The sequence below is a fragment of the Gordonia sputi NBRC 100414 genome, from assembly GCF_000248055.1.
Lineage (GTDB): Bacteria > Actinomycetota > Actinomycetes > Mycobacteriales > Mycobacteriaceae > Gordonia > Gordonia sputi.
On the sequence record NZ_BAFC01000123.1, the window covers coordinates 1 to 56872 of the forward strand.

General features: G+C 64.2%; 56 protein-coding genes (1 of these 56 cut by a window edge). 26 read left to right on the forward strand and 30 right to left on the reverse strand.

What is annotated here, in order from left to right; translation table 11 throughout:
- The 7 genes from GOSPT_RS20210 to ccsB all read left to right on the forward strand — a co-directional run.
- A partial coding sequence (locus GOSPT_RS20210; RefSeq protein ID WP_005208475.1) for an endonuclease domain-containing protein occupies window positions 1–769 on the forward strand: 769 nt, incomplete at its 5' end.
- A gap of 245 nt (window positions 770–1014) precedes the next feature.
- Window positions 1015–2349, forward strand: coding sequence for a glutamate-1-semialdehyde 2,1-aminomutase (hemL, locus tag GOSPT_RS20215; protein WP_005208478.1), 1335 nt, complete (start codon window positions 1015–1017; stop codon window positions 2347–2349).
- Window positions 2349–2975: a histidine phosphatase family protein gene (locus GOSPT_RS20220; protein ID WP_005208480.1), complete on the forward strand. Its 627-nt coding sequence runs from the start codon at window positions 2349–2351 to the stop codon at window positions 2973–2975. Before hemL ends, GOSPT_RS20220 begins: the two co-directional genes overlap by 1 nt.
- 14 nt (window positions 2976–2989) lie before the next feature.
- Window positions 2990–3595, forward strand: coding sequence for a TlpA disulfide reductase family protein (locus tag GOSPT_RS20225; protein ID WP_005208481.1), 606 nt, complete (start codon window positions 2990–2992; stop codon window positions 3593–3595).
- 5 nt (window positions 3596–3600) lie between these two features.
- Window positions 3601–4380: a cytochrome c biogenesis CcdA family protein gene (locus GOSPT_RS20230; RefSeq protein ID WP_039856840.1), complete on the forward strand. Its 780-nt coding sequence runs from the start codon at window positions 3601–3603 to the stop codon at window positions 4378–4380.
- 12 nt (window positions 4381–4392) lie between these two features.
- On the forward strand, window positions 4393–6054 hold the full coding sequence (resB, locus tag GOSPT_RS20235; protein ID WP_005208485.1) for a cytochrome c biogenesis protein ResB: 1662 nt from the start codon (window positions 4393–4395) through the stop codon (window positions 6052–6054).
- A gap of 87 nt (window positions 6055–6141) precedes the next feature.
- Window positions 6142–7149 carry a c-type cytochrome biogenesis protein CcsB gene (gene ccsB / locus GOSPT_RS20240; protein ID WP_005208486.1) on the forward strand — a complete coding sequence of 336 codons (1008 nt, stop codon included), beginning with the start codon at window positions 6142–6144 and terminating at the stop codon, window positions 7147–7149.
- 39 nt (window positions 7150–7188) lie between these two features.
- Here ccsB and GOSPT_RS20245 read toward each other — a convergent pair whose 3' ends face one another.
- The 3 genes from GOSPT_RS20245 to GOSPT_RS20255 all read right to left on the reverse strand — a co-directional run bounded on the left by GOSPT_RS20245 (window position 7189) and on the right by GOSPT_RS20255 (window position 8292).
- Window positions 7189–7656: a helix-turn-helix domain-containing protein gene (locus tag GOSPT_RS20245; RefSeq protein ID WP_005208493.1), complete on the reverse strand. Its 468-nt coding sequence runs from the start codon at window positions 7654–7656 to the stop codon at window positions 7189–7191.
- 140 nt (window positions 7657–7796) lie between these two features.
- Entirely contained in the window at window positions 7797–8000 is a 204-nt protein-coding gene (locus tag GOSPT_RS20250) for a hypothetical protein (protein ID WP_005208494.1), read from the reverse strand.
- A 70-nt stretch (window positions 8001–8070) separates the two neighbouring features.
- Window positions 8071–8292 carry a BldC family transcriptional regulator gene (locus tag GOSPT_RS20255; protein ID WP_005208496.1) on the reverse strand — a complete coding sequence of 74 codons (222 nt, stop codon included), beginning with the start codon at window positions 8290–8292 and terminating at the stop codon, window positions 8071–8073.
- 165 nt (window positions 8293–8457) lie between these two features.
- Here GOSPT_RS20255 and GOSPT_RS20260 point away from each other — a divergent pair, with 165 nt between their 5' ends.
- The gene (locus GOSPT_RS20260; protein WP_005208498.1) at window positions 8458–8850 is read left to right on the forward strand and encodes a DUF4229 domain-containing protein; all 393 of its coding nucleotides are present in this window, start codon (window positions 8458–8460) and stop codon (window positions 8848–8850) included.
- 13 nt (window positions 8851–8863) lie between these two features.
- On the forward strand, window positions 8864–10015 hold the full coding sequence (gene cds1, locus GOSPT_RS20265; protein ID WP_005208499.1) for an L-cysteine desulfhydrase Cds1: 1152 nt from the start codon (window positions 8864–8866) through the stop codon (window positions 10013–10015).
- Here cds1 and GOSPT_RS20270 read toward each other — a convergent pair.
- From GOSPT_RS20270 to GOSPT_RS20280, 3 genes are read right to left on the reverse strand one after another with little or no spacing between them, the layout of a single operon-like run.
- On the reverse strand, window positions 9988–11772 hold the full coding sequence (locus GOSPT_RS20270; RefSeq protein ID WP_005208501.1) for an alpha/beta hydrolase: 1785 nt from the start codon (window positions 11770–11772) through the stop codon (window positions 9988–9990). The two genes, cds1 and GOSPT_RS20270, sit on opposite strands and share 28 nt — an antisense overlap.
- A gap of 3 nt (window positions 11773–11775) precedes the next feature.
- Window positions 11776–12720 (reverse strand): amino acid--[acyl-carrier-protein] ligase, encoded by a 945-nt coding sequence (locus GOSPT_RS20275; RefSeq protein ID WP_005208503.1) that lies wholly within the window; start codon window positions 12718–12720, stop codon window positions 11776–11778.
- Between the two features lie 5 nt (window positions 12721–12725).
- The gene (locus GOSPT_RS20280; RefSeq protein WP_005208504.1) at window positions 12726–13877 is read right to left on the reverse strand and encodes an acyl-CoA dehydrogenase family protein; all 1152 of its coding nucleotides are present in this window, start codon (window positions 13875–13877) and stop codon (window positions 12726–12728) included.
- Window positions 13878–14070: 193 nt separating this feature from the next.
- Here GOSPT_RS20280 and GOSPT_RS20285 point away from each other — a divergent pair, with 193 nt between their 5' ends.
- The 7 genes from GOSPT_RS20285 to GOSPT_RS20315 all read left to right on the forward strand — a co-directional run bounded on the left by GOSPT_RS20285 (window position 14071) and on the right by GOSPT_RS20315 (window position 20305).
- Window positions 14071–14325 carry an acyl carrier protein gene (locus tag GOSPT_RS20285; RefSeq protein ID WP_005208507.1) on the forward strand — a complete coding sequence of 85 codons (255 nt, stop codon included), beginning with the start codon at window positions 14071–14073 and terminating at the stop codon, window positions 14323–14325.
- The gene (locus GOSPT_RS20290; RefSeq protein WP_005208510.1) at window positions 14322–14696 is read left to right on the forward strand and encodes a holo-ACP synthase; all 375 of its coding nucleotides are present in this window, start codon (window positions 14322–14324) and stop codon (window positions 14694–14696) included. Before GOSPT_RS20285 ends, GOSPT_RS20290 begins: the two co-directional genes overlap by 4 nt.
- A 34-nt stretch (window positions 14697–14730) precedes the next feature.
- A complete protein-coding gene (locus GOSPT_RS20295; RefSeq protein WP_245548753.1) occupies window positions 14731–15426 on the forward strand; it encodes an ABC transporter ATP-binding protein in 696 nt (231 codons plus the stop codon).
- Window positions 15427–15434: 8 nt separating this feature from the next.
- Window positions 15435–17948 carry an ABC transporter permease gene (locus tag GOSPT_RS20300; RefSeq protein ID WP_039856847.1) on the forward strand — a complete coding sequence of 838 codons (2514 nt, stop codon included), beginning with the start codon at window positions 15435–15437 and terminating at the stop codon, window positions 17946–17948.
- A 60-nt stretch (window positions 17949–18008) separates the two neighbouring features.
- Complete coding sequence (locus tag GOSPT_RS20305) at window positions 18009–18239, forward strand: hypothetical protein (protein ID WP_005208515.1); 231 nt, start codon at window positions 18009–18011, stop codon at window positions 18237–18239.
- A gap of 22 nt (window positions 18240–18261) precedes the next feature.
- On the forward strand, window positions 18262–19185 hold the full coding sequence (locus GOSPT_RS20310; RefSeq protein WP_005208516.1) for a Clp protease N-terminal domain-containing protein: 924 nt from the start codon (window positions 18262–18264) through the stop codon (window positions 19183–19185).
- Window positions 19186–19357: 172 nt separating this feature from the next.
- Complete coding sequence (locus GOSPT_RS20315; RefSeq protein ID WP_051994099.1) at window positions 19358–20305, forward strand: type IV toxin-antitoxin system AbiEi family antitoxin domain-containing protein; 948 nt, start codon at window positions 19358–19360, stop codon at window positions 20303–20305.
- A gap of 107 nt (window positions 20306–20412) precedes the next feature.
- On the opposite strand, the gene GOSPT_RS20320 is transcribed toward GOSPT_RS20315, so the two are convergent.
- The 3 genes from GOSPT_RS20320 to GOSPT_RS20330 form a co-directional block, all read right to left on the reverse strand.
- Window positions 20413–21282, reverse strand: a complete 870-nt coding sequence (locus tag GOSPT_RS20320) for a 1,4-dihydroxy-2-naphthoate polyprenyltransferase (protein ID WP_005208521.1) — start codon at window positions 21280–21282, stop codon at window positions 20413–20415.
- Window positions 21283–21295: 13 nt separating this feature from the next.
- On the reverse strand, window positions 21296–22075 hold the full coding sequence (locus GOSPT_RS20325) for a hypothetical protein (protein WP_039856849.1): 780 nt from the start codon (window positions 22073–22075) through the stop codon (window positions 21296–21298).
- A gap of 61 nt (window positions 22076–22136) precedes the next feature.
- On the reverse strand, window positions 22137–23342 hold the full coding sequence (locus GOSPT_RS20330) for a lipase family protein (RefSeq protein ID WP_005208525.1): 1206 nt from the start codon (window positions 23340–23342) through the stop codon (window positions 22137–22139).
- A 62-nt stretch (window positions 23343–23404) separates the two neighbouring features.
- Between GOSPT_RS20330 and GOSPT_RS20335 the strand changes: the two genes are divergently transcribed.
- From GOSPT_RS20335 to GOSPT_RS20345, 3 genes are read left to right on the forward strand one after another with little or no spacing between them, the layout of a single operon-like run.
- Window positions 23405–25108 (forward strand): glycosyltransferase family 2 protein, encoded by a 1704-nt coding sequence (locus tag GOSPT_RS20335; protein WP_005208526.1) that lies wholly within the window; start codon window positions 23405–23407, stop codon window positions 25106–25108.
- Complete coding sequence (locus tag GOSPT_RS23720) at window positions 25105–25302, forward strand: hypothetical protein (RefSeq protein ID WP_005208529.1); 198 nt, start codon at window positions 25105–25107, stop codon at window positions 25300–25302. The genes GOSPT_RS20335 and GOSPT_RS23720 overlap by 4 nt, the downstream gene beginning before the upstream one ends.
- Window positions 25290–27491, forward strand: a complete 2202-nt coding sequence (locus tag GOSPT_RS20345) for an acyltransferase family protein (RefSeq protein ID WP_005208531.1) — start codon at window positions 25290–25292, stop codon at window positions 27489–27491. Before GOSPT_RS23720 ends, GOSPT_RS20345 begins: the two co-directional genes overlap by 13 nt.
- On the opposite strand, the gene GOSPT_RS20350 is transcribed toward GOSPT_RS20345, so the two are convergent.
- Together GOSPT_RS20350 and GOSPT_RS20355 are read right to left on the reverse strand one after the other, a co-directional pair.
- Window positions 27488–28474: a glycoside hydrolase family 26 protein gene (locus tag GOSPT_RS20350; RefSeq protein WP_005208534.1), complete on the reverse strand. Its 987-nt coding sequence runs from the start codon at window positions 28472–28474 to the stop codon at window positions 27488–27490. The genes GOSPT_RS20345 and GOSPT_RS20350 overlap by 4 nt on opposite strands.
- Complete coding sequence (locus tag GOSPT_RS20355) at window positions 28471–30705, reverse strand: MFS transporter (RefSeq protein ID WP_005208536.1); 2235 nt, start codon at window positions 30703–30705, stop codon at window positions 28471–28473. Before GOSPT_RS20355 ends, GOSPT_RS20350 begins: the two co-directional genes overlap by 4 nt.
- Window positions 30706–30792: 87 nt before the next feature.
- On the opposite strand from GOSPT_RS20355, the gene GOSPT_RS20360 reads away from it, so the two are divergent.
- Together GOSPT_RS20360 and GOSPT_RS22915 are read left to right on the forward strand one after the other, a co-directional pair.
- Entirely contained in the window at window positions 30793–32175 is a 1383-nt protein-coding gene (locus GOSPT_RS20360) for a DUF1731 domain-containing protein (protein WP_005208537.1), read from the forward strand.
- A 215-nt stretch (window positions 32176–32390) separates the two neighbouring features.
- Window positions 32391–32894, forward strand: a complete 504-nt coding sequence (locus GOSPT_RS22915) for an excalibur calcium-binding domain-containing protein (protein ID WP_245548755.1) — start codon at window positions 32391–32393, stop codon at window positions 32892–32894.
- A 7-nt stretch (window positions 32895–32901) separates the two neighbouring features.
- Here the strand turns inward: GOSPT_RS22915 and GOSPT_RS20370 are convergent, their stop codons facing one another.
- The 8 genes from GOSPT_RS20370 to GOSPT_RS20405 form a co-directional block, all read right to left on the reverse strand.
- On the reverse strand, window positions 32902–33402 hold the full coding sequence (locus GOSPT_RS20370; protein WP_005208540.1) for a hypothetical protein: 501 nt from the start codon (window positions 33400–33402) through the stop codon (window positions 32902–32904).
- A 37-nt stretch (window positions 33403–33439) separates the two neighbouring features.
- On the reverse strand, window positions 33440–34732 hold the full coding sequence (locus GOSPT_RS22920) for a hypothetical protein (protein WP_005208541.1): 1293 nt from the start codon (window positions 34730–34732) through the stop codon (window positions 33440–33442).
- Between the two features lie 280 nt (window positions 34733–35012).
- Window positions 35013–35402, reverse strand: a complete 390-nt coding sequence (locus tag GOSPT_RS20380) for a DUF5313 domain-containing protein (RefSeq protein ID WP_005208542.1) — start codon at window positions 35400–35402, stop codon at window positions 35013–35015.
- A 110-nt stretch (window positions 35403–35512) separates the two neighbouring features.
- Window positions 35513–36544 (reverse strand): DUF8320 family protein, encoded by a 1032-nt coding sequence (locus GOSPT_RS20385; RefSeq protein WP_005208543.1) that lies wholly within the window; start codon window positions 36542–36544, stop codon window positions 35513–35515.
- A complete protein-coding gene (locus tag GOSPT_RS20390; protein ID WP_005208544.1) occupies window positions 36526–37731 on the reverse strand; it encodes an ATP-binding protein in 1206 nt (401 codons plus the stop codon). Before GOSPT_RS20390 ends, GOSPT_RS20385 begins: the two co-directional genes overlap by 19 nt.
- Window positions 37698–38354, reverse strand: coding sequence for a response regulator (locus tag GOSPT_RS20395; RefSeq protein WP_005208546.1), 657 nt, complete (start codon window positions 38352–38354; stop codon window positions 37698–37700). The genes GOSPT_RS20390 and GOSPT_RS20395 overlap by 34 nt, the downstream gene beginning before the upstream one ends.
- A gap of 122 nt (window positions 38355–38476) precedes the next feature.
- Complete coding sequence (locus GOSPT_RS20400) at window positions 38477–40195, reverse strand: DUF4012 domain-containing protein (RefSeq protein WP_231894904.1); 1719 nt, start codon at window positions 40193–40195, stop codon at window positions 38477–38479.
- 531 nt (window positions 40196–40726) lie between these two features.
- A complete protein-coding gene (locus tag GOSPT_RS20405) occupies window positions 40727–40972 on the reverse strand; it encodes a hypothetical protein (protein WP_005208552.1) in 246 nt (81 codons plus the stop codon).
- Window positions 40973–41103: 131 nt separating this feature from the next.
- Here GOSPT_RS20405 and GOSPT_RS24415 point away from each other — a divergent pair, with 131 nt between their 5' ends.
- A complete protein-coding gene (locus tag GOSPT_RS24415) occupies window positions 41104–41304 on the forward strand; it encodes a hypothetical protein (RefSeq protein ID WP_005208554.1) in 201 nt (66 codons plus the stop codon).
- 241 nt (window positions 41305–41545) lie between these two features.
- Here GOSPT_RS24415 and GOSPT_RS20410 read toward each other — a convergent pair whose 3' ends face one another.
- Window positions 41546–41914 (reverse strand): histone-like nucleoid-structuring protein Lsr2, encoded by a 369-nt coding sequence (locus tag GOSPT_RS20410; protein ID WP_005208556.1) that lies wholly within the window; start codon window positions 41912–41914, stop codon window positions 41546–41548.
- A gap of 164 nt (window positions 41915–42078) precedes the next feature.
- On the opposite strand from GOSPT_RS20410, the gene GOSPT_RS20415 reads away from it, so the two are divergent.
- Window positions 42079–42633, forward strand: coding sequence for an arsenate reductase/protein-tyrosine-phosphatase family protein (locus GOSPT_RS20415; protein WP_005208557.1), 555 nt, complete (start codon window positions 42079–42081; stop codon window positions 42631–42633).
- Here the strand turns inward: GOSPT_RS20415 and GOSPT_RS20420 are convergent.
- The 4 genes from GOSPT_RS20420 to wecB all read right to left on the reverse strand — a co-directional run bounded on the left by GOSPT_RS20420 (window position 42627) and on the right by wecB (window position 47497).
- A complete protein-coding gene (locus GOSPT_RS20420) occupies window positions 42627–43991 on the reverse strand; it encodes a sugar transferase (RefSeq protein WP_005208559.1) in 1365 nt (454 codons plus the stop codon). The genes GOSPT_RS20415 and GOSPT_RS20420 overlap by 7 nt on opposite strands.
- Before the next feature lie 25 nt (window positions 43992–44016).
- Complete coding sequence (locus tag GOSPT_RS20425) at window positions 44017–45330, reverse strand: FAD-dependent oxidoreductase (protein ID WP_005208561.1); 1314 nt, start codon at window positions 45328–45330, stop codon at window positions 44017–44019.
- A complete protein-coding gene (locus tag GOSPT_RS20430; RefSeq protein ID WP_005208563.1) occupies window positions 45327–46199 on the reverse strand; it encodes a glycosyltransferase in 873 nt (290 codons plus the stop codon). Before GOSPT_RS20430 ends, GOSPT_RS20425 begins: the two co-directional genes overlap by 4 nt.
- Window positions 46200–46342: 143 nt before the next feature.
- On the reverse strand, window positions 46343–47497 hold the full coding sequence (gene wecB, locus GOSPT_RS20435) for a non-hydrolyzing UDP-N-acetylglucosamine 2-epimerase (protein WP_231894905.1): 1155 nt from the start codon (window positions 47495–47497) through the stop codon (window positions 46343–46345).
- 43 nt (window positions 47498–47540) lie between these two features.
- Here wecB and GOSPT_RS20440 point away from each other — a divergent pair, with 43 nt between their 5' ends.
- Window positions 47541–48416: a hypothetical protein gene (locus tag GOSPT_RS20440; RefSeq protein WP_005208566.1), complete on the forward strand. Its 876-nt coding sequence runs from the start codon at window positions 47541–47543 to the stop codon at window positions 48414–48416.
- A gap of 25 nt (window positions 48417–48441) precedes the next feature.
- Window positions 48442–49383, forward strand: coding sequence for a polysaccharide deacetylase family protein (locus GOSPT_RS20445; protein ID WP_231894906.1), 942 nt, complete (start codon window positions 48442–48444; stop codon window positions 49381–49383).
- Here GOSPT_RS20445 and GOSPT_RS20450 read toward each other — a convergent pair.
- A complete protein-coding gene (locus GOSPT_RS20450) occupies window positions 49326–50726 on the reverse strand; it encodes a glycosyltransferase family 87 protein (protein ID WP_005208569.1) in 1401 nt (466 codons plus the stop codon). The two genes, GOSPT_RS20445 and GOSPT_RS20450, sit on opposite strands and share 58 nt — an antisense overlap.
- Window positions 50727–51148: 422 nt before the next feature.
- On the opposite strand from GOSPT_RS20450, the gene GOSPT_RS20455 reads away from it, so the two are divergent.
- The gene (locus GOSPT_RS20455; RefSeq protein ID WP_168431212.1) at window positions 51149–52123 is read left to right on the forward strand and encodes a lipopolysaccharide biosynthesis protein; all 975 of its coding nucleotides are present in this window, start codon (window positions 51149–51151) and stop codon (window positions 52121–52123) included.
- A gap of 17 nt (window positions 52124–52140) precedes the next feature.
- On the opposite strand, the gene GOSPT_RS20460 is transcribed toward GOSPT_RS20455, so the two are convergent.
- The 5 genes in view from GOSPT_RS20460 to GOSPT_RS20480 are tightly spaced (each overlapping or abutting the next) and all read right to left on the reverse strand, a layout consistent with a single transcriptional unit that may run on beyond the window.
- Window positions 52141–53199, reverse strand: coding sequence for a glycosyltransferase family 4 protein (locus GOSPT_RS20460; protein WP_005208572.1), 1059 nt, complete (start codon window positions 53197–53199; stop codon window positions 52141–52143).
- On the reverse strand, window positions 53196–54260 hold the full coding sequence (locus tag GOSPT_RS20465; RefSeq protein WP_005208575.1) for a glycosyltransferase: 1065 nt from the start codon (window positions 54258–54260) through the stop codon (window positions 53196–53198). Before GOSPT_RS20465 ends, GOSPT_RS20460 begins: the two co-directional genes overlap by 4 nt.
- Entirely contained in the window at window positions 54257–55354 is a 1098-nt protein-coding gene (locus GOSPT_RS20470; RefSeq protein ID WP_005208576.1) for a right-handed parallel beta-helix repeat-containing protein, read from the reverse strand. Before GOSPT_RS20470 ends, GOSPT_RS20465 begins: the two co-directional genes overlap by 4 nt.
- Window positions 55351–56703 carry an O-antigen polymerase gene (locus GOSPT_RS20475; protein ID WP_005208578.1) on the reverse strand — a complete coding sequence of 451 codons (1353 nt, stop codon included), beginning with the start codon at window positions 56701–56703 and terminating at the stop codon, window positions 55351–55353. Before GOSPT_RS20475 ends, GOSPT_RS20470 begins: the two co-directional genes overlap by 4 nt.
- Window positions 56700–56872: the 3' portion of a glycosyltransferase family 2 protein gene (locus GOSPT_RS20480; protein WP_064861447.1), read on the reverse strand. Its footprint extends 685 nt past the window's final position; only the last 173 of its 858 coding nucleotides appear in the window; its start codon lies beyond the right edge, outside the window; the stop codon is at window positions 56700–56702. Before GOSPT_RS20480 ends, GOSPT_RS20475 begins: the two co-directional genes overlap by 4 nt.

Here is a 56872-nt window from a genome sequence, read left to right on the forward strand (position 1 = left end):
CTCCGCGGTGAGCGCGGGCGGAGTCTGCACCTGTGTCAGCGCGCTCGACCTCCACGGCGTGTGGGTTGCCCCGTTCGGCGACCTGGTGCACGTCCGCGGTCGCAACGTCGCCGCGCGCGGATCTGCCAGCACACACCACGCGTGCACTCGCTACGGACGGGCGCCACGGGAGGTCTACCCGCTCGACGACGTGGCCACGGCTCTGCAGTACGCGGTCCGCTGCCTCAACGAAGAGGGAATTGTCGCCGCATGCGATTCCGTGCTGCACCAGGGGCTTCTCGAGTTCACCGACCTGCAGGCGTTGTTCTCGTCGATGCCCGTCCGGATCAGGCGACTCCTCGACAGGTGCGCTGACTGTCTCGACTCCGGGGCCGAGTCCATCTTCGGATTCCGCCTGACCACGCTGGGGATTGCGTTCGAGAGCCAGGTGGAGATCCCAGGGATCGGTCGGGTCGACTTCTTGATCGGTAAGCGGCTGATCGTGGAAGTCGACAGCGTCGCCTATCACGACAAATCGCCGGGGCAACGCGAGAAGGACCGGGTCAGAGACGAGACCGCTCACCGCCTGGGCTACATCCCGTGGCGGATCTCGTACAAGCGGCTCATGTTCACGTGGGACGAAGTGGTCGACACGCTTCTCGCGATGATCCGCAGGCGCGATCACCTCAAATCGCTGGCCGAGCCGCCCGAGCTGACGCGCCAGGCGGCCGATTCCGGCACCGACCACGCCCTCGGCTACTGGGACGACCCCGACTTCGCGGGATGCTGAACATGCGCGCAGTCCGCAGCGGAGGGGTACGTACACAACTGTGACGTCAGCGGGACGCCGCGACAATTATTGTCGTGGCCTCGCGCTGGCGACCGGATTGTGTACGCAGTACCCGCGCCGCGGCGCCCGCAGCCGCAGCGGATTCGGGCGCCGCGCGCGCCCGATCCGCGCCGCGATCCGAGTGCGTAAGCGGCCTGAGCAGGGCGAATTGTCGCCGATCGTTGCGGTTTGGAACACTGTAGGCCGTGAGGAGTTCCGCTGAGGTCGCAGCCCGTTCCGCTGAATTGTTCCGTCGGGCCCAGGATGCGACGCCCGGTGGGGTCAATTCGCCCGTGCGCGCGTTCTCGGCGGTCGGCGGCACTCCGCGTTTCATCGCCTCGGCGAAGGGCTGTCATCTGACGGACGTCGATGGCAACGACTACGTCGATCTCGTTTCGTCCTGGGGTCCGATGATCCTCGGGCACGCGCATCCCGCAGTTGTGGAGGCAGTGCAGAAGACGGCAGCGCATGGTCTTTCCTTCGGTGCGCCGACCGAGGGCGAAATCGAACTCGCCGAAGAGATCATCGACCGCGTCGACCCGGTCGAGCGTGTTCGCCTGGTCAATTCGGGTACCGAGGCGACGATGTCGGCGATCCGCCTCGCGCGCGGCGCCACCGGACGCTCGAAGATCATCAAGTTCTCCGGCTGCTACCACGGTCACGTCGACGCGCTGCTCGCCGACGCTGGCTCCGGAATCGCGACGCTCGGCCTCCCCACGACGCCCGGTGTCACCGGGGCGTCGGCACACGACACCATCGTCCTGCCCTACAACAATCTCGACGCCGTGGCCGAAGCGTTCGCCACCTACGGCGACGAGATCGCGGCCGTGATCACCGAAGCTGCGGCAGGCAACATGGGTGCTGTCGCCCCTGTCGACGGCTTCAACGCCGGCCTGCGCGATCTCACCCGACGCCACGGTGCGCTCTTCATCATCGACGAGGTCATGACGGGTTTCCGCGTCAGCCCCGCCGGGTGGTACGGCCTCGAGGGTGTTGCCGCCGACCTCTACACCTTCGGCAAGGTGATGAGCGGGGGACTGCCCGCCGCGGCGTTCGGCGGTCGCACCGACATCATGGAGAACCTCGCACCCACCGGGCCCGTCTACCAAGCGGGCACGCTCAGCGGTAACCCGGTCGCCGTCGCCGCCGGACTCGCGACTCTCCGCAACGCCGACGCCGACGTCTACACCGCGCTCGACGCCAACGCCAACCGCCTGGCCTCCCTGTTCGCCGAGGCGCTCACCGACGCGGGCGTCGGTCACCGGGTGCAGCTGGCGGGCAACCTGCTCAGTGTGTTCTTCACCTCCGACCCCGCGACGCCGATCACCGACTACGCCGCCGTCAAAAACACCGAGACCTGGCGTTTCGCACCCTTCTTCCACGCGCTGCTCGACGCGGGCGTGTACGCACCGCCGAGCGCATTCGAAGCCTGGTTTGTCTCTGCGGCGCTGGACGAGGATGCTTTTGGTCGAATCGCTGACGCGCTGCCGGCCGCAGCCCGCGCTGCAGCGCACGCCACGCAATCGGGGGAGTCCGACTGATGCACACGATCGTCCACATGATGCGCCACGGAGAGGTGCACAACCCGGACGGCATCCTCTACGGCCGCCTGCCCGGATTCCGCCTCTCGCCGACCGGCCGCGCTCAGGCGGAGAAGGTCGCGGGCACGCTCGCCGACCACGACATCACCGCGGTCTTCGCTTCCCCGCTGCAGCGGGCCCAGGAGACCGCCACCCCGATCGCCGCAGCGCACGGACTGCCGATCTTCACCAACGATCAACTCATCGAGGCCGACAACGTCTTCGAAGGCCTCAAGGTCTCCGTCGGCGACGGCGCGCTGAGCAAGCCCCGACACTGGGTCAAGCTGCGCGACCCATTCACCCCGTCGTGGGGAGAGCCCTACATCCAGCTCGCGCATCGCATGCTCGCCGCCGCCAACAAGGCGCGCGACGCCGCCCGCGGCCACGAGGCGGTCTGCGTCAGCCACCAACTTCCCGTCTATACCCTCCGACGCTTCCTCGAAGGTCAGCGTCTCTGGCACGACCCCCGTCGTCGGCAATGCTCACTGGCCTCGCTGACCAGCCTCATCTACGACGACGACGCCCTCGTCGACATCATCTACTCCGAACCCGCCGGGCACTCCGACCCGCTCGCGACCGGGGCATGAGCCGGATCTGACACATGCGCAGTAAGACCTTCACCGCAGTCCTGTTCGCCGTGCTGATGACGCTCGGCGTGCTGCTCAGCGGCTGCAGCGGAGGCAACGACGCCGTCGCACAGGGCGACACCTTCCAATTCGTGTCGCCGGGTGGAAAGACGTCGATCACCTACCCCGAGTCCGAGCGCAAGCCGATCGCAGACCTCATCGGCCCCGACCTCGTGACCGACAAGCAGATCGACGTCGACAAGGACTTCGCAGGCAAGGTCACGGTGATCAACGTGTGGGGTTCGTGGTGCGGACCGTGTCGCGCGGAGGCCGACGACCTCGAGACCGTGTATAAGCAGAACAAGGACAATGGCGTCGCCTTTGTCGGCATCAACCTGCGCGACGACCGACAGTCGGCCAAGGACTTCGTCGCCGACCGCAAGGTCGGGTACCCGTCGATCTACGACTTCGACGGCGCGACGCTCGCCTCGATGACAACCCCCACCTCGGTCGTCCCGACGACCGTCGTCCTCGACCGGCAGCACCGTCCGGCCGCGGTCTACCTGCGCACCGTCAGCGCGGAGGAACTCGGCGCGATGGTCAAGAAGGTCGCCGCCGAAGACTCCGGAAAGCAGCCGTGAGCGGTATGGGACAGACCTTCGCCGACACGGTCACCAGCGGTCCGCTGCTGCTCGCTCTGGCCGCGTGCGTGATCGCCGGACTCGTGTCGTTCGCATCCCCGTGCGTCGTGCCACTCGTCCCCGGCTACCTCTCGTACCTGGCAGGCCTCGTCGGGGCGGAGGCGCCCGCGGTGACGGTCGGCGAGTCCCCCAAACGCGGACGCTCACGGGTGGCGATCGCCGCAGCCCTCTTCGTCCTCGGCTTCACCGTCGTCTTTGTTGCCGCGACGGCAACGGTCCTCGGCATCACGAGCACCGTGATCGTCAATCACGATGTGTTGCAACGCATTGGCGGAGTGGTGACGATCGTGATGGGTCTCGTCTTCATCGGGCTCGTCCCGATGATGCAGCGCGAGTTCCGTTTTGCGCCGCGCAACGTCTCGAACATCGTCGGAGCGCCGCTGCTCGGCGCGGTCTTCGCGCTCGGCTGGACCCCGTGCCTCGGTCCGACGCTCGCCGCGGTCATCGCCACCGCGAGCGGGACGCAGGGCGCGACCGCGGTCAAGGGCGTCGCGCTGATCATCGCGTACTGCGCGGGCCTCGGCATTCCGTTCGTCATCCTCGCATTCTCGTCCGCGTGGGCGCTGCGCAGCCTCGGCTGGCTGCGCACGCACGCACGACTCATCCAGATCTTCGGCGGCATCATGCTGATCGCGGTCGGAGTGGCTCTCGTCACCGGCTGGTGGGATCAGTTCATCGTGTGGGTCCGCGACGCTTTCATCTCCGACACCGAGCTTCCGGTATAGAAGCGGGCGAACATGACACAGACCATCGACCGACCGTCCACCCCCGCGCCGCAGACCCCGCAGCGTCCACACTGGGTCAAGCGTCGGGTGCTGTGGCCGCTGCGCAACCTCTGGCGCAGCCTCACGTCGATGCGCACCGCATTGGTGTTGCTGTTCCTGCTCGCACTGGCTGCGATCCCCGGTGCGCTGCTGCCGCAGCGAGAACTCAACGAACAGAAGACACTTCAGTACATCTCCGACCACGGCTGGCTCGGCGAGTGGATGGACAAGATCCAGCTCTTCGACGTCTTCAAGAGCGCGTGGTTCACCGCCATCTACGTCCTGCTGTTCATCTCGCTGGTCGGCTGCCTCACCCCGCGCATCATCGAGCACGCCAAGAGTCTGCGCGCCAAACCCGTTGCCGCACCGCGCAATCTGTCGCGCATGCCGCGACACATCACCGAGACGGTCGACGGTGAGCCCGCCGAACTCGCCGAACGCATCTCGGGCAACCTGCGTGGCTGGCGACGTGAGATCACCGTGCGCGAACCGTCGAAGGCATACCCGGACGGCTGCGTCGAGGTATCGGCCGAAAAGGGCTACCTGCGCGAATTCGGCAACCTGGTCTTCCATTTCGCACTGCTGGCGCTGCTCGTGTCGATCGCGGTGGGCAAGGTGTACGGCTACGAGGGCACGCGCAGTCTCGTCGCCGACGGCGAGCAGGGACTGTGCAACACGTCGACGGCGGTCTACGACTCATTCCGTGCGGGCGCGCTGGTGGACGGCACCAACCTCTCACCGTTCTGTATCCGCGTCGACGACTTCTCCGCGACCTTCCTCCCCGACGGTCAGCCGTCGATGTACGACGCGAAGATCCGCTACACCACCGACCCGCGCACACCGTCGTCGCAATGGCAGGAGCGGTCGGTGCGTGTCAACGATCCGCTGCGCGTCGCGGGCGACCGCGTCTACGTGCTGGGCAACGGCTTCGCGCCGACCTTCACCGTGACCTTCCCGAACGGGGAGAAGCGCACGCAGACCGCGCTGTTCATCCCCGAGGTCATGCAGACCATGCTGTCGTCGGGCGCTGCCCGCTTCGACACCCCGGCGGGCCTGTACCCCGACGAGGACACCCGCCGCAAGAATCAGATCGCCCTCGAAGGACTCTTCGCGCCGACGGCGAGCTACGACGGCACGCTGCTCAGCTCCTCGTCGCCCGAGCCCAACGACCCCCAGGTCGCGACCCGGATCTACCGTGGCGACACCGGTCTCGACACCGGCCGAGCGCAGAACGCCTACTCGCTGGACACCGACATGATCCATCAGGGCAGGCTCAACCGTGAGGCGCAGGCGAACCTGAAGATCGGCGAGAGTGCGAGCCTTCCCGACGGCACCAAGGTGAGCTTCGACGGCTACAAGCGTTGGATCTCCGTGCAGGTCTCGCACGATCCGGCGCAGGTCTGGGTGTTGGTGTCGGCGATCGTGATGCTGGTCGGACTGGTGGTGTCGCTGATCGTCAAACGCCGCAGGATCTGGGCGCGTTTGGTGCCCGACTCGGACAACGGCGACCGACGACGTACGGTAGTAGAGATTGCCGGGCTGGCCCGCACCGACCAGGCCGGCTGGGGCGAGGGCTTCGACGAGCAGGCACGCGGCCTGCTCACCGACGACAACAGGCGAGCACGACGTCTGTAGTCGCGGACGCTTCGGAGCAGACCGCAGCAGCTTCTAGCAGACCGCAGCAGCTTCTAGCAGACCGCAGCAGTAGAGATAGGGCCAGCGATGGGTAACGGAACAGACCAGATCGACGAGACGATGGCGCGCTACTCCGACCTTCTGTTCGGTACCGCGATCACCATCTACGTCCTGGCGATGCTCATGTTCCTCGCCGCCCTTGCGGGAGCCCGCTCGCGAAAGCTCACCGCATCAAAGGAACTCGTCACAGCGGGCGGCGGTTCGACGACGCAGCGTGCCCCCGGCAAGATCGAGGGCCCGGCTCCGCGCACGCTGTCGGAGAAGATCGGCAACATGGCCTATCCGGTCGTGTTCGTGGGACTCATCGCACACATCGCGTCGATCGTCACCCGCGGAATCGCCACCGACCGCGCCCCCTGGGGCAACATGTACGAGTTCATCTCGCTGACCTGCGCCGCCTGCGTGGTCGCCGGGCTCGTCATCCTGCGTAAGCAGATCAACCGCCCACTGATCGCGTTCGTGCTGCTCCCGGTCACGCTGCTGATGTTCATCGCCGGTCGCTGGCTCTACACGCAGGCCGCGCCCGTGGTCCCGGCGCTCAAGTCGTACTGGTTGGCCATCCACGTCTCGATCATCTCGATCAGTTCCGGTGTGCTCCTCGTGTCCGGTGTCGCCAGCATCCTGTACCTGGTCAAGATGCGTTGGGGAGCGTCGTCGGAGACAGTCTCCGAGACCGGCGGCGGCGTCGTCGGCGCGCTGCGTCGACTTGTCGCTCACATCCCCACCGCCGAGGCGCTCGACCGTCTCGCCTACAAATGTGTGGTGTTCGGATTCCCGCTCTTCGGACTCGGAATCGTGTTCGGCGCCATCTGGGCAGAGTCGGCGTGGGGCCGCTTCTGGGGCTGGGACCCCAAGGAAACCGTCTCGTTCATCGCCTGGATCATCTACGCCGCATACCTGCACGCCCGTGCGACTGCCGGCTGGCGCAACAGCACCGCGGCATGGATCAACGTCGCCGGATTCGTCGCGCTGCTGTTCAACCTATTCATCATCAACCTGGTGGTCTCCGGCCTGCACTCCTACGCCGGGCTGTGACACGAGCCCGCCTACGCGGGACCGTGAAATGGAGTCCGCCTACGCGGGACCGTGACCGTGGGGAGTTCGTGCGCCGCGCTCCGACGCCGCCTGTGCGCGAAGCATCTTGAGTAGATCGATCATCACGTCGATAGTGTCGGGACACAGGCTGCCCAAGTCGACCCCGGACAGGTGCGTCTCCGTGGTTGCGAGCATCTCGACGTAGTCGCGCTGCCGTTGCACGCGGTCGAGGTCTTCGGAGGGATTCGAGAGGAAATACGTGACGCTGACCTCGAAGGCACTCGCGATCGCCTCGACGGTCTTGAACGACGGCGTGCGCGCCTTGCCCGTGCGCAACTGCGAGATATAGGCGTCGCTCAACGAGTGGCCGTGCTGGTTCGCCTTCTCAGCGATCCGTTTGCCTGTGTACCGTCGGCCGTCTTCATCGCGAGAATGCTCGAAGAGTTCGGCCAGTTTGGCGGCGAAACTGTCGTCGCCGTCGGGAACCGTGCCCGGGCGAGTAGTCATGTTTCAGAACTCGCTCGACGTGTCGATTGTGATGCCGGCGATCTCGATATCGGTGTCCCCCTGGCGCGGTGTCAGCTACGGAATCGTAATCGTACCCACACACTGCGGAGCGACGTCGGGCATCCTCGATGCACGATTCGTCACAGTTCGTCGTTGGGTTTCCGTGTGCGCCGATCGAGATCGCGAAGGAAATCCGCGTCGTCGTCAGGACCGACCGGGCCGTGGGTGCGAGACCCAGGCCGCCTCACCGTCGAGTCATGGCGTTCCGCCAGTGCGGGCCCGAATGCACGCCACAACAGAAAACCGATCGCGGCCAAGCCGACGATGGCCAATAGAAATGTCATGGCAACCTCCCATCTATCAGGGTACGCGTCCCGATGTGGAAGACCGGTGAGCCCTTACCGGCGAGTACGACTATCCGACGCGACGGTTCAGGAGGGCCACGACGTCCTCCTCGCGGAAACGACGATGGCCGCCCGGGGTACGGATCGATCCGAGGATGCCTGAGCTGGCCCACCGCGCGACGGTCTTGGGGTTCACATTGAACATCGCGGCAACCTGGCCGGGGGTCAGGGTGTGCTGGCTCGCGAGGCCGGGGGTGATGACGGTGGCGATACCAGGGTTGAGTGCGGTCATTGTTCTCCCCTTTGGGTTTCTCTTCCGAGACGCGCGGTGATTGCGCGCTGACACATGAATACACGCAAAACGCCCAGGTACTCGAACCGTCATTACGAGGTAAAGAGAGTCAAAAGGTGCCCGTGACCTGCAAACACCGATTATGCACCCAAGTATCCTGAACATGTGACCGACAAGCAGGACCCCACTCGAGCGGGTACGCACAAACCAGACAACACAGACATCGCAGGTCAGAGCCATGTGGGCATGGGAACGCTGCTCTTCTCGATCCTCCTCTACACCGTGGCGCGACTGCTGTTGGTTGTGGTTGTGGCCGCGATCATCGTGGGAATCGGTGCGCTCGCGGGCGTCACCGTGCCGCTGTTGGTAGCTGCGGTGTTCGGTGTTCTCATCGCACTTCCGTTGGGAATGGTGTTGTTCAAGAAGCTGCGCGTGCGCGTCAATACCCAGATTGCGGCGGTCGACGCCGAGCGCCGTCGTAAACACGACGACCTCCAGACGCGCTTGCGTGGCGCAGATGGCAAACGAACCCCGAACACCAGCGCCGACAGCGAATGAACGCCGACAACCGATGAGCGACACCCTCGACCCGGCACGAACCGTCGACCACCGCACCGATCGACACTGGGCCGACAACGCCGTGCGACTCATCGAGGCCGACGCTCGGCGCAGCGCCGATACACATCTGCTGCGCTGCGAACTTCCGGGATGGTCGCGCTGGATCGACGATGGAAGCAACGGTGCCCCGGGCACCGAGGTCGGCGTCGACCTCTATCTGAAGGACGAGAGCACCCATCCCACGGGCTCGCTGAAGCATCGACTGGCCCGCTCGCTGTTCCTCTATGCGATCTGCAACGGATGGATCACCGAGGGCACGACGGTGATCGAGGCGTCGTCGGGATCGACGGCGGTCAGCGAGGCGTACTTCGCGCATCTGATCGGTGTGCCGTTCATCGCTGTGATGACGTCGGGGACATCGCCCGCCAAGACCGCACTGATCGAACGTGAGGGTGGTCGCTGCCACTTCGTCGAACGTGCGTCGGATGTGTACGACGAGGCGCTGCGGCTCGAGAGCGAACTCGGCGGACATTTCATCGACCAGTTCACGATGGCCGAACGCGCAACCGACTGGCGTGGGAACAACAACATCGCGGAGTCGATCTTCGCGCAGATGGCCACCGAGGATCATCCGGTGCCGACGTGGATCGTGGTGGGCGCGGGGACGGGCGGAACGTCGGCGACGCTCGGCCGCTACCTGCGCTACCGCAGACATCCGACGTGGCTGGCGGTCGTCGACCCGGAGAACTCGGTGTTCCTACCCGCCTATGAGACCGGCGACGGATCGCTGCGCTCGGAGACCGGGTCGCGGATCGAGGGGATCGGGCGGCCCCGCGTCGAGCCGTCGTTCGTGTCGCAGGTCATCGACCGCATGATCGGTGTCCCCGATGCCGCGTCGATCGCGGCTGCACGTCACCTGTCGGATCGCCTCGGGCGTCGTGTTGGCGCATCGACCGGAACCAACATGTGGGGTGTCGCGCAGGTCATCTCGGAGATGGTCGCGCAGCGGCGGGCAGGCAGCGTCGTCTCGCTACTGTGCGACTCCGGAGATCGTTACGCCACAACCTATTTCGACGACGACTGGGTCGCGGCGCAGGGCTTCGACCTCGCACCGCCGACCGCAGTCCTCGACGAGTTCTACCGGACCGCAGTGTGGACCGGCTGATCAACCTCGCCCGCAGGATCGGCGGGGTCGACAACTGTCGTGGTCACGTCGTAGAGGTCGAGGGCTCGTAGCGCTTCATCCTTCAACATCGCGCGTGTCGGCATGTGATAACCCGCGTGATCTCCGTCGGTGAGATGTACGACAGGTATCGAGATCCCGAGGCGCGACATCGCTCGATGACCACTCAGGCGGGTGAATTGCCGATAGTCATTGGGAGCGAGGACAAGCCGAACCTCTGCGCCGGCGCGCTGTATCCGGGCCAGCATTGTCTCAGGCATCTGGAAGACGCGGAGACGAGCCAGTGCTGCACGCAACCGTGTGGACCGGACCTTGCCCGAGAAGTCCGTCAGGTCCCGTATTCCTCGGTAAAGTACGCGGTGTCGCTGGAATTCGAGGCGCGCCGAGGCCGAATCGGCCCCGCGCATGAAGGGTAACGACCAGTCAGGCCAGACATCCCAACGATTGACGTTGGCGACGATGGCGACTACCCGGGATCGCCCCGACTGCCGACGTGCCGTCTCGATCGCAGCGTGCGCCGACATCCAGTTTCCTGCACAGATGCCCAGGTGTGCGACGACGGTGATGCGTGAGAGGTTGAGTTCGTCCAGGATGCGGTTCCCGTCGTTGACATAGGTTCGCGTGAAGAGCTTGACGAAGGTGTCGTCAGTCGACGTCATGCCGGACTCGCCGACGCCGCGCCTGTCGAAACGTACGGTTCTGCCACCGCGTGCCGCCACCTCGTTCGCAAGTTCGACATACAACCTTGCTGGGCCGCTGCGAATGTCGTGCCCTATCGGATGAGTGACGAGTAAGCGATCGGCGATTCGATGTGTACCGGCAACCGCGGTGTCCCATACGGTGATTCCGTCATCGGTCACCATTACTCGGGTCTCGATCGCGCGGCCGTCGGGTGTCGACGCTACGACGGCCGAACTCACCGGCATTGGTGAGACGAACGTTGTCGCCGCGGGCATCTGCTGTGACAACCACTGCGCGATGCGCTCGAGTTCAGGCGGGAAATCGATGAGAAGGGCTTCAGTGGCCTGGATGAAGGGGGCTTGATCGGTCAGTGCCGAGACGGTACCTCCCGCAGCAGAGACGCTCTGCGCCAGCGACGATTCAAGATCATCACCTGACAGCAGCGCGAGAACGCGATCGCGGCGCGACCCGACGACGGCGACCGGATCCAGTGTCTTACGCGAAAAGGCACGTGCCGCTTCCCGATGGAGCGTGAGCCCGGCCAACTGCACGAGTTCGTCGGAACCAGCGGCGGGTGCATCCTCGCTCTCCGAGAGTGTCGCATAGAGCATCTGCTGTGTACGAACAAAGTGACGTCCGCGCTGAATCGGGTCCCAGAGCACGAGGCAATCCGCGCTGTCACGCACAGATTCATTCGATGCCGCAACGAGCGCACCGCTGCGATGGGCGATCACGGCGATCGGACCTACTTCGAGATCGACGAGGTGATCGAACGCCGCGGTGACGCTGCGATCCCAGCGCTCGACCGCCGACGGATCTGCCTGCGACCCTGCGGATTCGCCCGTCCCGGCGTAATCGATGCGTAGAACGAGCAGACGCTGCGCAGCCAGGAGTTCAGCGAGTCGTTTGAATCCTCGCCACGTGTGGTTGAGTTCTTTGCCGAGGGGTGGGCACACCAGTACCGCACCGCGAACCAGTCCGTCTTCAGGATGCGTGTACACCCCGAAGAGTGGGACGCCGCCCATCGCAAGATACGTTGGCTTGTTGACGATCCTCATGACCTAGAGCGCAAGCGCAGAGCGGACGTGGTCAGGCCATTGTGAACTGTCGATTCCGTGAATCGCGAACAGTGCCAGAGTGGTTCGATCCATGCCGATCCCCACGCATGCGCTGTGGGCGGGTTGACCGTCCGCGGTGGAGATGCCGAACCCGGTACCGAAATGGTCCTGGTGGTTGTTGCACGACAACAGCGCTGTGCCGTCGTCGAGATCGCCGTAGAGACGCACGACGAGTTCGGTCTTCAGGTTTTCCTCGAGTTGATTGGCAGCTAAGAACTTGCCGGTCCGCCCGAAGAACGGGTCGTTGGCGGGCACGTCGTCGGCGAGCAAGCCGAGTCGACCGAAGATCTCGTGGGCCACCCGCGTCCAGGTTGCGCGGTGTTCCTTCGCGCCCTCCGGATCGCCGACGTACACGAACTCCTGCATACGGAAGGCCTGCATGCGCAGCGGGTCGTCGGATGGCTCGTGGCGGAAGCAGTATCCGTGCACGTTGTAGCGAGATCCGCCTTCTGGCAACGTATTTGGCAGCGTCGAGTACAGCGGGTGGCACGCGGCCGAGACGAGCATGGTGCCCGCGGACGAGAGGTGACCGTCCCAGGGCAGTCCTGCCTCTCGGTCGAGAAGCAGCGAACGGTGTTCTGCCGAGCCGCCGGTGAACGTGGAGATCGCTCCGGTCAGCTGCGGGAACGACGCGATGTAGTCGGTCTTCTCGTATGCCTCGCGCGGAAAGATCGGCGGGAACCGAAAGCGCGTGATGTTCTCTTCGCCGTGGGTGTCGACGCCTGCCTGCCACATGAGGCGGTCGACACCGTCGAAGGCAGCCTCGTACTCGGCACCACGGCCGTACAGTCCATCGAGTCCGGATGGGATGAGATGTCCCGCAGCGATGAGTTGATCACGAAATTGCCGATGCGCGACCGGGAGGTCGACGACGAGTTGGTCAGTCATGTGAATTACCCCCGTAGCGCAAGGACCAGCTGCGAATTGTTCGCCCGGATCCGATCGTTGGAAACCATGAGTGCTGGTCCGTATGAGTCTCGAAGCAAACGCCCCATCGAGGCGCGGTGATTCTCGCGGTAACCGTTGATGCCGCAGATCGTCAGCGCGGCCGCGACGATTTCGACAACGGCCGTTGACGCGGTCAGTTTGAGATTGTTCATTGCGACAGAGAATCCGATGGTCGGCTCGAGATGTCCCGCCGCGAGAAATTCTTCATAGTGTGAGATGCCGTGGGAAACCGAGCTCTCGAATCGCTGGTGCAGTTCAAGTAGGTCGGCGAACCGAGCTGCCTGCGGCGGCGTCGAGCCTGGCGTCTTGCGCGCGGCGGCACGAACTTCGGTACGTGCCTTGGCAACTGCGGCGTCGGCAATGCCGAGCCACGCTGACGCCCACAACGTGTGCGACGAGGGCTGCATGGTGTGCGCGGAGATGATCGAGTAGTCGACGGGAATCACGTGATCGACGCTGGTGTCGGCCACGAGCATGAACCCTGGGCTGCAGGTGCCCCGGAAGCCGAGAGTGTCCCACTCCGACGTCTTGGTGAGCTCCGTCTCGGCCCGCGGACACACGACAAGGACCTGGTCTCCGGGCGGACTGTCGCTATTTCTTCGCGCCGTGGTGCAGATGTAGTCGGCATACTCGCCGTAGGAAATGACTGGTGCTTTCTTTTCGAGATGGACGCGATCGCCATCTGTCTGCACCGCGCAGGTCGACGACCGCACGTCACCACCCGTGGTGATCTCGGTGGTCGCAGAGGCGAGAAGCGCCTCGGCGCGCGCCACTTCGCGGGCCAGGTCGGCCGCCGCCGGCGTTGCGGCATGAAAGCGAAGTGTCAGTGCCTGAGAATGGTGCATGGCAAAGATCATCGCCGCGGAGCTGCACGCAGCCCCGAGTTCCCTTGTGACTCTTGCAAGTTCGCTGATCGAGCTTCCACGTCCGCCGAACTCGGCGGGTAGGGAAGCCGACAAGAGTCTGCTCTGACGCAACGCGTCGACGGCCTCGTGCGGAAAGCGTCCTTTGCGATCGACGTCGTCGGCAGCAGCGGCGGCAACCTCAACGACTGCCGAAGCGTCCAACGCAGAACCCAATTCTCCTGTGGTCAACACATTCCTCCCCCAAAATGCGGAAAACAGAGCGGGATTCACGGACTGATAAATCCCCCAAATGTATGGACCGTCTTTCCCCCTGTGGTCCATTTTCCAATGCGCCTGTAGTATACGAGTACGATGTGACATCTGCAACGTGGGGTTTTGCAGACTAATCATCGGCGGGGAATCATGTACGACCAGGGAGGGAACCATGAACATCGACAAAAGCGACATTCGAGGCGTACTGGACAAGTACGGGAAGCTGACAGTAGCAGCAGGAGAGGTGTCAGACGATACCGATCTGTTTACGGTTGGTTTGACGTCACACGCGACAGTCAACGTCATGTTGGGCCTCGAAGATCTGTACGACGTCGAGTTCCCCGAGGAGATTCTCAAGAAGTCGACCTTCTCCAGCGTCAACAGCCTCGCCTCGGCACTTAGCACTCTCGTCGCCGCCGGGGTATGAGCTTCGTCGTCGGCTGCGACCTGGTCGACGTGGCCGAGATCGTCGCATCGATCGACACTTTCGGTGATCGCTACCTCCGCCGCGTCTTCACCGACGCCGAACTCGTTCGCTGCGAAGGGCCAACGCGCGCACAGCGTCTCGCGGCGCGCTTCGCGGCGAAGGAGTCGGTCATCAAGACACTGATCGACTCCGACGCCGCGACGCCACTGCGCGAGATCGAGGTCGTCATGAACGGTCCAGTACCCGGCATCCGGCTATCGGGCAGCATGGCAGCTCTCGCCGAGCGTAAGAACTGGCGCGAGCCGTCACTGTCGCTGTCGCACACGTCGACGCATGCCATGGCGACGGTGATCGCTCACATCGGGGTGTGACGCACCGCACGTTGCGTCGCCTACCATCGTTCGTGTGGCGCAATGCGTGGTGCAAGCCGATGACCTGGTCAGGGAATATCGCCTCGGCGACGAGCGGGTTCGCGCGCTCGACGGGGTGAACCTCACGCTCGACGGTGGGCAGTTCGTGTCCATCGTCGGGCCGTCAGGGGCGGGCAAGAGCACACTGCTGCACATCATCGGAGCCCTCGACACCCCGACGTCGGGATCGATCGAGGTCGACGGCGTCGATCTCGCGACGCTCGACGACAACGCGGCGTCGGCTTTCCGTCGGCATCGCGTCGGGTTCGTGTTCCAGTTCTTCAACCTCGTTCCGACGATGTCGGCGTGGGAAAACGTTGCGCTACCAAGGCTTCTCGACAGTAAGTCGCTGCGACGCGCCAAGCCACGTGCTGTCGAACTCCTCGACCGCGTCGGACTCGGCAACCGTATCGATCACCGACCGTCGGAGTTGTCAGGCGGACAGATGCAGCGGGTCGCGATCGCGCGCTCGCTGATAATGGAGCCGTCGATCCTTCTCGCCGACGAGCCGACCGGCAACCTCGACTCGCACACCGGGGACGCTGTCCTCGAGCTGCTGTCGGAGGTTGCACACGATGCGCCGAATCGCCTGGTGATCATGGTGACTCACGATCCGCACGCTGCCGACGTCGCCGACCGCACGATCGTCGTGCGGGACGGCAGGGTCGCCGCCGCGGACGCGCGAGGGTGACGACTCCGATGGTGACAAAGCTGTTCGCCGCGCTCACCCGGGTGCGGGTGTTGAACCTGCGCGAGCTGCGCGATCACCGACTGCGCGTGGTCACCTCACTCATCGTGGTCGCAGTCTCGTCGGCGCTGCTGATAGCGGTGTTGGGCACGTACGGGTCGCTGAGCGAATCGATTCGCGACTTCGACGCCGCGATCAACGGCACGGCCCAGCTCGAGGTCGCGTCGATCGCGGACTCGGGAATCGACGAGTCGGTCGCGGGTGACATCCGTGCGCAGGTCCCCGACGCCAAGTCGGTGGTTCCTGTCATCCGTGGTACCGCGGTGGTCGGTGACAGACGAATTGCTCTGGTGGGATCGGACTTTCGGGCGCGCGCTCTTGCCGGCGGTGTTCAGGAGGCCGCTGCCACCGGGCTGATTCCTGGCGACCTCGACGATGGCGTCATCGTCGGTTCGGGTACGGGTTTGTCTCTGGGTCAACGACTTTCGGTCAACGGAGTCGACGTTCGGGTGGTGCGGGTCGTCGACGCTGCGGGACTCAACAACGGCGACTGCATGTTCGCCTATCTCGGCCTGGCCCAGCGGCTCACCGGGCTGAGCGGCAAGGTGTCGTCGATTCTCGTCGTCGCAGCGCCGGGCGTCGACGTCGGCGCGCTCGGCGACGAGGTGCGTCGCGTTGTCGATGGGCGTGCGGTGGTGGTGGATCCGGGGTTCCGTGCGAAGCAGGCTGAGGTCGCGGGGTCGGTGACCCGTGATTCGACGCTGCTCGTGTCTCTGATCTCCCTGGTGATCGCGGCGTTCCTCGTGTTCAACACGATGAATATGGCTGTGGCGTCGCGCAGGGCGTCGTTGGCGATGGTCCGCGCGCTGGGCGCCAAGCGATCTCACCTGGTCTCTGACCTACTCACCGAGTCGGCGGTCTTCGGGTTTGTCGGAGGCCTGATCGGTGTACCGATCGGGATTCTCGCCGGTCGGTGGGCCATCTCGCGTGTGCCGACGACCAAGCGCGATTCGGTCTCGATCGTCGTCGACTATCACCTGCCGTCCTATGCGCCGGTCGTCGCGGTCGCCGCGTGTGTGCTGGCGTGTGTTGCCGCGACCTCTCTTGCTGCGCGATCGGTGTTCGCGGTGTCGCCGGTCGAGGCGATGGTGTCTGGTCAGGTCGCCGACACCGGACCACAGCGCGGACCGCTGACTGTGCTGGCAGCGGTTGCCGGTGTGGCTCTGCTCGTCGGGTCGTGGTTCATCGCCGTCGACGTTCCGGGCCGCCCCGCCATTGTCGCCGGTGCGGTGTATGCCGTTGGCGCGCTGCTTATCTGCTTCGCACTTACCCGCCCGCTTGTGCGGTTCGTCGTGTCGGTCGCCCGACGATTCGGCGGTCCGGGGCAAGTTGCCGCGGTCAACACCGAACGTGCGCCGCGACGAGCCTGGGCGACGCTGATGACCGTTGCGGTCGCGATCGCAGTGGGAATGGGCACGTCGGGTGCGCTCGACAATCTCGTTGCGTCAATTTCGCATTCGCTCGACGGGCTCGGTGACCCCGACTTCTACATCTCCTCGACGACGCGTGACGAAATCCCCTCGGGCGCAGCGTTACCCGGTGCTATTGCCGACGAGGTACGGGCGGTACCGGGAGTCTCGCGGGTGGTCGGGGCGCAGTGGGCGAACGTCAACGTCGGCGAAGCCAGGATCCTCGTCCAGGGACTTGAACCGGGATCGACGGCACCGTTCACGAAAAAGACGACGCCGCAGGCGCTTTCCGATGTGCTCGACGGTCGGGGCATCATCTTGTCGAGCGTGCTCGCCCGGTCTCTCGACGCCGACATCGGTTCGACGCTGCGCTTGGCGACGCCGACCGGATATCACGCCCTCGTCGTCCGCGACATCGTCGACTATGTCTCCATCGATTCCGGTGCCGCCGCAATGTCGAATTCGCTTCTCGCGCAGTGGTTCAATCGAACCGGCGACACATATCTACAGATCGACGTCGAGCCGAGTGCCGACCGCGCTGCCGTGCAGAAGCAGTTGCAGCACATCGTCGACGTACATCCCTTGCCGCGGTCAGGAACTGCGTACGTCTATACGGGCGCACAGGCGTTGGCAGCCACCCAGGAGCAGGCACAGCAGGCGGGTGCCTTCACGGTCGCGATCCAGTGGATCGTGTCGGTGGCCGCGGCGATCGCGCTGCTCAACACGCTGTTGCTGTCGGTGCTCGAACGTCGTCGTGAACTCGGTGTGCTGCGTGCGATGGGAGCGTCGCGTCGATTCATCTCCCGCATGGTGGTTGCCGAGGCCGGCGCGATAGCGGTGGTCGGCACGGTCACCGGACTCGTGATGGGTACGGGCCTGCACTTCTTGGCCGACAAGATCCTGTCAGCGACGACGTCGCTGGAGATTGCGTTCTCACCGCGACCGTCGACGCTGCTGTTTGTCGCCGTGTCGATTGTGTTGTGCCTGGTGGGGGCGTTTGTTCCAGCGGCCCGCGCCGCCCGGATGAACATCACCGAGGCGATCGCCGAGGAGTAGCGTCGGATTTGGTTGTCAATATTTGTTGACATCCGCGTGGTGTCAACATAACCTGACATCATGCACGACGAACCAACGACGCCAGAGCAAGATCTGGCCGGAGCCGCCGCGAGCGACGACCCGGCCATCGGCCTCGCCGCTGTCCGCGCATTGCGGACCCTGGCTGACCGGCTCGAGGAAGTACAGGTTGCGAACGCTCGATCCAAGGGCTGGAGCTGGCAGGCGATTGCAGAGATTCTGCAGATCAGCCGCCAGGCCGTGCACCAGAAGCATTCACAACGTGAGGCCTGAGAGGGCCGAAAGGAGAACCATCATGTTTGGTCGATTCAGTCGAGACGACAAGATGATGCTGGCATTTGCCACGCAAGAAGCCGCCGACCTGGGACATCACCAGCTCGGCAACGACCACCTCATCCTTGGCATGCTGTGCAACGCGCGTTCGCCGTTGTTCGGGCTGCTCGGTGAGCAGGGTCTGAAGCTCGACGCGGCGCGTGACGTCGTGCGGGCATACCACGAAGAGAACGACGCCGACGAGGAGAAGGCCGCCGAGCAGAGCGCGGCCGACCGCTACGAGGAGGATCGCGAGGCTCTCAAGAGCATCGGTATCGACCTCGACAAGGTGCGCGCCGCCGTGCGTGATCGCTTCGGCGACGACCTCTCCGAAGGCTGGGCCGAACGCCCCGAGCGTGGCCGCGGTCCGCGTGGTCGCGATTGCGGTCCTCGAGGCGGGGGTCCCCGTGGTCGAGGCCGTGGACACGGTCACGGTCACGGTCACGGCAGGGGCCGCGGTCGGGGCTTCGGCCCTGGCTTCGACCCGCGCGAGGGCTTTGATCCGCGTCGCGGAGGGCCCGGGGGCTTCCCTGGTGGTCCGTTCCCGGGTGGTCCGTTTGGCGGTGGCCCCTTCGGGCCCGAGGGTTCGTTCGGTGCCGAGTTCGGTCCCGGGCAGTTCGACGGCGAGCCCGACGGTCGGGGCCCCTGGGAGCCCGGTCGCGGACGGCGCGGCCCCCGCGGTCGCGGTGGCCGGCCACGCTTCGCGGCGGAGACGCGCGACGCCTTCCGGGCCGCGGTCGAGATCGCGCGTGAGCGCAACGACCAGCTCCGCGCCGAGTATCTACTCCTGGGCATCCTAAAGTGCAACGACCCGGCGTCGCGCGCCGTCGTCGAATCTGCCACGAGCGCAGAGGATCTCAAGGCCGCCGTGCTGGCGAGCCTGCCGGAGGTCGACGCGGAGGTCTGATCTCGCAGGTCTGATCTCTCGGGCCGCAGCGAGCGCAGAAAGTTACACCTCAGGGGTGGTTCGCCTGTACCGGTACAGGTGGACCACCCCTGACTCGTAGGTTTCTGCGCAGCCCGCGACCCTGTGGAGAGATTTTCCGCGCGTGCCCGAATCGGGTGCACACTGTGTTGCCATGGACGACTTCGGTGTGCATCCGGTGGCATCGCTGCTCCGTGACGGAATGTCGCCGAGAGATGTTCGACGCGCCGTCGAGGAGGGCCAACTACAGCGAGTACGCCACGGCTGGATGGCCGCCGATGGTGCAGACCCGCTGGTCGTCGAGGCAGTCCGCGCGGGCGGCTGCCTCACGTGCGTGGCGGCGCTCAAGCTGCACGGGTTCTGGATTCCGCCGCGCGTCAAGGCATTACACGTACGAGGGACCGCCTCGGCGCATCGTCGACATCCTCGACGATTCTGCCGCCAGTACGGCGGACACACCAGGGTCGACGCCGCCGTCGACGATCCGGTGACCGCCCTGCGCCACGCCCTGCGATGCCTCACCGGCGAGCAGACGATCGTCGTCACCGACTCGATGCTGCACCGCCGATACCGTTACGACGCAGGCGAACTCGCACGCAAACCCGGCGGCGACGAGGGTGATGAGGAGTCCGACCTCGTCGTGCCCACCGTCGAGCAGATCCACTCGGCGTTCGACGGTGCGCCGAAGTCGGTGAGACGACTGCTCGACGAGTGCGACCCCAAGGCCGCGTCGGGCATCGAGTCGATCACGCGGGTTCGTATCCGCCGCAAGGGTGTACGCCTCACGACGCAGGCGCACATTCCGGGCGTCGGGCATGTCGACATGCTGATTGGCGACAGGCTCGTCGTCGAGGTCGACGGTTATGCGTTCCACTCCGAGAAGGAGAACTTCCAAGAGGACCGTCGTCGAAACCAGGTGCAGGCCGCGGGCAACTACGTGTATATGCCGTTCACCTACGACGATGTCATCGACCGGTGGCCCCACGTCGAGGCGACGATCATGGGCGCCGTCCACAACGGGGTGCACCTCAATCCCCGACGGCGCTCGACAACGATCCTCACGTCCGATGAGTTCTTCGAACAGATCAGCTCGCGCAGATAGTTACCACTCTGGGGTGCCTCGCCTGTACCGGTACATGCGCGCCGTCCGCGGGCTGTAGTTTTCTGCGCCCCGGTCGGGCCCGGGCCGTTAGCTGACCCGCCCGCCCGCTACCCGACCGCCAACCCGACGGCCGTGAGCACGGCCCACGCGAGCATGGCCATGCCGGTGGCGCCGAGCGAGGGAATGAGCCCCGGGCCGACAGCTCCCGCGCGGACCGCCTGGTAAGCCTTCCACAGGAGGGGAGCGGCGAGCAGCCCGAGCAGTGCCCACGGGGTGGCTGCCACGAGCACCACGCTCATCACGAGCGGAATCAGCAGCAGCACTCCGTAGAAGCGTCGGGTTGCCGCGTCGCCCATGCGCACGGCCAGGGTGTTCTTGCCGGACTCGCGGTCGGTGGGGATGTCGCGCAAGTTGTTGACCACGAGCACCGCCGTCGAGAGCGAGCCGACTCCGACCGCGCACGCCAGTCCTACCCAGTCGACGGTCCCGACGGTGACGTATTCGGTGCCCAGCACCGCGACGAGGCCGAAGAAGACGAAGACCGCGACCTCGCCGAGTCCGATGTAGCCGTATGGCTTCGACCCTCCGGTGTAGAACCACGCACCCGCGATGCAGATCGCTCCGATGATCACGAGCCACCAGGCCGTCGTCGCGGCGAGCACCAGACCGCACACCGCCCCGATCCCGAAGCAGAGGAATGCCGCGCGCTTGACCGACTCCGGTGATGCGGCTCCCGAGCCGACGAGCCGCATCGGGCCGACGCGCTCATCGTCGGTGCCGCGGATGCCGTCGGAGTAGTCGTTGGAGAAGTTCACGCCGATGATGAAGGCAATCGCGACGACCGCGGCCAGCGCCGCCTTCCACCAGTTCACGCCGCCGATGTGAAGGCCTGCGCCGACACCGGCGACGACGGGTGCGATCGCGTTGGGGAGTGTGCGGGGTCGCGCCCCGGCGATCCACTGCTTTGGGGTTGCCACCCTAGAACCCTAGCTACTGGCTCGACAGTCCGAACGCGGTGAGTACGGCCTTCGTCGCATCGGCAGAGGGGAAGGCGCCGTGGACGTCGATCACCTGGATGCCCTCGGCGTCCATGGCGGCGGCGTATCCGGCGCTCGGATCCGACGATGCGCCGTCGACGCTCTGCTTGATCACGGCGATCTTGGCATTCGGATACTTCTTGGTGAGTTGGTCGATCAGCGGCTGGACCTGTGCCGCGAGCGGTGTGCTCTGATCGGGAGTGGCCGTGTAGTTGAGCAGGATGAGATCGGGTGTGACCTCAGGGCGGATCAGCTTGGCGAGGTTCTGCTGCGCATACGAGGGGCCCTTGCCCGCGGTGCTTCCGTTCCAGTATCCGATCGGACCGTTGGCGCCCTCGCCGAGTCCCGTCATAGGTCCGTACACCTCGGTGGAGGTGTTCCAGTACTTGGTGGCGACCGGACGGTCGAGCGCCTTGCTGATCGCCGAGCCCAGCGTCGGCGCCCAGCCCTGCTGATCGGCACCCGTGGCATCGCCCAGCAGCACAATGGTTTTGGGCGTCTTTGGCGCGGCCTTGGCGCTGTCCATGAACGCGACTGTGGCCGGGGTCGCAGTCGGTGCGGCACTCGATGGCGCAGCGTTCGACGGCGTACCGCTCGACGCGGTTGAACTGACGCCGCTTGTGCGGTTCCCCGATACCACCAGTCCGACGACCAGCACGACAACGCAGACGATCATGACCACCCAGGCCCAGATCGGTGCGGAAGCCCAGATTCGCTTCAGCAGACTTCCCATGCGGTTTACCACTCCATCTTCTTTACCCACGCCCCGAAGGGTCACAATAGCGGCACCTCGGTCAACAGTCGCTCCGGACGTGCAAACCGCGCATTCGCGCCCCGATCCACTCGCCGAGGATGGGGCCCGGATCGAAGGAGTGTCCGAGTCCCTCGCGCCGATCGCGCTCGACCCTATCTCCGACGCTGCAGGCGCGCGTAACTGCGGCTTCGGTCACCTGCACAGGATTGATCTCGTCGGCGCTTCCGTAGATCGCGAGAATGGGCACGTCCGTTCTCGCGGACGGTAACGCGAAGCGCTGCAGGGTGTTTCGAAGCTGCTCAGTAGCGTCCGACGAGTCCTGTGTGGCCGTCGAGCCCAACGCCTGAGGGTCGGGGCTGTGTGACTGCGCGGCCAGGGCGCTGCGACCGGTGGCGCAAGACAACCTGGAGTCGACGTCGTTGGTCGAGAGTCCTGGCAGATAGGTACCGGGATCGATGCGTGAGTCCGTCCGCGACGCCCCGACGACGATCAGCGGATAGAGGAAACGCTGGGCTGTATTGAGTGTGCCGTGGGCTGCGGCGTCGGCGTAACCGGTCATGTCCAGAACCGGCGACATTGCGACAGCTCCTACGAGCTCTCCTGTCTGCGTTGAGTTTTCGTACTCTGAGTGCTCGTATTCGCCGTACTGCTCGGCTGTTGCCCACGCCGCTGCGCCTCCCTGTGACGGGCCGACGACGACCCACTTCGCGCCGATCGTCGGCTCGACCGAACGTGCAGCGTGCACACTGTCGATGACGTTGTACGCGGCGGTGCGCGGCTCGAGGTAGGGGTGCGCCGGGGCGTCGACGCGTGTGCTCAGCCCCTGGTAATCGGTGGTCACCACGGCGTATCCGGCGCGGATGAACGAGCCGATCAGTGATACCTCGCCGAACATGTCCGGGTGATCCGACGGCCCGCAGTCGCGCGCGAGCCCCGTCGTGCCATGCGCGAAAGCGATCAGCGGCCACCCGCCCGCGGGCCACGAGCCACCCGGGACGAACACCGCTCCGGTGACAGCGGTCTGCGAGTTGTCGACTCCCGAGGTCGAGGTGTAGTTCAGTCGGGTGACACGGGTGTGCGGCGGCAGCACCGCCGTCCACGAGTCGAGGCCGGGCGACGTCGCGAGCACATCACCGCGTGCCTGTGTGGTCTTCGTCACTGGCGCGGGCGATGCGTCGTTTCCGCAGGCCGTAGCCACGCACAGCGTGACCACGCACGCGTACGCGACGACCAACGCTTTTCTCACACGGAGAATCTAGCGGGTCGCGCGAACACGGTGCCGTCTGCTTGCGCGGGGGTGCCCCGTCCATGATTCTGTTCCGCGTGGGAGTGCAGATCGGCATGCGTGACGACGCGACAGCAACGCGGCGTCGTCATGGCTCCCCGCCCATACCGTTGCGGGACCCCAATGTGGTGACCGTTCCGCGCGACGGCGAGGTCTACGCCTATCTCGGACCGCAGATGAGATGGGTCCAGCTCTTCCTGATTGCGGCGTTCGTCCTCGCGGGTGCGTCGCTATTCGTCTTCGCAACGGCGCATCCGTTGCTCTGGCCCGCGCTGATCGTCCTCGCGCTCAACGCGGCGAGTGTGGTCTTCGCGGCGTGTACAGGCATGGCACGACGCCGCGTGCAGTGGCGTTCGCATCAGACACTCGCTGCGAACTGGGAGCCGGCCGACGCCCGATACCCGCGTGTCGACGTTTTTCTGCCCACGTGCGGCGAAAGCCTCGCCATCCTGCGCAACACCTACGAGAACGTCTCGCACCTGTCGTGGGGGAGCCGGATCAAGTTCTACGTCCTCGACGACGCGGCGCGGCCAGGCGTCGAATTCCTCGCCGAAGAATACGGTTTCACCTACATCGTCCGGCCCAACCGCGGTGAGCTCCGTAAGGCGGGAAACCTCAGGCACGCGTTCGGGATCAGTTCCGGGCATCTCATCGTGATCTTCGACGCCGACTTCTGTCCGCGCCCCGACTTTCTCTGGCATCTCGTGCCCTACCTCGACGATCCGCGAGTGGGCGTGGTGCAGGATCCGCAGACCTTCGCCACCACCGAATCGATGAACTGGATTCAGCGGACGGCGGGGGCGACACAGGAATTCTTCTACCGTTGGGTGCTGCCCTCACGCGACGGCTTCGATGCCGCGACCTGTGTCGGCACCTCTGCGGTGTACCGGCGGTCGGCGCTCGAGGCCGTTGGCGGGTTCGCGCCGATCGACCACAGCGAGGACCTGCATACGGGACGGCATCTGCAGCAGGCCGGTTACCGGGTCAGCTACGTCCCGGTGGTGCTCTCGCGCGGGTTGTGTCCGGCCGACCTCGCCGGATTTCTCAACCAGCAGTACCGCTGGTGCATGGGATCGCTGTCGCGCCTTCCGAATCCGGCGCTGGCCACAGCTCCCGTCCGCCCGACGATACGGCAGCGCCTCGCGGCCTTGGCGGGTGTGTTCTACTACCTGACGACCGCTATGAACGTCTTCATGCTCTTCATTCCGGGGATCGTGATGGTCGCGTTCTATCCCGCCGATGTGCATCCGGCCCAACTCGTTCCGTTCCTCCTGGGACTGTGGGTGTATGTGGTGCTCTTTCCGTTGGTGTCGCGCAGCAGGTGGCGATTCGAGGTGCTCCGGATTCAGATGGCGTACAGCTTCGCGCATACGGTTGCCATCTGGCACAAGCTCACCGGCCGCGAGAAGAGTTGGGTACCCACAAGTGTTGTCGGAAAGACGAATTCACTCGCGCGGTCGATCAGTCTGCTCGGAGTGATCGCACTTGGCGGATCACTCGCACTCTTCTGGGTTCTCGTCGTGCGTGACGTGTTGGAGCATGGGTTGTGGGACTTCTTCATGCTTGTCGGATTCGTGGGGGCCTACACCTACCTGGCCCTGCCGCTGTTGTCCGAGTTCATCAAGATACTCATCTCGCATCAGCGTGGACCGTCGAAGCTCTCCGACGAGATCGGCGCTGCCACTGCGACTGCTGAGGCGCCCGACGTCACGGAGCGCGCGGCATGACTGAACCCGAGTTCGATCCGCACGCTCCCGAGTGCCGCTCGCCCGAGCGCCCAGAGGTGACGGAACGACGCCCCGCCGAACCCAATTGGAACCGCATCACTGTGTTCGAGGTGATCGGCTACACGCTTGCGATCGTCTTCATCGGGGTGCTCGCGATGGGCGTCTTCGACATCATGCTCCCGTGGTCGACGTGAGACTGACCGACATCCTCGCGCCTGCCGCCCCCGCAGCCCCCAAGCGACAGTTCTTCGACGACATCGCGGGTCTGCGCGGCATCGCGGTGCTCGTGGTCGTGGCGTTCCACTCGCGTATCCCGTTCATCCCCGGCGGATTCGTGGGCGTCGACATCTTCTTCGTCATCTCCGGATTCCTCATCACTCGGCAGCTCGTCAACGAGTTCGAGCAGACAAAGACGGTGTCGTTCAAAGGGTTCTATGCTCGACGCTGCCGCCGCATCATTCCGGCGGCCTCGTTGGTGATCGTCGTTTCACTGGTGGCCGCCATCATCACGATGCCGCTGCTGAAGGTGTTCAAGCAGTCGCTCGATCTGCTCGCGGCGGCAGCGAACGTTGCCAATTGGCACTTCATCGCGCAGAACGCCGACTACCTCTCGGGTGCGATCGACGGCAGCCTCGCGACGCATTTCTGGTCGCTGTCGATCGAGGAGCAGATCTATCTCGGCTGGCCACTGGTCATCTTTGCCGCAGCTGTTGTCGTGACGAGAACCGCACTGCGCAGACGTGTTTCGGCGCGCATCTCCATTGGCGTGGTCGTCGGTGTGATCACGGTGGTCTCCCTTGTCTGGTGTATCCAGACAACCGCGGTCGACCCCGCGTACGCCTACATGGCGACCCAGACCCGTATCTGGCAGTTCGGCGTCGGTGCACTCATCGCCGTCGCGGCGCCCTGGCTCACCCGGGCTCCCGCCGCTGGTCGAGCTTGTCGAGACCACCCCGCCGCTGGTCGAGCTGCTCCCGCCGCTGGTCGAGCTGCTCCCGCCGCTGGTCGAGCTGCTCCCGCCGCTGGTCGAGCTTGTCGAGACCACCTCGCCGTCCGCATCGTGGCAGTGGTGCTCGGCTGGGCTGGTCTCGCGGGCATCGCTGCGGCGTGTGTGCTGATCGATTCGCGCACACCATATCCGGGCACCGCTGCGCTCCTGCCGACGCTCTCGGCAGCACTCGTCATCGTCTCGGGCCAACTCGCAGGTACGGGTCTGCCGCTCGTCGGTAGCCTGCTCTCACTCGCGCCGCTGAGGTTCCTCGGCAGAGTGTCGTACTCGTGGTACCTGTGGCACTGGCCCGTGCTCGTCATCTTCGAGGCGCAGACCGGCATCCGCTCCTGGCAGATCCTGGTGGCGGTGTCTGTGGGTTCGCTTGCGATAGCGACGTTGTCGACGCTGTACTTCGAGGAACCGATCATCGCCAACGCCGAACTCCGCCGCAACGCGTCGGCGTCGATCTCTGTCGGAGTCACCGGCCTGGTCGTCGCGCTGTCGGTGGCGATGACCTCGGGCGTCCTTGTGGTGAAGGCCGCGAGTCGTGACACCGTCGCGCATGCGTCGTTGAGCTATGACGCGGTCTTCGGACAGGCGCGCTCGGCGATGAGTGGACCGGTCACACCCAACCCCTTCCAGGCATACGACGACAGGCCATCTCCCACCGAATGCCTTGTTCCGGTGGGCCAGCAGGCGCCGACCCGATCGTGCGTCTTCGGACGCGCGGGTGGCATCCCGGTGGTGCTCTTCGGTGACAGTCACGCCGAACAGTGGTCCGAGGCCATCCGCAGTATCGGTGACGCGCACGGCTGGCAGATACACCAGTTCACCAAGGCGGCGTGCCCGGCCCAAGATCTGACTCCGCGCCCGCGCCAACAGGATCCGTTCAACAAGCAGGACTGTCTCGACTGGCGTACGTCGTCCCTCGCCGCGATCGACCAACTCCGCCCGAAGATCATCGTCGTCTCGTCGCTGTCGACCTACGTTCCCGATTACGCGTCGTCGCAGGAAGCGTGGAACCGCACGCTGGCCAGACTCCGCGCGACCGGCGCACGCCTGGTGTACATCGAGGACACTCCGTATCCGGGGTTCCAGATCGCCGACTGCATGTCCGGCGCGCTGGACAACTGGCACCGTTGCGATTTCGGGCTCGACGGCTTCACCCGCATCGAGCCCATACTCGACGCCCAGGCGCGCGGCCAAGACTCCGACATCACCTCGATCGGTGTCAATGACCTACTGTGCGAGGCCAATACGTGTTTCCCAGCCCGCAACAAGATCATGTTCTACCGCGACGACTCGCACCTGACGAACACGGCCGCAACGGTTCTCGAGCCTGCACTCGTCAGCAGACTCGACGCGCAGCGATTCGACTACACCGCCCGCTAAGTGCCCTGTAGTTTGGCAGTGGACTCGCGAAATGCGTTGAGGCTCTGCGGCGTCGAGTTGAATCGCCAGTCACGTTCTTTGTCGGTCTGGAACCATAGCGCCCCGTCGAGGCGGTCGGTGGCCTCGACGATGCCGAAGAAGCGTCGAATCCACGTTGCCTTGTCGTCGGGTGCCGCGCCGTCGGCGCTCGCGACCTCGGTGACGAGGATCGGGCGGTCGGAGTCGAGGCGGGCCAACGTTGTGAGGCTCGTGCTGAAGAGTTCCTCGGGCCACTGCCATCGATGCCCGGCGCCCTCGCCCCAGTTGTATCCGTCGAGACCGAGGTAGTCGACGTGGTCGTGGCCGGGGAATGCCGTCGTGAAATCGGTTGTCCCAGCAGTGCGTACGTTGGGCGCCCAGACGAAGCGGACGTTGTCGGCGTGCGCGTCGTCGAAGATCGAATGCATGCGTAGCCACGCTGCCCGGTAGTCGTCGGCGGTGTTACCGCTGACGCCGATCGACCACGGATACCAGGTACCGTTCATCTCCTGCGCGAAGCGCAGCAGCACAGGCTTGCCCCACGAGGTCAGGCTCGAGGCCCACTTGCGCAGTTCGCCGTCGAAAACCCCGTCGGCGATGCGCGCCAACGAAAACAGCGGCTGCACTGTGCCGGCCGTGGGGTTCCACGGTTCCAGGGTCAGCAGCGGCACTGCCCCCGACGTCGCAATCGCGTCGAGTTCTGCGGTGGGCATCGAGTCGCCGAACGACACGAATCGGTGCAGATAGTGCGGTGCGCTGCCCGCGAGTTCGGTCAGCCGCGCGATGGGTGTCGACGATGCGGCGTCGCGGGGGAGGACCTCGGGGATGAATGCGCCCCAGGTGTGTCGTGGGGGCGTCGCCTCAGGTGAAGGCCGCGGAGCGGGCGAGCATGCCGCAAGCAGGGCTGCTCCGCCGAGCGTTGCCAGGCGCAGGGCGTCGCGTCGTCGAATGGCGTGCGCTGTCACTGGGCAATTGTGAGCTGTGCGATCCACATATCCCAGCTCGAGTCGGACGTGTACGCGGAATGTTGGTGAGTTGTGTTGGGCGGATAGTCGCCGGGCGAGGGATCGGGCAACCACACCTCGGCCATGTTGTGGTCCTGGTCGACGACGTACCTGCCGTCGATCAACCGTATGGAGACGCCTGATTCACCGATGTAGGGTTCCAGCACCCGACCTCGGGCGAGACTGGCAACGCCGTCGCCGATGTAGTCGGTGAATCTGACCAGGTTGATCCAGCGTCCGCCGAGTTCGCGTCGTAAGCGCAGGTGCGTCAGATGGCTCAGTGCTGCGGGAAACGCCCGTCCGTAGGCCCACCCGAGCTGAGAACCGTAGGTCAGCAGTGAAATCCGACGCTGCTGCTCCACGGGTAGCCGATGGGCGAGGGCGTACATGATCATCGTCCCCTGGCTGTGCGCCGCGAGGATCACAGTGCGGGACGGCTCCTTCTCCCAGACGTTGGCGAGGAAGCGCTGGAGATCGCGGATGGCGCGCGGCGCGTAGGCAGGAGGGACCAACGGGTGCGCTTCACGCGGCCAGAACGACGCGAGATCCCACAGCACTCCGAGTGATCGCCCACTCTTGCGTGGGCTGCGCGCCGCGTTGTACATCGCGCGTAGGAGTAGCAGGTCGATGAGTGCCAGCGCCACGATCCCGATGCCCTGCACCGGACCACTGCCGTCGACCACCCCGAGATGAAAGGAGAGTCGGTCTCCTCGTGCGAGGAGCCCCGCTGCCATGGCGCACACCGCGACGACCAGAACGCAGGCCGGGATCGTCAGTTTCGCAGTGGCGACCGCCCAGTTCAGCTTCACTCCGAACTTCGTGCTCGGCGCGAGCCCAAGGGGATCAAGTCCAACCGATTGTTGTTGTGGCACAGTCAGGAACGATCGTTCCCTGCCATTCGCGACCACGATTCCGACGAGAAACACCAGCGCGCCCAGCCCACAGACGACCACGGTGACGCCCCACATCCACGCCGTGTCTGTGTAGACGTCGGGGAGGTAGATCTCAGAGGGCTCGCCACCGGTGTGCTCGAGGACGAACGCCACGACACGGGTGAGGCCCATTCCCATTCCCGCGCCCCACACGACACCGATCGCGGCCACGAATGGCCCGTGTAGCCCGCGAAGCCAGGGGCCCGCCGGCCCGGTGCCGCGCCACCACCGTGAAAATCGGCGCGTGTGCTCAAAGCGGTTGCGTGGGAGCACCAAAGAGCAGAAAGTTGCTGCAATCGCCACAGCCACGAGGAGTGCGTCGGCGCCGAAGAACCACGCGATGACTGTGTCATCCGGGCGCGCGGGATCGAGGAGCGTGGCCGTGAGGACGAGGACTGCGCCGGCACCGGCGATCCACAGCGCAGCCCACCGTCCTGTGAAGACCTGAGCCCACCAGGGAGGCGTCGACGTCGCGCGGGGATCGGTACACACGGCGGTGGCAGCCGAGACAATCACCAGCACAGCGACTATGAGAGTGCGAGACACACTTGGCAGGGCGCCGGCACCCACGACGAGTGCCGCGGTGAGGATTCCGGCCACTGCGTGCGTGGTGATCAACAATGTCGCTCTGCCGTCAGACGGACGCACGAAGGAGTCTTGTGAGATCAGCGGCACGCCGCCGGTCGGGGTGTCAGTCGGGGAGAGGACATCAGTGTCGTTGTTGCCGTAGAACGCGACCACTGCGCCGACGCCGAACAGTGCTGCCAGACTTACCAATACCCAGGTCGTGTGCCAGAAATCACCGGTGACCCGGCTGAACAGGACGCCGTCGATGAGGAACGCCAATTGCGCGACCATGGTCGCGGTCAACGCGAGCCCGAGAAGCCGTACTGCGATCCGGGCGAGGCATACCGACGCTCTGGCGGCTGCGTTGTGTGGCGGGATCTTCGGGTACATCCACGCTGCGACGTTGACGAGGGCGAACGGGGCGAATAGCGCCCAAATCGCTTGTACGGCAAGGCCTGAGGTCATGTCGCCCCAGCGGTAGGCGATGCGGCGTTGCTGTTGCCTCAGATGTGCCGGCTGCTGCGGGCACGTCGTGAACGTGCCACGAAACGGGCTGGCACCGGAGTCCTTCATCGACTCCTTGTCGGTGCCGGGAACCTCGACGACACGGGAGCTGTCGAGGATCTGTTCTGGCGGCGTGCCGCTGACCCCGTGTGTCAGCAGTACGAGCGGTTTCTGCGCTCCGTCGCCCATGAATCAGAATTCTTACACGCGCACGCATCGCTCGGGGTGAGTAGCGACACAGGATCTTTCCGGTTCCGGAGGGCTTAGCGTCGAAGTATGTCCACAACGAGGTCGCATTCGCAGTTCATCGCGCTCGACGCCGAGGCGCTCTGGTCGGTCATCGGAGACCCGGCGCGACTACCCGAGTGGCACAGCGGGTATCGCGAAGTGAGACTCGACGGGCCGCCCGGCATCGGCGTTTGTGGTGACTACGTGCAGGCCAATCCTTCTGTGGGAGAGCTTCATCGACGGTTGGCGCCACCATTCACCATCGATGCGGCCGACGGAAGAGTGCTGGCGTTGACCCAGCCGGAGCCGGTTGCGGACACGCGCATCGAGTTCACACTAGTCCCTGTCGACGGTGGGACGGTGGTGACCGAGACCGTGACGACCACCGCTGCCGTGGGGGCGGTGAGCAGGTTCATCCTGTCGGGGGTGCCACAGCTGACCCAGCGCACCGACTTCGCGCGCCTTGCGCGCCTTGCCGGGCCCCCGAAGGTCGACGACGCGCTGACCGTCGTCATCGCGGGCGGCAGCGGTGCGCTCGGACAACACCTCGCTGCAGACCTCACCTGCCGCGGTCACCGGCCTGTGATCCTGACGCGCAGCGTCGACCCCGTGTCGCCATTCGACCAACTCGTCTGGGACGGCCGGAGTGTGGGTGCGTGGGCTGATGCCCTGGCCGTCGACGGCACGGTTGCCGTGGTCAATCTCGCGGGCAAGCTCGTCGACTGTCCGCCCACTGCGCGCAACGTCGCGGCGCTGCGTGACAGCCGCGTCGACGCCACGCGTGCGTTGGTGGAGGCGTCGAAGACGCTGCATGCTCCGGTTGCACGATGGCTGCAGGCCAGCACCACCGCGATCTGGAGCGATGCGGGCGAGCAGTGGTGTGTCGAGTCGACTCCGCTACCGGTCGGGTTGCCGCAGATGACCGGCGTCGCCCAACCGTGGGAGGAGGCTGTGGCCGGTGCGAACACCGAACACCTGACCGTCCTGCGGACCTCGATCGTCCTCGACGGCCGTTCGGCGGCGATGAAGCGGCTCGTCGACATCACCCGAGCGGGGCTCGGCGGACGCGTCGGGTCGGGCAAGCAGTGGTTCAGCTGGATTCACGTCGACGACTGGTTGGCCATCGCTCGCGCGGCGCTGGGTCTCGATCCCGACGTCGAGTTGCCCGACGGTGTGGTTGTGGGGGCGTCGCCGAATCCGGTCCGCAACGTCGAGTTGATGGCGGCGCTGCGACGCGCACTGCACCGCCCGCCCGCACCGCCCACGCCTGCGCCGATACTCAAGGTGGGTGCGGTCTTTCTCCGTACTGATCCGGCGCTCGGACTCACCGGGCGTCGCGCGCGGTCGGAGGTGCTCGCCGAGGCGGGGTTCGAGTTCAGGTTCCCCGAGCTCGACGCCGCGCTGGCGGATCTGCTCGGGCGGAGCGTGTAGCGGCGCGCAGATTTCTACGCGTCTGGGGCTGTCGGCATGTACCGGTACATACCGAGGCCCTGTGGCGCGTACTTTTCTGCGCGGTGTGGCTGTCGGCTGATCGGGTGAACCTGACCCCCGCGCACCGTCGGAAGCGGGCATAACGTGCACACTGAGGGCTCGTTTCTGAATACCTCGCTTCTCAGTACCTCGCTCCTGAACACAAGGTGGTGCCCGTGACCGGACAGTATCCCTATGGGCCTGCGCCCTCGGGCTCGTCGTCGAAGATCAGTCGAAAAGCGATCATCGCCGGTGGTGTCGGGGCGTTCTTCCTGATGATCGCCAGCTGCGGAGTCGGGACGGCCATCGGTGGGAGCGACAGCCCACAGGCGGCGCCGACGGTGACCTCTACGACGACGCTGACCGAAACCAGCGCGGCGTCGAACGAGACAGTCTGGCGCACCACCACGGTGACGGCTACGCCGACAGCGTCAACCGGGACCACGGGGACCACCACGACACAGGCGGCCGACGACGCGGACAACACTCCGCGCGGGTTCGTCGGGACGCGTACGCAGACTGCTGTGGCACCGACCACCACCTCGGATTCGGGTGGCGGAAGCGCCTATTACGCCAGCTGCGCGGCCGCACGTGCCGCTGGTGCTGCGCCGCTGTACTCGGGACAGCCGGGCTACTCGTCGAAGCTCGATCGTGACGGCGACGGAGTTGCGTGCGAGTAGCTGCGCTTCAGCTGAAGATCAGGTTCCCGGCGATCTGCCCGGCCTGTTCGATCTGTGGCAGTTCGGATTTCGAGCCGTGGGCGACGAGGTTGCTGCCGCCGGTGCTGCGGAACACGATCCCGTTGGAGTGCGCGGTCGCGAAGAAGACCACGCCGACGACGATGAAGAGCAGCCCGACCAACACGGAGACGCCGGTCAGGCCGAGCGCCCCGCTACTCATGAGAAAAAAGAGGCCGACCAGTACCGCGATGGTGCCCCACATGATGCGTCGCGACGACGTGGTGTTGCCGGTCGAGATCTGGGAGACGTGACGTAGCGGGATCTCACCGAGGAAGTGTCCGTGCTCGATGAAGCCGAAGATGACGTGCGGCTCGTGCACGATAACGCGGCGATTGGTGAGCGTCACCGTCGTCTTGATGTGCTTGAGGAGCAGGCGAGGGCTGAACTGGGCGTGATACTCGACGACTTCGCCCTCGAGTAGTGGCGGCTGAGCCGCGATGGCAGTCACGGGACAAGACCTTTCGTGTGGACTCTCGGCGGGTCGATCATCGGATGTAGGCGGTGGAGCCTTCGGGCGGCGCAGTGTTGCTGATCAGCTTTCCCAGGCAGTGGTCGCGGTCGAAGTTCTGTTGCTGACACCAGGCGACGGCCGCCTGGGGACTCGGGAACGTCTGAGCGGTGATGGTGACCCACCAACCGGATGAGCTGAACACCGACCAGTCGTCACTCCACAGCAGGCGTGCGCCCGAGAAGCGTTGGTAGTTGGCGGCGAACTCGTCGAGGATGTCTTTGTTGGTCCACGTCTTGCCGTCGGCGACGAGCCCGGGTTGCTTGGAACTGAGCTGAGCAACCCATTGGTTGTTGCTGCTCGACAGGATCCTCGCGCGGTCGGCGTCGACCTGTGCGCGAAGTGATTGTGCAGCAACACTATCCACGTTGACGCCGGTCGGCTGACCTGCCTGCGACGCCGTGGCTGACGCCGGACCGGTCGCCTGCGAGGACGAAAGTGCCGAGGTGCCTGTGGCGCCGGAGTCGGTGATCTGGATCGTGAGGTTCGAACCGCTGCTCGCGTCGGGCAGTTGGTAGAAGCTGCCCGTGGGATAGGTGAGCGTGATCTGCCGTGAGTCAGGTTGTGGCGGAACACCGATCGGTGAGCTGGAGAAATCGAAGGTGCCGTTCGCGACCGGACCCGCCGAGGATAAAACCGCAACGGCGGCCTGCGATCCCGACAGCACATCACCCCCGGAGCAGGGACTAGACGCCGTGAACGTCACGGCCAAACCGGAGCTCGTGAGCGACGCCTGCGGCGACGAGGTGGTCAACGGCTGCGCGCACCTGGTCAATGTGTCGGGGAGGTTCTGTGCGCCCGAGGCAGATCTTGTCGACGAGTTGTTCGCCTTGAGTGGCCCCTTGGTGGCAGCCCACACCGCCCCTCCGACAATGAGTGCGAACACCACGACGAGTCCGACGCCGATCAACCACCATGAGGACTTCGATGGCGGTCGGCCAGCAGGCTGATACGGCGATTGGTACGGGGCGGCCGGCGCGGCAGGTGGAATGTAGAGCCGGGCGTCCGACGCGACCTGCGATGCTTGAGTGGCTTCCCGGCCCGAGTTCGTCGGGGCCGGTGTGCCAGGGGGAAGCGTCGGTGCTGCAGCAGACGTCGACCCCTTCTTCAGGGAGATCGTGGGGGGAGCCGCGGCGGAACTGTCGAGATGGACGCGGGTGGCTGCCTCGGGTGCCTGAGGTGCGGTGGCCTCGGACGCGTTTCCTGGACTCCAGTCCATCCAGTCGAGTTGGTGGCCCGGCGACGAGTGCGGGGTCGGGTTGTCAGGCATACATGGCCGATCGGCTCCTCGATGTCGACGAAGAGATTTGAGTCTACGAGTGCGAACTCGGCCGCTGTGCTGAAAACACGTGAATAAGTGGATAATTGGTCTGATCGAGTGACATTTCGGCCTACTTGTCACCGAGGGTGACGGCGCCGACTGTTGTCGACGCGCGAGATCGGACGCGGCGGATATGCGCACTGTGTCGACTGCACGCACGTGGCGCGGCAGGGGACGCGCTCAAGGGCTTCCGCTCGCCCACGTTAGGGCGTTTGGCAGTGGTCGCTCGCTACCGCGCGCTGCCGCGGTACTTGCGGTGGTATTCGTCGTACAGATCGGCGTTGCGGACGCGCTCGTTGCGCTTGACCAGATCAGGATTCAGGCCGTGCTGTGAGAGCCGATGCCTGCGGTAGATGACGTTGAGTGCGATCGAGAAGAAGACGTACGCGATCGGGATGGGCGAGAACATGATGAACCGCACGCCCCAGTCGGCGGGCACAAAGAGCATCGGGAGCATCAGGATGATGCAGGGGATCGCCCAGCGAACCACCATGCGTCGCGCGGCGCCCTTGCCTGCCAGGTCGTTGGCGACCCAGTCGCGCATCGAGTCGGGCAACACCGCGCCGTAGCAATAGCGGACGTACTGCCAGCCCCTTGGTCGAGCCGACGTCTCTGCCATGGTTTGCGCCCTTCTCGAAATTCAATCGCGTGCTACTGAATTCTACGCGAGCGCCCGTTCCGGGCGTCGGCCAGGTGCTCCGCGGCATGCGTGAGGCGCCCGACCTGACCTCAGCCGGCCGCCCGCACCCCGCCCTCGGCGTCGACCTCCATGCGGGTGCTGGAGCCGGTGACCGGCCGATGCAGCACCGAAGCGACGCTTGTGCGGTTGGCTGGTGAAATACGGACGAAAACCTCACCGTCCTCGGCGGCACGGAGCACCTCGGTTGCCAGCCTGCTGATGCGTTCGCGGACGTCCTGGGCGATCTCCTCGGACGAGTCGTCGATGAGCACCACGTCGACGCCGCGGAGGCGAGCGTCGTACGCGGGAGTGTCGAGGTCGAGTTCGCTCATCAGCGGTGCACGCAGGCGGTCGCGCAGGTGGGCTTCGAGGACCTCGCAGTCGAGTCGTTGCGCCGGCGTGAGTTCTGCTCCCGACGCGATCAGTTCGAGGAGGGGTCGGGCGAGCGAGGCGAGTTGTCTGACCTGGCGTGTGCGTTCGTCGGCAGCCGCGCGCGACGCCGCGAGCTGAGCCACACGCACCGTCGTCTGCTGCCGTAGCGAAAACACCTCTCGCGCAGTGGGGTTCAGTGTGAACGAGAACAGCATTGCCATCAGCAGCGGGGCAGCGTCGGCGGTCACCTGCACCACGGCGAGGATGGGCCCCGCGCCGCTCATGGCGCCCCAGACGGCGAATACGACAACGGTTGCGAAAAACCCAAGCCATGGCGCGACTCGTCGTCCGCGCACCACCATGAATGCGTATATCGCCGCTGACGTTCCGTGGCTCATCGCAACCGCGACAGAGGTTATTGCAGACGCCGACGACACCGACAGGACAAGCCAACTGCACACGGGGCCCGTTGCAGCAAAGAGCACTGTCGGTGTCACCGGGAGCGGATCGCCCTCGGCTGCAACGAGACCGATCGTCGCGGCAGAATAGATAGCGGCTGCTGCAATTGGGCCCCACAGCGAGGTCACTGTGTCGCCCGACGTGAGTGCAACCAACCAGCACGCGCTGACGAACGTGCCAACGACCAACCACACACCACGTTCCCGCATGCCGAGGAGATGCCGCGCATCGGTCAGTTCGTGCGTGTCCACGAGAGCCTCACTGTTGTTCCGCGCCCGTGTTGCGATTCGATTGTCGCCGAGCCACCGTCGATCTTGGACATTCTGCCTTCGATGCTCACCGAGATGCCGAGGCGTGAGGCGGGTACCGAATTGGGGTCGAATCCTGTTCCAGTGTCGGAGATGTAGACGCTGAGACGGGCCGGGGTGGAGGTTGCATCGACTCGTGTGTGTGCGTCGGGACCGGCATGTCGTTGGGAGTTACGGACAGCCTCGGCGGCGGCCGCGGCGATCGCCGTCACCACCGCAGCGGGATAGCGTGCCGTGTCGTCCAATACGGAGGCGGACACCCTTTGTTGCGGCGCAACAAGAGCCACTGCTGCGCGGATACGGCTCAGGGTTTGCGAGGCGCCAACCTCGTCGTCGATGTCATCGGATCCCGCGCGGTCGATGGCAGTCAACGCATTTCGTGCATCCTGAACCAGCTCAGACGACGTTCCGCGTCGCGCAGCCAGTAGAAGTGTCGACATGACGCTGTCGTGCGTGAGTGCGTCGAAGCGTGCCCGTTCCGCTGAACGGGCTTGTGCTGCGGCAGCATCCGCGGTGGTCGAATAGGCTTCGGCTCGCGAGTCGTCGAGGATTCTGGCCGTGCGTCGGCCCATGATTGAGGCAACCACGAAAACCATGGAAAAGGCGTTGGCCCAGCATATCTGGGCCACGATCGGTCCGATCACCTCTGCGTGTCGGGCTAACCGGTCGGCAATGACTGACCCGGTGACCGCGACTCCGAGTACCACGAACGCCCAGGCTGGTCGAAACGCGAGGGCAGCACAGATGGCAGCGAGGCCCGGAAACATCGACAGCCACAGCCCCTGCACAGTGTGGATCTGTCCGCCGTCCCACGCGATCCACCAGAGGGCCAGTGCAATCAGGTAGCCAATGGCGCTGATGCCAGTGATGGTCTGCAGTCGACGGTAACCCGCGTGCCACGTGAGCGGACCCATCGACAGTCCGGTGCCGAAGGTCAACAGCACCGCGACCGGCGTGTACCACGGTGCAGTGATCGCTGACGCCGCGGCGACCGGAACCGCCAGCTGAACGCCGTAGAGAAGGTAGCCTGCGGCTGCGAAGAGGGTGAACTGTCGAAGGATTCGACGTCCCGCCAGGGCATCCCGCGACGTGTCGCTTACCGCCGGAGACGTCGCGGAATCGGTAGCCATCCGTCCTCTATCGCTCGCTTGTACAGGTCGGTCTTGGTGGGCGAGGGTCGGCCGACGGCTTGATAACGCAGGCGGATCCGGCTGACGTAGTCGGCGACGGTCTCAGCGGAGAGATGGAGCTCGGCCGAGACGCGTGCATTCGATTCGCCCGCCGCATACAGCTCCAGAACTCGACGTAGCTGCGGGGGAAGGTCGACGAATTCCTCATCGGAGTCGATGGCCGCTGCCCAGTCGATATTCGCGACGGTGTTGCCGTCGAGTGCCTGCGCGATGCCGTCGAGGAGTTCGGCTTCGCGTGCGTTCTTTCGGATCACTCCCAGCACCCCAGCGCTTGCGGCCTGGCGAACGAGGTAGAGCTCGTCGCCGGAGGTGTAGACGAGAACGGGAATTCCGGCGTCGGTGAGCGCGGCGATGTTGGTCAGCGGCGTGGTGCCGTCGTCGAGCCGGAGGTCGAGGAGAACCAAGTCGAGTTCGGTGGTGACAGCGAGCAGCCCGGCGACGGTGTCGGCGCCGGCGACCAGCTCGACGCCGTCGTGCTCGGCAAATGTGGCCCGCAGGCCACGCACGATTTGCTCGTGGTCGTCGACGACACCGATGCGCGCGCGGACAGGCGAGGGTGTCATGGGGACATCTTTGCCGATCCGACCGACAACGTTGAGAGTGATGAGTACCGCGAACGGTGTATCTCACCCCGATTTGGTCCGTTCGGACTACATTCGAGCGGCGACGCCCGGCTCAGGACCCGTCAGCTCCGCGGTCCGCACACGGGGACGTCGACTCGGGGCACGGGATTGTCCACCAGGGGTTGCACGGGAACGAGCGCCTCGCCGTGCGCCGACGTCGGCTCGCTGAACACCACTTTGACCTCGGCGCTCATGCCCGGTGGGATCGGTACCTGGGCGAATACAACAGGATGCCCAAGGAGCGTGCCCACTGTGAAGGGCGTCTCCTTGCCGTCGATGATCACGTGCTGCACGGTTGCGCCCCGAGTGAGTGTGAACTGCGCACTTGTGTAGTTGGTTCCCTGCGGAAAGCGTGTTTGGCGCTTCATTCGCGTACCGATCACGTAGTCAGGCAACGTCGTGTCGTGAAGTGTGTTGGTCAGTCGGACGGTGGCTGTCGATTCACGCGTGGCGCCCGAGCACACACCGGAGGCGTACGCGATCTCGCGCTTCAGGTAGTAGTCGGTCTTGTTCGCCGAGATGTTCGTCATCGTGACATTCATATATGGCGCTGATGTGTTGGATATCTGATGTCCCAAGGCCGTGGCCTCGAGGACCTGCTGCTCGTTCTTGTGGTCGCTGTAGACCATAATTCGACGTTCGTGCACGCCGCGTCCGAGTGCCTCGAGCAGTGCGCCGGTGTTGCCCGATTCGGTGCTGATCTGACCGATGACGGCTTTCGATATTTCCTGCAGATAGTGCTTGCGTGCGTCGTTGTCATCGGCAAAACGCAGATACGACGTCGAGAGCGTGATTGGTACGACGTTGTCGGCCGTGATCTTCTCGCCGTCAGCGAGCGTGACTGGACCGGTGACCTTCAGGACGTAGCTCAGCGCGATCGGGTCGAGCGCCAGGGCGCCGTCGAGTTGTTGTCCTGTCTGGCCCCTCCAGTTGGCGATCCAGATGCGAGCCGCGTCGGGAAAGTTGGGGCTGTAGTTGGAATTTCGAACGTCCAAGTACGACCTTGTCCACGCGTAGAGACGGTTGTAATCGGGGCCGAGGTCTAGCTGCGGGGTGGTTGGTTCGCTCATGTCCAAGTTCTGTCCGAGCTGTGGTGTGGTGACGTGGCCCTTCTCCGCGGACATGACGGCGAAGCCGCCGACCAGGCCGCCGGTTGCGCGGGCCTGGGACGGCGTCTGCATCGCAACGAAGTAGTGGCGGGGACCATCGAACCCAAGCATCGACGGCGCGATCAGTGCGGCGGTCTCGGTGCCGCGAAGGAACCTGGCGGTCTCGGCGATCTGACTCGTCAATTGCTTGCGTGCGTCCGACACCTGACTGGGCCATGAGTCCGAAATCTGCTGTGCCCCTTGGTTGATACGTTCTGCGTTGGTCGCGATCTCCGCGAGCTTCGGCTGCGCAACCTCGAGGGGCTGCAGGGCGAGTGTGTTGTCGGGCCCACGGAGTTTCGATGGACTGATCGTCTCGGCGAGTGCTGCACTGGGGACCAATACTTGCGACGCCAGATCCGAGACGGACGAAGTCATCTGCTTCACGCTTGTAAACGGTGAGCCGAGCCCTGGGATCGCGGCAAATGCTTTCCATACCGGATCGTTCGACGAGTCACGCGCCGCGTCGGCCGCCACCGCCGCCGACCGTGCTTCAGATTGCGCGAGCGCCGCATCTCCGTCCAGAATCGCCGCCTTCGCGCTGGTTCCGTGGCTGCGTGCATCCTCGACGTTGCTCTTGACATCGAACACGAGATACGCGAGATACGCACAGATCACGAACGCGAACGCCATTAGACCGCCAACCAGGTAGAGCCTGCGACGCCGACGGGATCGCGTCGGGGTGTCCGATGGATCTCGTCCGTCGGCTGGGCCGAAAGCGCTGTGGTCGGAATACTCCGTTACCGTTGACTGGTCGTCGACATTTGGCACAGCCAATTCCGCCCCCTGTAATACGCCCACGACTCGAAGGCACCCGTTATCGGATCCCCACGTCGAGTCGAATTCCCCTTCCAGCAGGATAGGGCATCAGCTGCCACGGCAGATATTCGCCAAGGGTGCCCGCAGAGCCAGGACAATCCCAGAGTGCCCGCCACGCACAATCGGGTACCAATTCTCGGCGGTCGACACTGCGCGATCAATACTGCTGTCCAACAACCGTTCCCAGTCGGGGAGATTCTGCGCGGTTTCAGGCGCCGGAAGCTACCATCCCCGCCATATGATGCCGACGGCAGAGCGCTCGGTACTGCATCGGCCCGTCGGCCGTATCGCCTACGGCGACCACCTCGCCGGACCGCACCATCACGCCGTCGACGATGCGAGCGTTCATGATGAGTAGCCGGCTATGCAGAGCGCGATCAGCGATAGGAGGTCGGATTCGGTGACGCCGTGCCGCGAGGAGAAGGCGATCAGGGTGGCGCCCTCGATCGGGCCGTTCCAGATCACCCAGGCAACGGCGACGCAGGCCAGCGCCAACGATGCGCGGCGCGATGGCCGGAGAAGCGCCCATAGCCCGGTCGCGAAGAGCAGATTGAGAAGGACAAGGGCGTGGAAGAAGTCGGGGGCGCGCACCCGCTAAATTGTGCCTTCTCCTGATCCGACGAGCCGATTCGACGTCGGTAAACACTGTGAATCACGTAAATGTCTCAAGTGATCGATAGTCTTGAGCGCGTCGCATAGTCGATACGCACGGGGAGATGTGGATGACGCGCAAGGCACGGTCATGGGTTCGCCGGGCAGCGGTGGCTGCGGCCATAACCGTCTGCACGGCCATCAGTGCGACCCCCGCAGACGCGCATGCTGCGGTGAGCGCCTTGACCATCGCGCAACCGGGCGGCACCGGAAAGTACGGCGCGGCTGCACTTACACGCTCAGCGCGCGCGCGGCCAACGACGATCCTGTGACATTCTCTGTGCGCCAACCGACGCGGCTGGCGAACGGAAAACTACTGCGGTTCACCTTCGATGTCGTACCGCACAGGCATGTCGCGATCTTCCATTGGAGCCCGGTTGTCGAAGGGCGCTTTGTTCTTGGTGCGCGACAAGGGGATTCGCGCTGGAAGCTGCGCGGGGCCGACGTCGGTCGGCGGTTGGATCTCGGTAGTTCGTGCTCGGGGATCTGAGCCGATCCCCGAGCCAAAGCGCGTCAGTGAGCGGCTTCGTACGCCTCGACGATCTCCTTGGGCAGACGGCCACGGGGACCGACCTCGTACCCTTCTTCGATTGCCCACTCCCGAATATCACTCGTCGACGCCGCCGACTTCGTCACGCCGGACGACTTCTTTGTGGTCACGCGAGGCGCCGTGGACTGCTTGCGGCCGCCGATTCTCGTAGAAGCCTCGAGGAGTTTGGCGACGGTGACACGGCCGTTCTCGACCTTGTCGAGATTCGCACTCGAAATATCGAGCTGATACTCGACGCCGAGCCAAGACCACAACACGGTATGGACGTCGTCGAGATCGATCTCCCGACCGTCCAGATCATCAACAAATGCGACTGAGCGGATGGTTGCCATGCGTTGAGGTTAACTGATGGGGTCCGCTGTACGGGGGACGGACACGGAATGCAGGCTCGGCGCGCGGATTTATGGCACGCGATTGAGTAACGTGAATATCGGATATTCGGGGCCGGGACTCGCTGGTGACAGCCCCAATTCGCACCCGCGATAGGTTTGAGTGTATGGACGCGCTATTCGTATGTACCGGCAACATCTGCCGATCGCCGATCGGTGAGCGCATCTGTCGGGATATCGCGGCAACGCGAGGCGTCAACCTCGGTGCGTCGAGCGCCGGTGTCGGAGCACTCAACGGTCAGCCGATGCATCCCTTCGCGGCCGAGGTCCTCAACGAGAATGGTGTCGACACAGCGGATTTCGAATCTCGCTATCTACACCCCAGGATATTGCAGCCCGCCGACCTCGTACTCTGCATGACGCGTGAACATCGCGCAGCAGGCCAGCGAATGCTACCCGTGCGATGGAAGCGGATGTTCACACTGATCGAATTCGTCGAATTGGTCTCGATCCTCAACGGAGACGCACAGCGAGAAGCCGACTCCGCGCCGAGTATCGAGACGATCATGGCGTCGCGCGGCCGTATCGACACCAACTCCGCGCACCTCGACATCCTCGACCCGATGGGGCGGCCGAAGACGGATTTCGAGCGCGTCTACCGGGAGGTCGAACCGCACGTTGCGGCAGTGGTCGAGTGGGCGATCCACACGCAGGATCAGTAGGCTCCGTCGCCTCGGGCAACCGTGACAATCGTGCGTAAGAGGATTCGCACGTCCTGCTCGATCGACCAATTCTCCACGTAATACACATCCAACTCGACACGCTGCTCATCGGTGGTGTCCGATCGGCCGGACACCTGCCACAATCCGGTCATACCCGGCTTCACGAGTTGGCGTCGTTCGACGAATCCCGGGAAGGTGTGTCCCTCGCCGTGGACGAGTGGCCGCGGTCCGACAAGGCTCATCTCGCCGAAGATCACGTTGAGTAGCTGCGGGAACTCATCAATGCTCGTCCGGCGGATGATTCGTCCGACGGCAGTGATGCGCGGGTCCTTTTGCATCTTGAAGAACTGGTCGTCGGGTATCGCGCCGTTGGCCCGCAAGTCGGCGAGCCGCTTGTCGGCGTCCTGGTACATCGAGCGGAACTTCCACATCCGGAAAGTCGCGCCTTCGCGGCCGATTCGCTCCGGACGGTAGAAGACCGGACCGCGATCAGAAACCTTGATCGCGATCGCGACGGCCAGCAGTAGCGGCGAAAGCACAAGCAGTCCCGCCGTTGCGACAGCGCGATCGAACAATGCCTTGCCCCATCCGGAGCGGCTGCTGTAGCCGGGCTCGTCGACGTGGATGAGAGGGACGTCTCCGATGGACTCCAGGGTGACCTTGGGGCGGGCCAGACCGACCAGCGACGGCGCTATCAGCAGACCGACGCCTGCTTCTGACAGGCCGAAACGCAAGGCACGCAGCCATTCCGTCTCGAGAGGAGTCGACGACGCGATGACGATGTACTCTGCGGCAGCATTCCGGGCGGCCCCGACGATGTATCCGGGGTCCTCGATCATGGTGGGGTCCTGGATCGTCGAGACGGGCGGATCGACGATGCCGACCGGTACGTATCCCAACGCTGGGTTCTTTGTCATCGTGTCGCGCATCTGTACTGCCGATTCCGGCGTTCCAACGATCAGCACGCGGGTCGAGGCGGCACCGTGGCGTCGCCTGCGTGAACCGATATACACCGTGCTGACCAGATGCGCGGACATGCAACCGACGAAGCCGCAGATGAATGCGATACCCAACGTCTGACGAGGTATCGGAACTCCGAGAACCAGCACCACGACGGCCACGATCGCCAGAAGCTTGCCGGTCGCGACGAAGACGCGAACGAACTCTTCGATGCCGCGCCCGAGTATCCGTTGGTTGGTCGAATCCTCGCGAGCCAGGAGAAGTACCCAGCACACCGCCATCCCGATGCCGAACACCACGCGCTCGGCCACCGACTTGGCGACAGGGACGTCGTTGCTTATCGCGACAGCGAATGCGATACCGCCGAAAACGCTGACGATCTCGGCAGTTCGGAGCACGCGCGCATGGAACCGGGTGGTGACGTTACGGCGTGCCGACGGGGATGGCTGTGGTTGCGATGCGTTGTGCGATCCGTTCTGCCAGACGGGTCGAGGAATTCCAGCTCGTAACGTCTGGAAAGAGCTGAGTGGTCGTGGCGATGCTGATTCTTGTGTCTGGTACATGGCCATCCGATCTGTGATGTGACTGGCCGACGAACGGGATCGGCTCTACGAAGGGGGCTCTGAAGACTGCGACCGCAACCACGTCGTCGTGGGTGATCCGATCCGGATACAGAGCGCACAGTTGAGTCGCCCAACGACCGGCAACCACTTCGGGATCTTCTTGAAAGAGTGGTGAATTCCGGTCGCAATACTTCATGGTGTAGACCAGCGAATGGTCTCCGTAGCGAGAAGTCCCCGACAACGCGGACATCTCGATGACGCCGTCGAACTCGGTGTCGCAACCGATCACCGGGCTCCAGTAGTGGCCATCTAGTGGCTTGCGGAGCAGGAATGCGGCGTTCACCACGCCCTGATACGCGTGTTCTGCTGGTGGCAGAGAGGGTCGGAGGTCGTCGTCTGCCAACTGGTGGAGCACGGGGATCGGAACAGTCGACACCGCGAAATCACTTGTGACGACGCGGTTGTCGAGTACCACCTCGACCCCGTCGACCCTGTTGTGCACGGCGGCAACGCGAGCCGATGTCTCGATGATGCCGCCACCGTCGCGGATGGCCTTGCTGAGTGCCTCCACGATTGATCGGTATCCGCCGCGCGGATAGCCGCGCACCGCCACGTTTTTCTCTCTACCGAGACGTTCATAGATGTAGCGAGCAGGAACGCGTGCAAACGAGTCACCGAACTTGGCGCCGAACATCGGTTGCAGCATTTTGGTCCAGATGGCGTCGCCGTAGAGCCCGGACAACCATGCCTGCGTGGTCATGTGGTCGAGGTCTTTGCCCCGACCGAGGTAGCGGAGCGCCACGGACACTGCTCCGAACCTGACTCGCTGGCTCGGTTTCAGCGCACTGAACCTGAGCAGGTCGATCGGCGTGTTGAAGGGATAGCGATCGCCCTCGACCACCATTCCCATTGTGGTGGAACGCCATTCGATCGACTCACGAAGACCGAGGTCGTCGAGGAGTTGTAGCAGGGCGTCGTCGCTCGGCATGATGCAGTGGTAGAAGCGTTCGATCAGATGACCGTCGATATGGCCCTCGACGCCAAGCCCGCCAAGCTGTGGTCCTTGTTCGAGCAGGACCACGGGAACGTTGCGCTGGGTCAGACGGTACGCGACAACCAAGCCGGCGATGCCTCCGCCGATGACGGTGACGCCGGCAGAATTCTGGGGACTCAATCTCGGGCCGCCAGAACCGGGGCAGGTGTCATTTGTTCGCGCAGAACGAGTTTCGCATACTGCCGCAGCGTCAACGCGAGCTTGAGCTTGGACGCACCCTGTTTCAGGTCGTACTGGAGCACCAAGGGAACCTCGACGACGCGGGGTTGGAGATGCCGGAGCTTCATCAGGAGCTCCACCATGCACGCGAAACCCTGTTCGGTGACAAGACTCTCGCCCCAGTACTCAGATGCGCGCCGGAGCAGTGAGACTCGGTAGGCGCGGTAACCACACGTGAAATCGTGGAGGTCTTCGATCGCGATCAACCTCGAGAAGACACCTGCTGCGCCTCGCGACAGCAGCCGTCGAAATGGAGGTGCCGTGGTGTCATCTCCCCCAGGGGTGAACCTGGAAGAGACGGCAAGATCGGCACCGTCGTCGATTGCGGCGATCATCGCAGCGAGTAACGCCGGGTCGTGCGTGTTGTCGGCATCCATGATCGCGATGATGTCGTCCGACGACGCGGCGTTGAGTGCGGCACGGATTCCGGTCTGGACCGCGCGTCCCAGGCCCTGGTTGACGCGGTGCTGAACCAGTTGGACGTCGAGTCCTTCGAGTCCACGTGACGCCACTGCCGCGGTACTATCGCTCGAACCGTCGTCAATCACCCACGCTTTCAAGTGAATTGGCAATTCGGTCCGACGGAGTCGCTCGAAGAGTGGCTGCAGAGAGTCTTCTTCGTTGAACGCCGGCAGTACCAGGTGCATTGTGCGTACGCGCGTCAGATGTCCGATGTCATGACCGGCCGAGACGCTAGTCGTGGAATCGCGCACACGTGTGTCATCCGACCGAACGACACCGGTCTGACCCGCGATTGAGTCAACGACCATATTCTTCCCCCCCAGGAACGATCCGACTCCCCCTGTCGGATAACGAATGGTGGATTCACACTAACACCACTCAGTCCGGATTGCCATGTTCGTGTAGACGAATGATCAACATGCGCCCGGCAATTTTTCGACTTGCGAACGAATTATGTGACGGGGTGCACACTCATCGAAAATGGGGCAGGAAGCTCGGTGTGTCCGTTCAGCAGTCGCGCGATTGCCTGTGCACTTCGGAAAGCTGCGAGACCGTCGCCGAATGGATTCGTGCGACTTCTCATGGCGGAGCGCGCCTCTGGGTCGTCCAATAGTCGTCGCGCGGTTGTGAGGATTATGTTGCGATCGGTGCCGACTGAAATTGCACAGCCGTACTCAATTGCCTCGATTCGCTCTGTGACGTCACGCGCAACGAGGACGGGCACCCCGAAGGTTGGCGCCTCCTCTTGGATGCCGCCCGAGTCGGAGATGATGAGAGTCGAGGCTTTCATCACACCTACGAGCTCTTCGTAGGGGAGTGGATCGGTGAGAGTCACCCGGTCATGCTCCCCGAGGCGCAGGTGGACCTGTTGTCGGACAGCAGGATTGGGGTGCGTGGGGCACAGCACGTGCAGTGTCGGATACTCCGCCAGGAGCTGCGCCACTGCGTCGAGTACCTGCTCGAGGGGATCTCCCCACGACTCACGGCGATGCATTGTCAACAGGATCAGTGGTGTCGGCAGGGCGGTGGTCTGCGGAAGGCTGGCAGCGATGCGCAGCACAGCGTCGATTACTGTGTTTCCGGTCACGTACACGCGATCTGCGGGAATTCCGTCGCCGATGAGATTGCGTTCCGCGCGTGAAGTCGGCGCGAGATGGAAGTCGGCGATCTGCCCGATCAGCTTGCGGTTTGCCTCTTCGGGAAACGGCGAGTGAAGGTCGTGCGAGCGCAATCCCGCTTCGAGATGTACCACGGGAATCTTTGCCCAGAATGCGGCCAGTGCGCCAGCCAGTGCGGTTGTCGTGTCCCCCTGAACGACGACAGCGTCAGGGTGCTTGGTGGACCACAAGCTGGAAAGGTTGGCGATTAGAGCTGATATCAGCGTTGGCAAGCCGCCGTCGCCGCGATCGAGTTCCAACGTCAGATCGGGTGCGATTCCGAAGACGCGCAATGAATCTCTGACCATTGTCGGGTGCTGTCCGCTCGCCACCAGCTGCGCGTCGAACCCTAGTTTGCCGAGCTCACGATAGAGCGGTGCAAGCTTGATGGCTTCTGGGCGAGTTCCGGCAACTAGGTGAACGGTCTGCACCCGCGATAGACTACTCACATTCCCGAGTGTGGGATACTTAATGGGGCGGATTCGAGTTGACGTGAAAATCGACTATTTCTATCTCGCTGCAGCGGTGGGGACCTATGCGGTGGGGTTGGTGTGTCAGAGCGTGGGTGCCAAGCGGCAGCCACAGCTCGGCGTGCGCTTTCAGGCGTTGGCCAGGCTGGCGGGAGATCCGCTGTATATCGTCGGATTTCTCTGTCAGACAGCGGGTTTCGTGCTCGCTTTTCTCGCCCGCGCGAATCTTCCGATCTACTTGGTGCAAGGCGCGGTGTGCGCGTCCGTGGCGCTTGCTGCATTCATTGGCTACGCAGTTCTCGGACGGCAGACCTCGACGAGTGAACTCGCGGTATTCGTCGCCATGGCGGGTGCTGTCGCGATGCTGCTCGCTGCGTCGCGTCCATCGAATGCGTATGACATCAGTGGGGGTGCACTCCTGGGCTTTGCGATTCTGACGGTCGTGGTGACGGGGGCAACGTTCGCCGCGTCACGGTGCGCTGGGGCCGTACCGCTCGCGTGTCTGGCGGGAGTCAGTTTTGCGGTACTCGCGGTGGCGGGCCGACCGGTTGCGTCGCACATCGGCGTTGGGCTTGTCGGTGATCCATTGGCGTGGATAGTGCTCGCCACCGCGGTGGTCGGGCAGGTGCAGATGGCGCTTGCGCTCGCGCGCGGGTCGACGACGGTAGTCGGGTCGGTGATGGATTCGACGACGCTGGTGGTGGGGTCGGTCGTCGGGCTGCTGCTCCTCGGTGACCGCATCGCTGAGGGACGGGCGCTGTGGGTGATCGTTGGCGTCCTGATCTCCGTCGGCGGAGTTGCCGCGATGGCGGGGATCGATTCGCGGCGGCGTCGCGCGGCAGAGTCGTCGAAGATCGGCCGCACTGACGCGGTCGAGATCTACATGGCAGAGGGGTGAGATGAACTCGTCGACAATTGCGAGTGTGTCGGTCGATCTGGACAACGTCTGGTCGTACCTGAAGACACACGGGGACCCCGAGTGGGAGGCCCGTCCCAGCTACCTGCCGGTGGCAGTGCCGCGGATCGTCGAACTGTTCGGTGAACTCGACCAGCGCACAACGGTCTTCGTCATCGGTGCTGACGCCGTGCGTGATGACGGTGCCGATGCGGTCTCCGTGTTCAGCGGACTCGGCCACGAAATCGGTAATCATTCATTCGAACACGAGCCGTGGTTGCAGAGATACGACGCCGCGCAGCTCGCTTCGGAGGTCGACAGAACTCATGAGGCGATCGTGGCCGCTGGTGCGCCTGCGCCAGTAGGTTTTCGGGCACCTGGTTACAGCCACACGCCAGAGTTGTTCAGACTTCTCATCGAGCGTGGCTACCGCTACGACGCGAGCGTGTTGCCCACCTGGATCGGTCCGCTCGCTCGTTATCAGCACTTCCGCGGCGCCGAGCTGACAGATGAACAACGGGAAGACCGGGCGGACCTGTTCGGCGGATTCGGGCAGGTGCGACGGAGTCTCCACCCGCATCGGATGTCGACGTCGAGCGGCGATCTCGTGGAACTGCCCGTGACAACGCTTCCGCTTGCGCGGGTTCCGGTGCACGGGTCGTACCTCGTTCAGCTGTATTCGATCTCTCCGCGTCTGGCCCGGGGGTACTTTCTCGCTGCGGTCCGGATGTGTCGCCTGCGCGGAGTGGGCATGTCGATGTTGATTCATCCCACCGACCTGCTCGACGGGCGGGACGTGGCAGAGATGGCGTTCTTCCCTGGGATGGGTATTCGCGCTGAAGAGAAGAACGCATTCATGGCGTGGGTCATCCGTACGATGCAGGCCAACTTCGATGTCGTGGGTACAGGCGATCACGTCGACGCGATGTCGGCCCCGGGAGTGTCGATGCCTGCCGTGGAGGTCGGGTGACCATGCGTAGTTTGAACGCCGGCGCCGGCAGCGTCCACAGGGACGACGGCCCCTCGGCCCGTGCGCAACACCGCCCACAGCCCAGCGATCACGAGGACGGTCCCGGCGACCAGCAGCACGCGCATCAGCCAGATGGAAAAGTTCTCGACGCCGAAGGCTTGGCCCAGCTGATCGACCGCGTAGTAGTGCGATATACCTGCTCCGATGAACAGGAGTACCAAGCCGGGCGCGAGGCGCCTGCGGACTCGGCTATCACGGGCTACTTCGAATGCGCCGAGGACGATCGGCGGAATGAGCCACGCGGCATCGTAACTGAGGTGGTAAAGGGTCAAGGTGATCAACGACAGCCCGAGCAGGACGGCAATCCACTCAAACCGGAACGGCGTTCGTCGCACCACGACGTAGGCGGCGACGACGCCGGCGACTGCGACCGCAACCGTAGTGAGGGTGGATACGCCGAATCCAGCGTGCTGCAGGCTCCCGACGATATCGATGCGCTCGTCGAGCCAGTCCGTTGTTCTTCTGGTGGACGATTCGCTGATGTTGCCGACCAGACTGCTGAACCAGCCTGGGACACCCGAGATTCCGCCGGCCATCACCGGTGTCGCGGCGAGGGAGACGAGTGTGGCGAATCCGACGCCGATCAACGCTCGGCGCCACGCCCCACGGGCGAGAAGGACAACCACTACGGCGAGTCCGATATGCGGCTTCATGCAGCAGACTGCGACGAGTATCACACCAATGTACTTGTTACGCACCATAATTGCGGGAACGGCGAGCAAGACGTACACAATGCTCGGCTGACCGAGGTAGTAGGCAAGGGTCACCGGGCGGCACAACAGCAGGAGAATCGCTCCCCACGTTGCCGCCACCGCGCGCTTGATGGCACCCTCGCGTCCAGCTGGAATCAGTGCTGCGGGGGTGAGTTCAGCGGCACGCAATCCGAGCCAGCAGCCCGTAGCGACGATGACGGCCATGGCGACGACTGTCTCGAGCAGGCCAGCTGCTCGCCAGTCCATCCATCCAAGCGGGGCCCACAGGACGAGATGGCCGGGCGCATACGTCGGGTAATCCAGAGAGTTGGGGAAATGTTGCAGGTACGTCTCAGTGTCGTAGGGATTGTTCCCCGTGATGAACCAGGTCACCGGGCGCCACGTCGCGTCGCGAAAATCGACGAGCGACAGGTGGCACAGGTGCGCACCGCATTCGACGGCTTCGTCAGCGCGGATCCGGTCGGCCAGGGTTTTCCGCGCGAGCGCGAATGCGAGGGCGATCGCCACGGCCAGGGAGGCGCCGAGAGTAGGAAGCTCCCAGCGGTTGGCGAACCTAGGACTCAGCGGCATCGGGTCACCTCCGTCCGATCAGGGCGCAGAACTGCCTGCTCACTTTACACAGAGAATGTGCAGAAGCGATTGTCGGGCGGCTCGCGATGACGGTCACCGAGAATTCAACTGTCGAGGTCAGGCGAAGTTTTAGCCTTCGTTTCGTGGCTGCGGGTATGGGTTTGCTGTGCACCTTCGCGATGACGATTGTCGCGTATCGGGCACTTGATTTGAGACAGGCCGCTGTCTTCTTCGCAATTCTGGCGGCATTGTCGATCGGCCCGATGGTAGGTCGACTCGGCTTGGGACCGAACGTGATACGGCTGCTACCGACGGCAAAGACTAGCGCAGAGGCGAGGCGTATCGCCTCCGTCCACCTCCGCGCGACACTCGTACTCTCGGTGATCAGTGCGCCATTCATCGGTCTCATTGCGACGTGGGCTATGCGGGGCGAAAGGCAGTACTGGCCCGTACTGATCCTGACCGTCGTCGTGGTCATCGTCGAGTCGATGCGGCTCACGCTCAGTGATATATTCGCCGCCCACGGTCGAGTAGGAATGGCCGTGTTGACCACGCACCATGTCCGCAGCACGATCGTGCTTCCGGCGGTCGCTCTACTTCTTTTCGCATTCGACAAATCGTCGTTGACGGAAGTTCTCGCGGTGTACACCGCGGTGGCCGTGATGCAGTTGGCGGCCGCGCTGATCGTCGGCCGTGCTCAAGTGTCGTTGATCAGCGAAGGACAATTGCGCACCTTGCGGGATCCGATACGGAACGGCGCCAAGCTCTTCGTCCTCGACCTCTCTGCGTTCGTGTGTCTTCCGGCAACCATCTGGCTGGCCAACTTCGTGTTCACGCCCCACGACGCCGCCACCTATGCCGCTGCTGCAACGTTGGCGCTGCAGGTCACGATCCTGGAGAGTCTCGCATCGCTCGCCGTGACCCCCGTCGTCGCGCGGGAATGGGTTGCGGGGAACCGGGAACGCGTGGTGTCTGTGCTCGCGGCAGTGGCAACGCTGGGGACGCTCGTGACACTTCTGATCATCGCTGTGCTGGCAGTGTTGGGGGAGACCATGGTCTCGTGGGCCTACGGCCCGTCGATGTCGGCTGCGGGTCCGCTACTCCTTGTCCTGGCGGCGGGCGGCATCGCGAAAACTGCGCTGGGTGGAAACATCACGATGCTGGTCATCAGCGACAACATCGATCGGGCGGCTTGGGCCGCGTTTGCTGTTCTGGTGTGTGCGGTGCCTGCAGGCATCTTGGCGGCGGTCGAGGGCGGACCGATGGCGTTGGCGATCGTATCGGCGTGTGCGGTGACGTTGACCGCGGTAGTCCAATGGCTCAGTGCCCGTAGGGTTCTCGAAGGCACACCACGACCGAGTTTCGCTGTGCGGTCGTCATTGTCGACGTTCCGCTGATGGGTTTCGACGTGTCGTCAGTGAATTGACGGTGTGATCGCTTCGAGCACACGCTCGGCGGACAGCCGCCACGAGAATCTGCGCGCGTTATCGTGTCCCATGCGAATCAGCTTGGTGCGCAACCCGGTGTCTTCGGACACGCGGCGTACGGCGTCGATCATCGCCTGAGCATCACCCGGAGCGAAGAACACTGCTGCCTCGCCCGCAACCTCGGGGATCGACGCCGCATCACTACACACAACCGGGCAGCCCGACACCTGCGCCTCGACAACCGGCAGTCCGAAGCCCTCGTACCGCGACGGGAAGACCAACGCGCGGCAATGTCGATACAGGTATGCGAGCTCGGCATCATCCAGGCGTCCGGCGACGGTTGCGCCAGCGGCAAGTGGCGAAGCATCGCTGAACACTTGAGGATTGCCCGACGCTCCCACGACAATGACCGGAAAACCCTCGGACACCAGCGCGTTGACGGGCTCGGGAAGATTCTTGTGCTGGGCGAGGGTGCCGACTACGACGACGGATTTCGCGATGTCGACTGTGTCACCGAGGTCGGGTGCGTGCTCGTCGACCGCGTCGAAACCGTCTGCCGCACAGTGTGCAACATCGAATCGTTCAGCGGGAACATGCAGGAAATCGGCGAGTTCGCCAGCGCTGAACCGGGATACGGTGACGAGGTGTGCTGCCGTCCGCGACAGCAGGAAATACATCACGGCGTAGAAGGCGACAAACGACCGTCGGAAAGTCGACGAAAACCGGAACGGGGTTGCGTCATGCATCGTGACCAGCTGTTTGCGCTTGAGCAGCGGTGCAGGTCCGGCAAAATTGAGAAGAAGCGCACCACGGGTGGTCAGTGGCAGGTCAAGCTGCTCGAAGGCGACGCCGCTCCAGCGCGAACGATGCACCCGCGCACCACTGTCGACCAGCCACTCCGGCATCTCGGCGTCTGCGGGAACGTCGACGACGAACCGGCGTTCCGGTGCAAGTGTCAAGAGCGCGCGTACCATCTCGTTGGCGTAACGCTGGGTGCCCGTCATCGATTGCGCGAGCCACTTGCCATTGATGTGTATCTCGCTCATATGACCTTCTGGAAGAACCGATCGTAGAGTCGTCCGAGCGCTGCGCGTTGCGCGTCGTCGGTGTTGTCGGCGAGTGCGCGTTGGGTCGACTCGGTTGTGGCAGCGTAGGTTTCGGGATCAGCGAGAGCTTTGAGTAGAGGCTCGAGCTGCGAGGGATGGTCGATCGTCATCGGCATGCGGAAACCGTGCACGTACGGCTGTGCGCGTGCGATCACCGGAAGGCCGGCCGTCGCGGCCTCGAGGATGGAGATCGGAAAGCCCTCCCACTGGGCTGTGTGGAGGTAGACATCAGCCGCAGCAAGTGTCTTCAATGCCTGTTCACGACTCAGCCAACCCGTGACATCGACGCCCGCGCTACGTAGGAGCCGGGCGCTCTCTTCGTCGCCGCCGCCGATCCACACGGCCTCGAAGTCGGTGCCGGAGCGACGCGCAGATGCGACACACTCGGCAAAGAAGTGCGCGTCCTTCTGCGGCCCCAATCGCCCGTTGCCGGCGATTCGCAATCGTGTTGACGCCGTCCGCTGATGTTGGGGTATGTGTGAGGGGGTCACGTTGGGCACCAGGACAGTCCTGGGATTCGATACGGGCCACTCCGAGAGCTCCCGTTCGCGCGGGGAACATGCGCCGATTGCAGAAGTGTTGAACGATAGCAGCCACTCTGCGAACCGAAATCCGGTTCGGATCACGCCGGGTACGTCGCGCCGTTCGAACGCGTAGCAATGCGGCGTATACACGATGGGGGTGCGCTGTGAGTTTCGCAGCGCCAATCGAACGTATACCCCGGCCTTGCTCGAGTGTGCATGAATAACAGCCGGGCCCTTGTCCCGCACGGTGCCGTTGAGGAACCGGATCCTGTTCGCGGTTCCTTCCGGAAGTTCGATCGTCGAAGCGAACTGGCCCAACGACTCAACATCCACCGTTGCCTCGGCACGTGTGGCGTAGACGAGGTGGTGCTCGACGTCGGGATAGTTGCGCACGTAGTCGCCGATTGCGGCTGCGGTCCCGCTCGCGAAGGACTCCGTGACGTGGATGAGTTGACGGCCAGTTGTGTGACTGGTCATTTCACCTCGAGTGGGATTTGATTGCGAGACCACCGCGATGTGGTACTGATCTGGCGTGGCACGTTGGTGACGAAGGGTTGAACCGAACTATCGACCAGAGCAATCTGTGTGAATGAGATATTGCTGATCGGTGCGCCCCCGTCGGCGAGCACCGCGACGTCGCGGCCTGCCTTCGCCGGGGTTGACTTGATGGTTACGTCGGCTATCCGGACTGAGTCGATGCCGTGACCGCGGTTTCCGGCGTAGACCAATATCGCACCCTGAACGGCGGTGCCGACGTTGGCAGACGTTATCGTGCCGCTCGCCACCGAAACCTGCCACACCGAATGGGTATAGAACGGATTGCCCTCGCTGGCGATGTACAGGCCTGCCGCAGCGGTATTGGAGACGTTCAAACCGTTGATGCTAATGCGAATGCCTCCGACGACGCTGATTCCGCGACCCCACCGGTTTCCGTTCACAGTGATGTTCGTTTCCTTGATATCGGAGCACAGTCCGCCATTGGCGTAGCTCACGACGGCCACACCGTCGTCGCCGGTACCGGACGTCGTCACGTTGCTCACCGAGCCACCGCTCGCCCCGTTGGTGATGTGAACGCCATCGGCAAGGGTGTTCGAGACATTCACGCGATCGATGGTGAAGTTCTTCGCACCGTCGACGAAGAGGCCGGCAGCGGCCGAGCCGTTGATCGTCACATCGCGGACGGTGTCGTTCTGTCCGCTGATCACCAATTTGTGCTGATCCAGGCCGGTCTGCCGCTGTCCGCGAGTTGCCCCGTTGAAAGTGATACCCGAGATGCTCACCCCATTGGCACTCACCTGTACAGATGAACTCAAGTCGTTCGTCGCGGCGAGCACCGTGTTATCACCTGTGATGGTGACGTTCGGTACCCGGATCTTGAGAGCTCCGGAATGGCGGTAGGTACCGCCGTCCAATCGGAGAGTCGACCCGGGTGTCAGGGCGTCGAACTTCTTCTGTAGAACCTGGGTCCGGTCAGCGTTCACTGGCGCGGTCGCGGCCGAACCGCACCCCGAGATCAGCAGAAGGATCGACAGCGATACCAACCCGATCACGGTCACGTGGCGCTTGCTCATGCCGTGATCTCAACGTCGCGCGGAACAGTGAGATCACTGCGATGAGCGGAACAGTCCGACGGTGTCGACATTCCCGGCGTTTTCAATCGTGTCGCGAGGAACGCGATGAGAAGCAAACCCAGCCAGGCTGGAGCCGCTCGGCCCTGCGCCCAGTATAGATAGCGGGGCATTTCGAGTAATCCTGTGAACATCACCGGGTACATGAGGAGGCCAATCAGAGATCCGTTGACGAATGCGCGATACGTTACGCCGACAATGATGCCAGCAAGCGCAAAATAGACAAGTCCGCCGAAAGGTCCGTAATCGGTGAATGGTCCGGTATACCCGCTCGGATTGTTGAACTCCGGATTGGCATGTTGGGTCAGCAGTGGCGTGTAGTCGGACGGGCCGAGAGGGAAGGCGCTCCGGTGCGGGGGCAGAGTGCTGTAAACGTGCTCAATTCCCGGAGCCGTCCACACGACTTCGAGTGTGTCGTAGGGGACTCGCCCTGGCCACCGCATGTTCTGGTAGATGATCTGGCCATTGTTGATCGCCGTCGCGTAGTAGCCCGCGAGCCGATCCGCCGCGAACTGGATGAAGCTGTTGGAAGTGCGGGTTCGATAAAACGACCATGAACGGAAATACTCGAACAATCCGAAGACGAGAAGCAGGAGCGGCAGGGACGTGAGCGGAATCCACTGTGCGATGGTATTTCCGCGTCGGTGTCGGTTGCCCATCCGTGCACTACCGATGACAGCCAGTGGAACAACGAGTTCCAGTACGGCGAGTCTCTCCGAGAAGACGTAGGCACGCCCGATTGCCAGCAGCATCACGGAAGCGATGATTGCGATCTGTTTCTTGTTCTTCCCCTGCGTCAGGACGAGCGCAGCGACGACGACAGTGGGTACGCCGAACTGTGTGAGAGTGGTGACTCCCGCGATCGTCCCGATCGCGTCTTTTGCCGACGTACCGTCTGCCGCCGTCGCGCTGAGCAATTCGGACGGTGTGATGCCTGATTTGGCGATCAGATATCCGAACCCGACGTAGCCCAACACTGTCAATCCGAACATCACCGAACTCGCGCGGACCAACAGGGTTCGTGTATCCGAACTCAGGGGAGGCCAGCCTCCGCCCGCGACGGGGCGACGCCGCACCAGCAGCATCCCGATCAGTGCGGCGAGGGCCAACACCAGCACACCGGACCCGAACATCGCGACCGTCTCGTTGTCGAGAGTCCGTGGGGATCGCCAGAGCGTGCGGAACTCCTCGTCGCTGATGAAGGTGGTCGGTATCAAGGACAGCGAACCCACCACCAGGGCGATGGCAATCGGCGATATCCACCAGACTGCCCGTGGAGTGCGTGCTTTCACCGGTCTCTGCCGAAGTAGCCGACGAGTTCGCCACGGAGGTACGCGACGTCGGCCCGAGCGTGGATTCGGTTACCGCGAATGTCGCGCACGACGCTGCCGACGATCTTGCGGGCACCGTGGTAACCGAACTGCGCGACCGACAGCCGGTGGCGACGCCACAGGTGACCAT

What these genes read in the sequence shown, in the direction of transcription:
- ccsB (WP_005208486.1), top strand. Translation starts at nt 6,142, where the DNA reads ATGGGTAACGGAACAGACCAGATCGACGAGACGATGGCGCGCTACTCC.
- GOSPT_RS20230 (WP_039856840.1), top strand. Translation starts at nt 3,601, where the DNA reads ATGGGACAGACCTTCGCCGACACGGTCACCAGCGGTCCGCTGCTGCTC.
- GOSPT_RS20465 (WP_005208575.1), bottom strand. Translation starts at nt 54,260, where the DNA reads ATGACCAGTCACACAACTGGCCGTCAACTCATCCACGTCACGGAGTCC.
- GOSPT_RS20455 (WP_168431212.1), top strand. Translation starts at nt 51,149, where the DNA reads ATGCGGGGCGAAAGGCAGTACTGGCCCGTACTGATCCTGACCGTCGTC.
- GOSPT_RS20400 (WP_231894904.1), bottom strand. Translation starts at nt 40,195, where the DNA reads ATGGCGTTCGCGTTCGTGATCTGTGCGTATCTCGCGTATCTCGTGTTC.
- GOSPT_RS20355 (WP_005208536.1), bottom strand. Translation starts at nt 30,705, where the DNA reads ATGGGCGACGGAGCGCAGAAACCGCTCGTACTGCTGACACACGGGGTC.
- GOSPT_RS23720 (WP_005208529.1), top strand. Translation starts at nt 25,105, where the DNA reads ATGACTGAACCCGAGTTCGATCCGCACGCTCCCGAGTGCCGCTCGCCC.
- GOSPT_RS20250 (WP_005208494.1), bottom strand. Translation starts at nt 8,000, where the DNA reads ATGACATTTCTATTGGCCATCGTCGGCTTGGCCGCGATCGGTTTTCTG.
- GOSPT_RS20430 (WP_005208563.1), bottom strand. Translation starts at nt 46,199, where the DNA reads ATGGTCGTTGACTCAATCGCGGGTCAGACCGGTGTCGTTCGGTCGGAT.
- GOSPT_RS20310 (WP_005208516.1), top strand. Translation starts at nt 18,262, where the DNA reads ATGTTTGGTCGATTCAGTCGAGACGACAAGATGATGCTGGCATTTGCC.
- cds1 (WP_005208499.1), top strand. Translation starts at nt 8,864, where the DNA reads ATGAGCGACACCCTCGACCCGGCACGAACCGTCGACCACCGCACCGAT.
- GOSPT_RS20270 (WP_005208501.1), bottom strand. Translation starts at nt 11,772, where the DNA reads ATGAGGATCGTCAACAAGCCAACGTATCTTGCGATGGGCGGCGTCCCA.
- GOSPT_RS20285 (WP_005208507.1), top strand. Translation starts at nt 14,071, where the DNA reads ATGAACATCGACAAAAGCGACATTCGAGGCGTACTGGACAAGTACGGG.
- GOSPT_RS20335 (WP_005208526.1), top strand. Translation starts at nt 23,405, where the DNA reads ATGATTCTGTTCCGCGTGGGAGTGCAGATCGGCATGCGTGACGACGCG.
- GOSPT_RS20395 (WP_005208546.1), bottom strand. Translation starts at nt 38,354, where the DNA reads ATGACACCCTCGCCTGTCCGCGCGCGCATCGGTGTCGTCGACGACCAC.
- GOSPT_RS20450 (WP_005208569.1), bottom strand. Translation starts at nt 50,726, where the DNA reads ATGCCGCTGAGTCCTAGGTTCGCCAACCGCTGGGAGCTTCCTACTCTC.
- GOSPT_RS20275 (WP_005208503.1), bottom strand. Translation starts at nt 12,720, where the DNA reads ATGACTGACCAACTCGTCGTCGACCTCCCGGTCGCGCATCGGCAATTT.
- GOSPT_RS20220 (WP_005208480.1), top strand. Translation starts at nt 2,349, where the DNA reads ATGCACACGATCGTCCACATGATGCGCCACGGAGAGGTGCACAACCCG.
- GOSPT_RS20415 (WP_005208557.1), top strand. Translation starts at nt 42,079, where the DNA reads ATGGACGCGCTATTCGTATGTACCGGCAACATCTGCCGATCGCCGATC.
- GOSPT_RS20300 (WP_039856847.1), top strand. Translation starts at nt 15,435, where the DNA reads ATGGTGACAAAGCTGTTCGCCGCGCTCACCCGGGTGCGGGTGTTGAAC.
- GOSPT_RS20460 (WP_005208572.1), bottom strand. Translation starts at nt 53,199, where the DNA reads ATGAGCGAGATACACATCAATGGCAAGTGGCTCGCGCAATCGATGACG.
- GOSPT_RS20255 (WP_005208496.1), bottom strand. Translation starts at nt 8,292, where the DNA reads ATGACCGCACTCAACCCTGGTATCGCCACCGTCATCACCCCCGGCCTC.
- GOSPT_RS20305 (WP_005208515.1), top strand. Translation starts at nt 18,009, where the DNA reads ATGCACGACGAACCAACGACGCCAGAGCAAGATCTGGCCGGAGCCGCC.
- GOSPT_RS20325 (WP_039856849.1), bottom strand. Translation starts at nt 22,075, where the DNA reads ATGGGAAGTCTGCTGAAGCGAATCTGGGCTTCCGCACCGATCTGGGCC.
- GOSPT_RS20360 (WP_005208537.1), top strand. Translation starts at nt 30,793, where the DNA reads ATGTCCACAACGAGGTCGCATTCGCAGTTCATCGCGCTCGACGCCGAG.
- GOSPT_RS20225 (WP_005208481.1), top strand. Translation starts at nt 2,990, where the DNA reads ATGCGCAGTAAGACCTTCACCGCAGTCCTGTTCGCCGTGCTGATGACG.
- GOSPT_RS20380 (WP_005208542.1), bottom strand. Translation starts at nt 35,402, where the DNA reads ATGGCAGAGACGTCGGCTCGACCAAGGGGCTGGCAGTACGTCCGCTAT.
- GOSPT_RS22920 (WP_005208541.1), bottom strand. Translation starts at nt 34,732, where the DNA reads ATGCCTGACAACCCGACCCCGCACTCGTCGCCGGGCCACCAACTCGAC.
- GOSPT_RS24415 (WP_005208554.1), top strand. Translation starts at nt 41,104, where the DNA reads ATGACGCGCAAGGCACGGTCATGGGTTCGCCGGGCAGCGGTGGCTGCG.
- GOSPT_RS20470 (WP_005208576.1), bottom strand. Translation starts at nt 55,354, where the DNA reads ATGAGCAAGCGCCACGTGACCGTGATCGGGTTGGTATCGCTGTCGATC.
- GOSPT_RS20290 (WP_005208510.1), top strand. Translation starts at nt 14,322, where the DNA reads ATGAGCTTCGTCGTCGGCTGCGACCTGGTCGACGTGGCCGAGATCGTC.
- GOSPT_RS20245 (WP_005208493.1), bottom strand. Translation starts at nt 7,656, where the DNA reads ATGACTACTCGCCCGGGCACGGTTCCCGACGGCGACGACAGTTTCGCC.
- resB (WP_005208485.1), top strand. Translation starts at nt 4,393, where the DNA reads ATGACACAGACCATCGACCGACCGTCCACCCCCGCGCCGCAGACCCCG.
- GOSPT_RS20315 (WP_051994099.1), top strand. Translation starts at nt 19,358, where the DNA reads ATGGACGACTTCGGTGTGCATCCGGTGGCATCGCTGCTCCGTGACGGA.
- GOSPT_RS20390 (WP_005208544.1), bottom strand. Translation starts at nt 37,731, where the DNA reads ATGGCTACCGATTCCGCGACGTCTCCGGCGGTAAGCGACACGTCGCGG.
- GOSPT_RS20410 (WP_005208556.1), bottom strand. Translation starts at nt 41,914, where the DNA reads ATGGCAACCATCCGCTCAGTCGCATTTGTTGATGATCTGGACGGTCGG.